Raw genomic sequence first — 57,671 nt, 5'->3', positions numbered from 1 at the left:
TCATCTAGCGGTATTCTGCCGCTCAATCTGGAAATAACATCAATATTCAATCCCTGATCGTAAATTATGCTGGTGACTGCAGCGATCTGACGCGCGGTCAGCTTCCTGCCCAACAGACTGATAATGTATCTGAACTTTCCCTGACTCTCGACCCAGGTTGAATAGCTTCCCGGATCTACCGCTTCATATTTCACATGCAGCCCAAGCTCATAGCCCGCATATAAAAGCTCCTTGAAAACGCTTGCCGAGTTTGCTCTTTCCGGAATCTCGATCAAAAAACCCAATGACAGTGTGTTATGAATTACCGACTGTCCTATATCCAGAATATTTACATCGTGTTCAGCAAGAATAACGGTACAGCGTGATGTAATTCCCGGCCTGTCATCACCAAAAAGCGTCAACAGGAAGATTCGGTCATTTCGTTCTTTCATATAGCATATTGTTCCTTATTTTTATCAAGTTTGCGCCGTGCCGGGCAGAGCTCAGGTTGTTTGAAGTGAAAACAGGGGGAACAATCAAGACAGTATGATATCTTCTCTTCCATTCCACTGACTGATTTCAGAAACCACTGCGGATCAGCGAGAACTGCTCTCCCGGCAGCGACAAAATCAACTGGATCCTTGCGGTTTAATACATCAAAAGCCTGCCGGGGCGTCTTGATACCGCCAACTCCGATGACAGGGATTCTGTACTCAGGATCAGCATGTAACTCCTTTCTTGTACGAAATGCAAGGTCAAACAAAGGAGAAAACCCGTCTGCAGTGTCTGCAATGGGACCGATACTTTCCTCCCTGGGCATGCTACCGGCATTCGATACATCAAGCAGTTCGAGACCGGCACGGATAAGATGCCGCGCAGTTTCAATTCCTTCCTGTATGGGTAACTGCACCCCTGCCACACCAAGCCGGCAGGCCACAATCGGTTTCGGAGAATTCACCTGCCTGGCAAGTCTCTGAAGCCGATCCTGAACGGCCTTCACAACCTCACACAAAAACCGCATCCGATTTTCAAGACTTCCACCCCAATCATCTTTACGCTTGTTGAATCGGGTTGAAAGAAACTGACTGCCCAGGTAGCCATGTGCACCGTGTATTTCTATAATGTCGTAGCCCGCAGAAAAAGCCCGCTCCGATGCATCTGCAAAATCCTTGATTATGCTGAGTATCTCCTGCTCGCTCATTTTCGGAACAGTGACCGGTTCCAGACCCCAGTTTTTCTCAACTGAACTTTTTTCTCCAGCATGATGGATCTGTATACCGGCCAATGCCCCATCTGCTTTTATGGTATCTGCTAATTGCCTCAATCCATCTATCTGGTCGTCATTGAAAATCCCTATCTGTGTGGAAGCAAGTCTACCAGCAGGTGATACACATGCAGCTTCCACAATTACAATGCCGGCTCCTGCAGATTGCCGGTAATGCTGCAGATGATCTCCGGTAACGAGACCTTCCTTTCCGGACTTCCAGATCACTAGTGGAGGCATTACCAGCCGGTTGGGGACTGATCTACCGAGTAAATCAACAGATGCTGACAGGTTTTCTGATTCAGATGTAGTCATACAGCGGATTATATCAGATGACTTTTTGACAGACCAGCACTCAAATGAGTAAACTATTACAATGATAGAAAATCTCAGAATGCGCAGAAGCATTCGCAAATATAAAGAGACTGCAATTTCAGCTGATCAGATAAGCTTACTACAGGAAGCTGCTTTACGCTCTCCGTCGTCACGATCAATAGAACCATGCGAGTTTGTCTTTATCGATGATCGCAGGATCATAAAAAAACTCGCTGAGGCCAAGGAACATGGTTCATCATTTCTTTCAGGAGCTCCGCTGCTTGTTGCCGTGATAGCCAACACAAAGATATCAGATGTCTGGATTGAGGATGCAAGCATAGCAGCGTGGTCCATTCAGAGTACTGCTGAGTCTCTAAAATTAGGAGCCTGCTGGGTGCAGATAAGACAGCGGAGCCATAACGGAACTATCAGCTCAAGTGACTATGTATCAGAAGTACTACACTTACCAGATGGAATAGCTGTTGAAGCATTGATAGGAATTGGCTATCCCGATGAGAAGAAAAATGCGCGGAAAAAAGAATCATTGAATTTCTCCAAACTTCATCGCAACACATATAATTCATGATCCTTTCATACCGGGTTAGTATGTAACTACATCTATATATGCAGCAACCGTTTATGCTACACTCCCTGCATGACCACAGCTACACACGAAGAAAACAGAAAAGCTTTTCTTCCAATCAATATAGAAGACATGAAAGAGCGAGGGTGGGATCAGCTTGATTTTATCCTCGTAAGTCCAGATGCATATGTAGACCATCCATCGTTTGGTGCAGCACTGATCAGCAGACTGCTGGAATCAAGGGGCTATAAAGTAGGCCTGATATGTCAACCAAACTGGAACCAGATCGATGATTTCAAGTGCATGGGGCGCCCTAAACTCGGCTTTCTGGTCAGCGGCGGAAATATGGATAGCATGGTCCTGCATTATACGGCCGCAAGAAAGCCAAGAAGTGAGGACCTTTACAGTCCCGGAAAGAAAACCGGACTACGTCCGAACAGAGCTACAATAGTTTATTCCGCAGCAATTCGACAGGCATATAAAAAAATCCCGATTATTATTGGCGGTATTGAAACCAGTCTACGGCGTATGGGACACTACGATTACTGGTCTGATACCATCCGCAGATCAATACTGTTGGATTCAAAAGCCGATCTTGCTGTCTACGGCATGGGTGAAATAGCCATTATCGAAATAGCAGACAGACTCAAACAGGCAAGTGAAGCAGGAATTAATCCAGTTAATGCAGACCTCCGTGGAATCAGAGGAACTCTGTATAAACTCGGTGCCCAGCAAGCTGAAAACATACCTCAAAACGCAATAGAACTCCCTGACTATGCTGATATAGTCAAGGACAAGCAGCTGTATGCCAAAAGCTTTGGAATACAACATCGGAATACTGACCCCTTCTCAGCTGCACCGCTGGTAGAAAAATATCCCGGTGGTGAAAAACTTGTTCAGATGCCACCATCTCCTCCATTGGACACAGCGCTGTTTGATCAAATCTATGAGTTGCCGTATACACGCACATACCACCCGATCTACCTGAAGGAGGGGGGTATCGCAGCACTGGATGAAGTAAAATTCAGTGTGATTTCTTCTCGAGGTTGTTTTGGAGGATGCTCCTTCTGTGCACTTACGTTTCATCAGGGCAGAAATATACAGGCACGCAGTCATGAATCGATAATCAAAGAAGTGAAATTATTGTCCGCTATGCCGGACTTCAAAGGCTATATTCATGATGTTGGAGGCCCGACAGCCAATTTTCGTGTGTCGGCCTGCGAAAAGATGGCCGTAAAAGGCTCGTGTACCCACAAGAACTGCCTGGCCCCAGTTACCTGTAAAAACCTGAAGGCTGACCACAAGGATTATCTCAGCCTCCTGAGAAAGCTCAGATCTCTGCCGGGAATCAAGAAAGTTTTTATAAGGTCTGGTATCCGATATGACTATTTGATGCAGGACAATGACTCTGATTTTTTCACCGAACTCGTAAAGCATCATATTTCCGGCCAGCTGAAAGTTGCCCCCGAGCACGTTTCCCGGAATGTTCTTGATCTGATGGGTAAGCCCCATCTGGATATCTACCGGAAATTCCAGGATAAATTTAATCTGCTTAATAAAAAAGCAGATAAACGTCAGTTCCTGGTTCCATACTTCATCTCGAGTCACCCGGGAAGTACGCTTGATGATGCAATTGAACTGGCTGAGTTCCTGCGTGATCAGAGGATATCGCCTCAGCAGGTCCAGGATTTCTACCCCACCCCTGGCACCCTGTCTACATGTATGTATTACAGCGGATATGACCCGCGAGACATGAAAAAAATCTATACCGCACAAAACAGCCGGGAAAAGGCTATGCAGCGTGCACTCCTCCAATACCGGAAAAATGAAAATCACGGAATAGTGCGTGAGGCATTACTACTTGCAGGACGTGAAGATCTGATAGGAGGCAGTAATTCATGCCTGATACCTCATGGAGAAAGAAATCGGAAGAAAAAAGTGAAAAAATAGTGTTTTTTTCCTTCCATACAGCTACATTTCCATTGAGGTGATAATATGTCTTTGAAAATTGCTAGGGTATTATTGATTGGTACTTTAGTTCTGAGCATGAGTACCATGGGACTTTTCGGAAACTCCGAAAAGCCGGAAGAGGACCAGGCGATGCTCCTGTATATACAAGCACTCGAGCATATCATAGATGAGGACTATGAAGCTGGATTAAAATACCTGGAAGATATCCAGTTACTGTATCCTCAAAGTGAGTTCAGCAGCAGAGCCTATAACCTTGTCAACGAATTAGGCTTGTACCGCGATACCAGCGGCTTGCTGAGTTTTTACATTGGTAATCTGATTACCGGTACCACGGTTGCTACCAGCTTACCCATTGTCTTCGAACTCGGCCCGGTCGCTACCGGAGCAGCCGGTATAGCCGGGATTGGAGGCAGCTTGTATACCAGCTGGCGGCTGACAAATGAAAGAGGCATATCCCAGGGCACACAGTTACAGACAGACAGCACCCAGATTACTTCCCTGCTGTCATACATCTTTCTGTACAATATGCTCCGGGAGCTCAATGTAATCGATCTACCGGCTGATACAAATGACCGGGTATTCTGGCTTGGAACAATGCTGACTGCAGTTTCATCACGAACTGCAGGATATTTAATCTCCAGAGACAGCGGTATACCTGCAGGTAAGCCTGCTTCGTATCTTACCGGTTATATCTGGACTAATATTTATCTTGGCCTGACCTTTCAGGGTCTTCTTCAGCTGGATAACCCCTGGATTACCTACCCATCCCACATACTGCTCCCGGGAGCAGTGGGCTATGCTGCATCCAGAGCCTGGGATAATGGCGGCTGGAGCTCAGCCCGGGTTGGAATGCTTTCAGTCGGAGGTGCGGGAGGGATGCTGATCGGTGGGTTCGTCTCTGCACTGCTGAGTCCCCTGCAGGATGTGCTGCCTCAGGAAACCGCCGTTTTTAATATTCTGCTGTTCGGAGGTTTAGGTCAGGCTGCTGCCGTCTACTTTACCAGAAACTATACGCCTGATCCTCGCTGGAATAAGGATATCAGCATGGATATATACCCTAGAATACAAAGCACAGCACAGGGAACCGTCACTGGCTTTGAAGTCAAATTAGGCTACTAGTGCAATAGCGATCAGTGCCGGAAGCATACAGGGGGACAAGTCCTGAAAGGACATGGTTTTGACCTATCCAGACGGACTGTCCACCTGCAGCTGTGTATGTTTTCCGCAGACTCTTATTGCATACTGCATTACATACTGCTATAGACTATTCGAGTTCAGAACTCCCCATAATAAATCTATCAATTTCTCTGGCTGCAGCCCGTCCTTCGTTGATCGCCCACACGACCAGTGACTGCCCTCTGCGAGCATCGCCAGCAGCGAATATCTTCGGGACATTGGTAGTGAATTCACCGTAGGGAGCAGAAATATTGCTCCGGGCATCAGTTACTATTTCCGCCTGTTCAAGTAGATTCTGTTCAGGTCCAAGAAAACCAAGAGCAAGAAAAACAAGATCTGCTTCCCATGTTTCCTCTGTCCCGGGAATCTCCTCCATCCGCGGTCTTTCTCCCGCTTCCTTTGTCCATTTAACCCTTACAGTCTTAACTGCAGTAACTTCACCGCGTTCGTTTCCGACAAACTCCTTGGTAAGAATTGAAAACTCTCTTGGGTCTGAGTTAAACACATGATCGCTCTCTTCATGTCCGTAATCATTTTTCAACAATCTGGGATATGTAGGCCAGGGCTGCCCTGGCCCCCTATCATGTGATGGTTTGGGCAGCAATTCAAAGTTCACCATTGAACTGCAGCCATGACGTATACTGGTACCAATACAATCATTTCCGGTATCGCCACCTCCGATCACGATTACTTTCTTACCTGAAGCATTTATGAATAAGCCGTCGGTCAGATTACTGTCAAGGAGACTCTTTGTGTTGGACCGCAGAAAATCCATCGCGAAATGAATACCGGTTAGCTGCCTGCCAGGGACCGGTAAATCACGAGGCTTTGTGGCACCTGTTGCCAACAGCACAGCATCAAAGGAATCAGTTAATTCCTGTATTTCAATATCAGTACCGACATTAACATTTGTTCGAAAGGTGATACCTTCCTCTGCCATAATTGCATTCCGCTTGTTCACCAGTTCCTTGTCAAGCTTCATATTCGGGATGCCGTACATCAGCAATCCGCCGATCCGATCGTCCCTCTCAAAAACAGTCACTGAATGCCCCACCTTGTTCAGCTGATCTGCTGCAGACAGACCTGCAGGACCGGAACCTATTACTGCAATTTTTTTCCCGGTCCGAAGCTGTGGAGGATTCGCTTTCATCAATCCAGAGTCATAGGCCTTGTCGATAATTGTGCATTCATTATCCTTAATGGTAACAGCAGGCTCATTAATGCCTAAAACACAGGCAGTCTCACAGGGTGCGGGACATACCCGGCCGGTATATTCAGGAAAGTTATTGGTCTTCATCAAGCGATAGAAGGCTTCGTCCCATTTACCTCTGAATATCAAGTCATTCCATTCCGGAATGAGATTATCGACCGGACAGCCATAACTGGATTGACAGAATGGTACACCGCAATCCATACACCGTGCACCCTGCTCCTGTCTCTCGGATTCATCAAGATGCTTATGAAACTCCTTGAAATCCTTCACCCGCTCCTGAGCCGGGCGATCGATTACTGTTTTCCTCGTATATTCCATAAATCCTGTTGGCTTACCCATTTACAGGCTCCTTTCGACTTTCAGGCTTGATCTTCAGATCATGAGAGACATGTCCTTCCGAAGCTGCTGCATTCAACTCGAGTATCCTTCGATAAGCAGGACTGATAATTTTGAGAAAGCGGCTTGATTCATCTGACCAGTGTTCAATAAGTCTTTCCGCCACTACCGATCCTGTTCTGGTAACATGCTCCTCAAGCATTGATATAACATATGCTGAATCAGAATCATTAAGGTCGAGAATTTCAACCATACCAGGATTCACTCTGTCCTTCATGCGATTATCAGGATCATACACATAGGCTATTCCCCCTGACATTCCGGCAGCGAAGTTCCTGCCGGTAGGCCCGATAATCAAGGCCCGTCCCCCGGTCATATATTCCAGACCATGATCACCAACCCCTTCAACTACTACTTCAGCCCCGGAGTTTCTTACACAGAATCTTTCTGCTGCCACACCCCGGAAAAAAGCCTTTCCGGAAATAGCGCCATACAATGCCACGTTACCTATGATTATATTCTCTTCTGCAGGAAACAATGATTTTTGAGGCGGATATACTACTATCGTTCCTCCGGATAAACCTTTGCCCACGTAATCATTTGCATCACCTTCAAGTTCGAAACTGACACCGCTGGATAACCAGGCTCCGAAACTCTGACCGGCACTGCCATGGAATTTGACATTCAGGGCTGATTTTTTTCCGAGCTCCGTGCTGTCTATATGCCGTAAACCCTGTAGTCCACATTTCGATGCAATTACATGACTCATCATTGTGCCAACTGCACGATCAGTATTCACTATCGGAAGCTCGATTTCTGCAGGTATATGATCTGCCATTATCTGTTTGGCGACAGGAATCAGACGCCGATCGAGAATTGTTTCCAGTCCATGATCCTGAGGAACACAGCAGATTACCGGCGCGTCGGCAGCCAGTTGATTCACCGGCTTGCTGAGCAGACCACTGAGGTCTACATGTCTGGACTTCCAGTTAAGGACATCCTTATCCTGTTCAAGTATATCTGTTCTACCAACCATTTCATCGAAAGTACGAAAGCCGAGATTCGCCATGATTTGTCGAACATCTTCCGCAACGAATCTCAGGTAGTTCACAACGTGTTCTGGTTTACCACTGAATTTCTTTCTGAGCTTCTCATCCTGTGTTGCTATACCTACAGGACAGGTGTTTTTTTCACACTTCCTCATCATGATACAGCCGAGAGTTATCAAGGCAGCAGTGGCGATTCCGCATTCCTCAGCACCAAGCAGAGCGGCCATTACTACATCGCGGCCAGTCTTGAGCTGACCGTCTGTCTGCACCACAACCCGGCTTCTGAGATTATTCATGACAAGTGTCTGATGCGCTTCTGCCAGTCCCAGTTCCCATGGAAGTCCGGCATTCTTGATTCCGGTTAGTGCTGAGGCGCCAGTTCCTCCATCATGACCGCTTATCAATATATGATCCGCATGCCCCTTGGCCACACCAGCTGCTACTGTACCGACCCCGACTTCACTGACCAGTTTTACACTGATCCTTGCCTGCGGGTTAGCATTTTTCAAATCAAAAATAAGCTGTGCAAGATCCTCAATAGAATATATATCGTGATGTGGAGGAGGGCTTATCAATCCAACACCGGGAGTCGAATGCCTTGTTTTGGCAATTACATCAAATACCTTGTGTCCCGGTAGTTCACCACCCTCACCGGGCTTGGCACCTTGAGCCATCTTGATCTGTATTTCATCAGCGTTTGTCAGATATTCAATGCTGACACCGAAACGGCCTGAGGCAACCTGCTTGATGGCACTGCGCTTGCTGTCGCCGTCAGGGAGCTTGATATAACGCTCTGGCATTTCACCGCCTTCTCCGGTATTGCTCTTTCCCCCGATACGATTCATTGCAATCGCCAGTGTTTCATGAGCTTCCTGGCTGATCGAACCAAAACTCATGGCCCCGCTCACAAAACGACGCAGGATATTCTCTACAGGTTCGACCTCTTCTAAAGGAACAGAAGACTGAGCACGAAATTTCAGCAGACCACGTATCGTTGCCTGAATAGTAGATCTCTGATTCTGACGCTCGGCAAAACGCTTATACGCATCCTGATCATTGTTTCGGGCCGCAATCTGAACATCGGCTATAGATTCAGGATCCCACATATGCTTTTCACCATTAAACCGGTATTGATAGTCACCCCCCGGCAGGTATTCCCTACCGGTAAGATTGTTCCGTTTGGGATATGCAAGTGCATGACGTAGATAAGCCTCATGTTCAATTTCAGCGAATCCAATACCATGAATCCGGCTTGCAGTTCCGGTAAAACATCGATCCATTACTTCATCGGATATACCAACAGCCTCGAATATTTGAGCAGCTTTATAGGATTCAAGGGTAGAAATACCCATCTTCCCGAAAACCTTACGCATACCATACGCCATTGCACGATGATAGTGCTCAATTATATCGTTGTCGGACAAGTCGGAATCAAGAACCCCGGTATCCCGCAGATGATACATGGCATCATAAGCAAGATACGGATTGACTGCATCGACACCAAAGCCAACCAAGGTACAGAAATGATGAACTTCTCTTGGTTCAGCTGATTCCAGGATAATACCGATCTGGGTTCGCTTTGCTTTTTTCACCAGATATTGATGCACTGCACCAACAGCCGGCAATGCACCAATCGCAATACGTTCTCGGCTTGCCGAACGATCAGATAAAACAATCAAGGCAAATCCGTCAGAGATTGCCTGCTCCGCTTCTCTACATATTCTATCCAGCTCTGTCTCCAGCCGCGGTACAGATGTACCATACACATAATCAGGATCTGCGGTGTAGGTAATATCTATTGTTTTTGACTTCCAGCCTCTGTAGTCCAGGGACTTGATGGATGCAAGCTCAGAATTGGTAATAAAGGGAGTGGGCAGAAACAAACGATGCGCATTATCAGGACTGATGTCAAGCAGGTTCTGTTCTGGACCAATATAGGTTGCCAGGCTCATGATGATATCCTCACGGATAGAATCAATCGGCGGATTGGTCACCTGCGCAAAAAGCTGCTTGAAGTATTCATACATGAGCCTCGGACGATCGGACAAACAGGCAAGCGGTGTATCATTTCCCATGGATCCCAGCGGTTCTTTCCCCATTTCCGCCATCGGCTTGAGAATCAGTTGTAGATGTTCAATCGTGATACCGAAAAGACGCAGTTTCTCAAGCAGTTCATTACCAGTACACGATGCGGCGGGCTGAGCTTGAGGCAGCTCACTTAAAGAAATTCTCTGCTCGTCCAGCCAGTCACGATACGGAAATCGGGCAGCATATCCGTCCTTCAGCTCAGCATCGTCAATAATACGACCCTGTTCAAAATTCACCAGGAACATTCGTCCCGGCTGCAGCCGACCTTTTGATACAACATCAGCCGGATCTATATCCAGCACACCAACCTCACTGGCCATAATTACCCGATCATCTCTGGTAATATAGTATCTGCTAGGCCGCAGACCGTTTCTATCCAGGGTTGCACCAATGTAATGACCATCGGTAAATACTATGGAGGCAGGGCCATCCCAGGGCTCCATCATGCTGCTGTAGTATTCGTACATGGCCTTGCCGGCATCCGGCATAAGTTTGTGATTCTGCCATGCTTCGGGAACCATCATCATAACCGCTTCCGGAAGTTCTTTCCCGCTCATCAGAAGGAGTTCAAGAACATTATCAAAACTGCCTGAGTCACTCAGATCAGGTTCGATTACCGGCAGAAGTTTGTTGACACCATCTCCGAAGACGGTGCTCGCCAGCTTGCCTTCCCGAGCCCTCATTTTATTAACATTGCCCCGCAGGGTATTGATTTCACCATTATGACTCATAAAACGCAGGGGTTGCGCACGATCCCAACTGGGAAACGTGTTGGTTGAAAATCTTGAATGAACCATTGCAAGATGGCTTTTATATAATGGGTTTCGCAGATCAGGATAATATGCAGTTAACTGCTCGGGAGTCAGCATGCCCTTGTATACAATCACCCGGGAAGAGAGAGAACATATATAAAAATTGTGATCCGGATCCTGTGCAGATGCGCGAATTATATTAGCCGCCTGCTTACGTACCAGATAGAGGCTGCGTTCAAAATCATCCTGCCTGGTGCCGGGATCACACCCCACAAACAGCTGCTCTATAGCTGGTTCCGATGCCTGCGCGCTGGGACCTATCATTGAATTGTCCACGGGAACAGAACGCCAGCCGAGAAAATCCAGTCCTTCTGAGATTATGATCTTTTCCAGAGCCTCCATGCACTGCTTTTTCTGCTCTGGATCACGAGGCAGAAAAACATTCCCTGCACTGAATTTACCTTCATCTGGAAGACCAATACCTAATTCGGTTTTCGCTATACGCCTCAGAAAATCCCAGGGTAAAGCAGTGAGCATCCCTGCTCCATCACCGGTATTTTTTTCACTTCCTACCGCGCCGCGATGAGTCATCCTGATAAGAATTTCTCTGGCATCATCAACAATTTTGTGACTTGATTTACCTAATATATTAGCTACGAAACCAACACCACAAGCATCGTGCTCAAATTGGGGATCGTACAGGCCTTGTCTTTCCGGTCGCTTTTTCAAACTCATGCTCCCCCCTTACAGTCGCATATCATGTAAAAATATGCATCAGTATACCCAGAGGTCAAGAGCAAATCAATTATTTCACTACATACTGGTAGATACTACAAATTTGTAGGTACAAACCGGGGGTTTATGCACAAAACAGTAGGTTACATTCGTTCCAGAAATGGAATCCCGAGCATGTAGAATCCATTCTTCATAACCTGTAATACCATGCGGCACAGCGCAAGACGTGCCCGGGATACATCGGGAGAATTATCCTGAAGAACCGGAGTATCATGGTAGTAGCGACTGAAAGACTTACCCAACTCATATAGATATCCGGTTATTTCTGAGGGCGACAAGGTATCCGCAGCTTTCTCAATCAACTCAGGAAATCGGCCAATTGATTTAAGAATATCCCATTCGCTATCCAGAGTCAGAAGCCCAAGATCTGCTCCATGCACATCAAGGCTGGAAGCATCGGCTTTTCTCATGAGGCTGGAGATTCTCGCCCCTACATACTGCAAATATGGACCGGTATTACCATTAAAAGATAATGATTCAGCGGGATTAAAGACCATATCTTTCACAGGTGTAACTGCCAGTAAGTAGTAATGGAGTGCACCAAGCGCTATTGAATGAGCGATCTCTTCAGCATTCTCGCCCTCACTGTCGCGCCCACGGTCCATCAACTCCTTCAGAGCAAGCTTCTCAAGACTTGCGATAAGATCATCCGCATCAACTACTGTACCTTCTCTTGATTTCATCTTGCCATCGGGCAGGTTCACCATACCGTAGGATAAGTGGGAGAGGTGCTGCGCCCAATCAAAACCAAGCAGTTCAAGAACATGAAAAAGAACCTTGAAATGATACTGTTGTTCTGATCCAACTACATAAATCATCTGTTCGAAAGGCCAATCGTTATGACGGGCTATAGCAGTACCGATATCCTGCGTCAGATACAGACTTGTTCCGTCCTTTCGCAGCAAAACCTTGGTATCAAGATTGATATCCGATAAATCAACCATGACAGCCCCATCTTCATTCCGGTAAAATACTCCACGGTCGAGTCCATCAAGAATTTCACTTTTACCACTTAGATAAGTCTGACTTTCATAATACAAGCGATCAAATTCTATGCCGGTATGCTTATAGGTTTCATTAATTCCTTCAAGGGCCCAGCCATTCATTTTTTTCCATAACTCAATTGTCTCAGGCTCACCTGACTCCCATTTCTGAAGCAATTCGGCAGCTTCTGAATCAGCCTCAGGATGTTCCTTCGCCCATTGTGAAAACTTCACATAATAGTCTCCGACAAAGTGATCCGGCTTTTTATTCTCTGATTCAGGGGTCTTGCCTTCGCCGAACTTACTGTACGCCAGCATGGATTTACAGATATGAACACCACGATCATTAATAAGGTTCACGCGTTCCACATCTGCACCAGCTGCTGCACAAAGACGGGCAACACTAGCTCCAAGGGCATTATTCCTCAAATGGCCAAGATGTAGAGGCTTGTTTGTGTTAGGGCAGGAAAACTCAACCATTATCTTTCTGTTTTTGAAGTAATCAGAACTTCCATATGCATCTTTCTGATCAGTTACTGCTGCTGACAGCTGCTGAATATACACTGAACGCTTGAATCGGACATTCACATATGGACCAGCTGATACTGCTGATTCAAGAAACTCATTCGAAGCGGACATGAGTTCATCAGCCACGAGAGCAGCAATTTGAGGCGGACCCATTCTCATTATTTTAGCCAGTGGAAAAACAGGGAATGCCAGATCTCCCATTTCACTGTTAGGAGGTGTAGAGGGAATTATCTGGGCAAAATCGATATCCGTTGCTGCGATACCCTTATCTTCAGCTATCTTGCTGACGGCTGCATGAAAAACTGCTTCTATCAGCTTCTTTATTTCCTTCATCTGGTACTATCCTTTCTAACAAGCGCAATCATTCTGGTAAATTTCTCAACACCTTCCCTTCGGAAGGAACCTAAATCAACATGAGAATACGTGCAGTCTGTATACACTATAACGTCCTTAATTTCCAGAGCCGAATTATTCTCGAGAAATCGATGAAGTATTTCAATATTGGCTGCACGTAAATCTGCCGCAAGCTGTCCATTTTCAAGCCTGACTGCAGCACACTGCCCCCATTCTGATTGAAACTCAATTGCAGAATCATCATCAAGGGGATAATTTTCAGCAGATATACAGGGTCCAAAACATACAGTGTATTGACATCCGGAAATACCGGATGACTCTGCATAATCACGTATCATTTCCAGAGCGGACAGCAGAATACCAGTCCCCTTCCTTCCAGAATGCAGAATCGCCCAGGATTCACTTTTATGTTCATATACTGCTATTGGCATACAGTCAGCTACCGTAACTGCGGCCGCATCTCTACTGAGAAGTTCCGACTTTGTTCCCCAGATTCCATCTGCTGCGTAATAAGCTGATTCTGATACCGATCGGTTAAAACAGACAATATCTCTGGAATGCACCTGTCTCAACAGCATGGTATGCGCAGGGTCAGCACCAAAATATTCGAGGACAGCAGCTCTATTTCCTTTACGCCCACACCATAAACTTCCGCTGCGCTCGATACCGAGGTCACCGCAATGTATTGAACTGAGAAAGAAGGGAAGCGGAAAATCCAGTCTGATACCAATCAATTCAGAATCAGGGCTGATAATCCTGGCGCTCTTGTCTATTTCACGATATTTTATGTTCATAATGATTCCCGGGCTTTGTGACTGTAATTCTTCAGGTGAAATTATAACCTTCTTTTGGTCTGCTCCAGATCAATTGCCTCAGCCAGAAATTCCTTGGTCGTGATAATCTCCTTCAGCATAGTATTCAACTGCTGCAGGTAGAGTTTATTAGCTCGGCCATTAATCTGACCAAGATTTGCAATTGTATCAAAGCGTCCACCAACCTCACCAAAAAGGAGCCCGTTAAGCACATTAAACAGCATTTGCAGGGAATTCAGCAAATCATCAACACAGGATATAGCCCTCTTATCAACATTTGACAAAAACCCTTTCATCTCGGATGGTGGCTTTTTAACTTCCTTTGGCAAATCAGACAGCAGGGCTTCTATTCTGGAAGATAGCCCCTCAATAGTCTGGTATGCAGCATCATACTCATCTCTGTTCGCATCCTTGTAGAACTCCCCGTCAATCAGCAGAATCTTGAGTGGTGACATCCAACGCTGCGTGAACAATTTATCCAGAATGAACTGACTGACTGCGAGTGAGAACGGAAATTTCCCGCTGTTATAAAACTTCTCTGTACCGTATGGCGATACATCCGGAAACTGCGCTGTATTACCGAGCTTCAGAAGTGATGAGAGTATATGCTTCTTTCTCTGATCAAAAATGAAAGCATCAACCCGTCGGTCAATTATATCGCTTATATGGTCCCTGAATAGAGTGAACCAATCCTCTCCACCGGACAATTCAATTGGAGCATACCGTATATCTCCGCTGCAAAAGGCAATAATGTCCCTGAGCGGGACTTCTCGAATAAAAGACCGCAACGAAGAAATTGCAGCAGCAGCAGTCTCAAGCTGTTTGGTAAGTTTTTCGGTCTGCTCGGTCTCATCCCCAAGCTCTTTTTCCAGAAACACAAAAACCTGCTGCAGAATATCGGAAGACGGGATTTCTGTAATAGAATGGATCTGGGAATCAAGACGACGCAGTACACCATCCAATCCTGTATATTTTGCAGGTCTATAACTATTTCCAGCAGCAGAAAATTCCTGGATTATCTGCATATACGGAAAACTTGAAAGCTGCAGAAGGTGACCAAGAAACCGGTAGTTCATGTACACCTGCTTTCGCTGATCGCTTCTGGCAGATTCAAGTATATCCTTGAAACTCCTTATCATCTTCGTCTTCAGTTCCCGCTCACTCAATTCCGGATATGCACTGGAAATCGACTTCGGATCTGTTTCCTGCCGGATGAGATCATAGGTATCCGGAGCGATCATGCTGAACATAAAAGCTACGAATTGTTTGCGGTTATCTCCTAAAATAATGCTGAGCGGATTTGCCAGAGGCAGTATAGAACTTCGCAGATCTTCTACACGCCGGGCGAAGCCTTCAAGAATAAAAGGGCCTTCAGCATTAATGAATCCCGGGTGATTAGTGACAATCTTTCGTCCGATTTTTTTCAGCAGAAGTTCTTCAACAAGGCTGTTCCTGGATTTTCCGGTGAAAGATTTCTGAAAGAATATAATTATCTTACGCCACAGTGAAAGGCTGTTATATTCAGCCTGCATATCTATTTCTGCAGGGTCTTCGAGATCTACCACAAGAGGATCCGGATCGAGCCCTGGGGCTCGTTGAATTTTACCGAGCAATTCGACCCGCTCTTCCCGAGACATTCCCTGTACTAATGTATCAAATATTGATTCTGCCATAACACTGATACACATTGTATAACAGCTTGCAGAAAATATCTGCACAACTAAAGCAAAAAAATCGCTCTAATTACCGGGAATCCAGTAAAGGCCGTGAAATAATCTCACCTTTCTGTAAGTGACGAATCCCTTCAAGGGCAGCCCGAGCCGCAGATATTGTCGTTGTGTAAGGAATTTTTCTCCGTACAGACTCGATTCTGAGATAACTGTCATCCATTTGAGTAAAGCGTCCACGCGGAGTATTAATCAATATATCCACTCGTTTGCTTCTCATATGATCTATAATGTTCGGATGTCCTTCATGAACTTTAAGTATCACTTCAGTGAACACATTGTTCTGAAAGAGAAAATCGGCAGTCCCACGGGTAGCGCAGATTTCAAAGCCGAGGCTGGCAAACTCCTTGACTATTTCCAGAACCGCTGGTTTATCATCCTCGTGAACCGAGACAAAAACCCTGCCGCTTACAGGAAGCTGAGTACCAGTTGCCTGGGTTGCTTTTGCAAAGGCCTCTCCGAAATCTGCTCCGATACCAATAACTTCACCAGTTGATTTCATTTCCGGTCCAAGCAATGGATCATGATCCCGAAAACGATCAAAACTGAACATGGCTTCCTTCACTGCCCAGCCGACCACACAGTCGCCAACAGCTGCCTGATATTCCGCATTCGGTGAGACAAGCCCCTGCATAATCAAATCCTGCCCAAGCCAGATTTTAACAGCAGCGTCTACGAGATCAACACCAGAGGCCTTTGAAATAAACGGCACGGTTCTTGATGCCCTGGGATTCACCTCGAGCACATAAAGCATATCATGCTTCACTGCAAACTGGATATTGAGAAAGCCCTGAACCCCGATTTCGCGGGCAATCTCGGCAGTTGCTTTTTTCATCTGATCAAGAATTGCCGGTGTAGACTTGTATGGAGGAAAAACACATGCGGAATCTCCTGAATGCACACCAGCAGCCTCTATATGCTGCATAATTCCGCCAAGGTAAACGTTTTGGCCGTCACTGACGGCATCAACGTCGTACTCAAATGCATCTTCCAGAAACTGATCCACCAGGACCGGACTATCCGGCTCAATCACTATGCTCTGCGCCAGGAAAGCTTCCAGTTCCTGCTGTGTATATGCAATGACCATACTTCTTCCGCCGAGTACAAAAGATGGTCTCAACAGCACCGGATAACCAATTTCCTCAGCACATCGATAGACATCTTCGACTGTACCCGCCATGCGGTTTACCGGCTGCCGAAGATTCAACTTGTTTACAAGATCAGCAAACAGGCCCCGGTCTTCAACACCTTTGATGGCATCGACACTGGTTCCGACAATTTTCACGCCTGCAGCCTGCAGATCATCTGCCATATTCAGCGGTGTTTGCCCTCCAAGCTGTACAACAACGTTTTTCACTTTCTCTTTACGAATAACGGAAAGGACATCTTCGGCCGTAAGCGGCTCAAGATACAATCGATCGGAAACGTTAAAATCCGTAGATACGGTTTCGGGATTGGAATTAATAATTATGGTCTTAACACCTTGCCTCCGGTACGCCATTGATGAAAGGGTACAACAGGTATCAAACTCAAGCCCCTGCCCGATCCTGTTTGGACCGCTTGCAAGAATAACTACTGCATCCTCTCCGGAGGAACCACCTTCATCGATCTCTCCATAGGTAGAATAAAAATAAGGAGTATCGGCTGCAAACTCACCACTGCAGGTATCTACGAAGTGATATGAAGCATGCATCTCGTTATCAAATCGGAAGGCGGTCACTTCCTTTTCGCTCACACCACGAAGCCTGGCTATTCGTTTATCACTGAGTCCACTGCGCTTAGCCGAAAGCAGAAGATCTGCTGTGAGCTCTTCCTTCTGCAGTCTTTTCTCAAGTATAGCGAATTCGGACATTTCATGGACAAACCAGGGATCATATGCTGTTGCTTCAATAACTGATTTAACTGCATCATGCCCTCCGCGGCAGAGCTTTGTGTATGCAGCAAAAATCCTGCGGGGGTGTAGGGTCTGTGTCATCCGGTCAATTTCTTCATCCGAAAGCTGGGGGATATCCTCCAGCCCGGTAAACCCAAACTCTCCGGCACGGATCCCTTTATTCAGAGCTTCAATGAAGGTACGCCCTATTGCCAGGCTTTCTCCTACCGACTTCATCTGCGTTCCCAGTTCAGCGTAACCGCCCGGGAATTTTTCAAGCTCGAATCTGGGCACCTTAACTGCTACATAATCAAGAGATGGCTCAAAACAACTGACTGTCTTACCAGTAATATCATTCAGTATTTCATCAAGCGTAAATCCTACAGCAAGCTTGGCTGCACAGCGCGCAATCGGAAAACCGGTAGCTTTGCTGGCCAGAGCTGAACTTCTGGACACGCGCGGATTCATTTCAATTATAACCATTCGACCGTCTTCAGGATTTACCGCAAACTGGACATTTGATCCACCGCACTCCACACCTACGGCCTGAAGAATGCGAATTGCAGCAGTACGCATTTTCTGGTATTCACGATCACTGAGCGTCTGGATTGGAGCAACTGTTATACTGTCACCGGTATGTATCCCCATTGGATCGAGGTTTTCAATTGAACATACAACTACTGCGTTATCTGCTTTATCCCGCATGACCTCGAGTTCAAATTCTTTCCAGCCCAGGAGCGATTCATCCAGCAGCACCTGATGAACAGGACTCTCCGAGAGCGCCCACTCAACATACTCATCAAATTGATCTACTGAATATGCAATGCTTCCACCACGACCACCTAGTGTAAAACTAGGACGAATTATTACGGGCACGCCTACTTTAGCAAGAAAATCACGGGCCTCATCAAGAGTGCTGACCAGTGTCGAGTTCGGATTTTCCAGACCGATACTTGTCATGAGCTCCTTGAATTTCCCTCTGTCTTCAGCAACCTGAATAGCATTGATGTCCGCGCCGAGAATCTCAATTCCGTATTTCTCGAAAATTCCCTGCTCAGCAAGTTCAAGGGTGAGGTTGAGTGCAGTCTGTCCACCCATAGTAGGCAGAACTGCATCAGGCTTCTCCCGCTTGATAATATCTTCAATATAAGGAACTTCCAGTGGATCCATGTAAATAACATCAGCATTACCAGGGGTTGTCATAACGGTAGCAGGGTTGGGATTCACCAGAATAACCCGGTACCCTTCTTCCCGTAATGCACGAACAGCCTGATTACCTGAATAGTCAAACTCACAGGCCTGGCCGATAACGATGGGTCCTGAGCCAAAAATCAGTATACTGGAAATATCCTTTCTTGCTGGCATGCGTTCTCCTTGGTAACAACTATGTTATCTTAATTTTCAACCAATTCTACAAAGGTATTGAATATCCATTTAGAATCATCGGGACCGGGCGCACTTTCAGGATGAAACTGTGCCGTTCTGACCCTGCGTCTGTCGTCCCTGATACCCTCAACAGTATTATCGTTGGCATTTCTGAACCATACATCTACTCCAGGCGGAAGGCTGTCTTCCAGCACGGTAAATCCATGATTCTGGGATGTAACAAACACCTTGCCCGTTTCTTCATCCCGAACCGGATGATTGACGCCATGATGGCCAAACTTCATTTTCGCGGTTTTTGCTCCCAGTGCCTGAGCAATTAACTGATGACCAAGACAGATTCCGAATACCGCTGTTTGTCCAAGGATTCCTCTGATTGCAGCAATCTGTTCATCGAGCACTGCAGGATCACCCGGACCGTTTGAAATGAGGACAGCATCCGGTTTTGCTTCGAGTATTGTCTCGGCTGTACTGAGACTGGGCAGCAGACGAACCTGACAACCTCGTTCGGTCAGCTCTTTGATAATATTAGCCTTGCTCCCGCAATCCAGCAAACTGAATGAAGGCTTTCCTCCCGGATTGAATATCGCGGACACACTGCATCCCACGTCAGGAATAAGATTTCGCCCGAGCATGTCAGGAAAACCCTTGAGATATTCCAGAACAGCATCAAGATCAAGAGAAGGATCTTCATCCAGAAGCACGGCCTTCATGCTGCCTGAGTCTCTCAACATGAGCGTCAGACCGCGTGTGTCTACCTCAGTAATTCCAGGAATTCCATGTCTTTGTAGAAATGTATCTATGTCAATCCGCCCTGGAGGAACAGGTCCTCGATAAACGCTTCTGACAATCAGGCCGGCCGCTTTTATTCCGCGAATATGCTCACGATTTTCCGGACCACCTTCTCCCCAGGCATCGTCATCTCCATAATTTCCGGCATGAGGATAGGTGAGAACTATCAGCTGTCCGGTATAGGAGGGATCAGTCAAGACTTCGTGATAACCGCTCATAGCCGTATTGAAAACAGCTTCTCCGGCGGCGGCATAGCATTTTGCCCGATCTCCTGCCGATCGAATATCATCTAACGATAAAGCAGCTCCGCCGAATGCCCGTCCCGGAAAAACACTGCCGTTTTCCAAAGCCAGATACCGTTTCTGTTCCATGCTTTCCTCCTTGGCGGTCTCACCCAACACTACAGTGTCCAAGCCATGCATAAACTACCAAAATGTAGCCGTTTGGGTAAAAAAAAACCGGCGCCCCGCCGGTTTTTTTTCTGCATCAACTTAAAAAGTCTTGCGCGGGCAATAATATTAACTTCCCGGGGAGGATTTGAACCCCCACAGGCAGAACCAGAATCTGCAGTGCTACCGTTACACCACCGGGAAAAGTCAGCTCTCGCTTACGAGCTGGATATTACCGCAGCCTGCAGATAAAAGTCAACTCCCTGCAGAAATTTCATGCACATTTCTTCGCTACCCAGCGGTTTCACTATTGTATTCAATGAGGGTCTTGACCGGCATCCCGGAGAGCTTACTCATATAGTCAAGAAACGGTAGTCCAATAACACCGAATACACCTGCCAGCTCAGCCCCGCCCTTTCTGAAAAGCCTGGCGCTCGCAGCAAGAGTACCACCGGTTGCGATCAAGTCATCCACGATCACTACCTTACCACCCATAGGAACATCCTCTGCGTGCACTTCAAGTGTATCCGTTCCGTATTCAAGCTGGAACTCTTCACTGTATACCTTCCCGGGAAGCTTTCCTTTTTTCCTTACCATGATCAGCGGCAAGGCAAGATCCTTTGCAACCGGAGCAGCAAAAAGAAATCCCCTGGCATCTATTGCGGCTATCGCATCGGGCTTCAAGGTATTGATCCATGTTTTGGCTTCGCTTATACAGAAATCAAATGCCGCAGGCTCCTTGAGTACACTGGTGATATCGTAAAAAAGAATACCTGGTTTAGGGAAATCGGGTATTTTACGGATTGCCTTGTCCAAATCAAAATGCAGATTCATTATCTTCCTTCCTTGCAAGTCGCAGTCGTTTACCCTATGATCATAAAGTAATGACAGCAATTATTCCAATAGCCAGTGGCAAAGGCGGCGTCGGAAAAACCATTTTCACTGCGAATCTGGGCATAACACTTGCACAGTCCGGTAAAACAGTCATCCTGGCCGACCTTGATCTTGGTGCTGCAAATCTACACACTATTCTCGGAATCCGCAATCGGCAACCCGGCATAGGACATGTTATCAGTAAAAAGGAATCGAGCCTCGAAAACCTGGTCATTGATACAGTTATTCCACGATTACACTTCCTGCCCGGCGATGCGTTGATACCCGGCACAGCAAACCTGCCGTTTTTCAGCAAGAAAAAAATAATCCGTGAACTTCACAACCTGGTGGCAGATTATGTCCTTCTCGATCTGGGAGCCGGCTCCAATTACAATACCATAGATTTCTACCTCTCCGGTTCATACGGAATCGTTGTATGCACACCGGAAACAACATCAATACTCAATGCCTATTCCTTTATAAAAACGGCTCTTTACCGCCTGCTTATCCGCAGCTTCCCTGCAGGAAGTCCGGAACGAGAAATAATTCAGGATTACATGAGCAGCAGGATTGAAGGCGGAAGTGAATCCCTTATACAGCTTGCTGATAAAATGCCTGACAGCGCTGCTGCTGATATTATCCGTCAGCGACTGGCAGGGTTCACTCCACGTATCGTACTCAATAACGGCAAATCTGCCGATGAGCTTCCTCTCGGCGGAAAGCTTCGGCACATCGCAAGGAAAAATCTGAACATAGAAATGGAATATATCGGTTTTCTCCCGCATGACCCCTGTGTGGAGCTGAGTCCTTTTGAGCGGGTTCCTACAGCCCTGAACCACCCTGATTGCATGTTCATGCAGGCACTGAAAGGAACAGCAGCAAGTGTGCAGCGATCAGCTACAGATCCAGAGCTGCAGAATCTTTTTGATGATAATGAGGATCTCTATGCGGCAGCCAGACAATATATGGATGCAACCGGAGAAATCCCAGGTAATCAGCACTGAAAATTCAGGGGTAGTTTCTCTTGAAACCAGGGACTCTGGCTGCAACGGATGAAGACAGAGAATCTCCACCTTTTTTTCTGACAGAATGATATCCAAGCCCGGCTATCATGGCTCCGTTATCAGTACATAATTCAAGTGAAGGATACCATGCATCAATATTCCGCTGCGCTTTCAGGGCCTGTCTGAAATAGGTATTGGCAGCTACACCTCCAGCAGCCACTACTTTGTGTACATTATGATATTCACAGGCATCCAGAACACGCTTCAGCAGCATTTCCACTGCCCGTTTCTCGAATGAAGCGGCAATATTCTCCATGCTTGACTCAAAACCGTCCTGAATAAAGGAATCCCGCTGATTTATAACAGCTGTCTTGAGACCGCTGTAACTGATGTCAAAACGATGATCGCCCTTGTGCAGACTTGAACCCGGGAACCGATAAGCTGCGGAACAACCTTTCCGTGCAAGAGCATCGATAAGCACTCCACCTGGATATCCCAGACCGAGATGCTTTGCTACCTTGTCAAACGCCTCACCTATGGCATCATCTATGGTTGCTCCGATAACAGTAATCTCCATCGGAGAATCCACCATGCAGATCATGGTGTGCCCTCCGGAAACCAGGAGACCAATATGCGGGTACGGGACTTCATTCTCCAGCTGTACGGCATATAAATGAGCCAGAATATGATTAACCCCAGTGAATGGAATTCCCTGCCGTATTGACAGTCCTTTTGCAAAGGTATGCCCAACGATCAATGAACCAGAAAGACCCGGCCTGTCTGTAACTGCAATTGCATCCAGTTTTTCAGCAGAAATTCCTGCATCCGCAAGGGCTTCCCGGTAGACCGGGAGTATCCACTCCGCATGTTTTCTGCTGGCAATTTCAGGCACCACTCCGGAATAAGGCTTATGAAAGTCAATTTGACTGGCTACCACATTCGAAATAATTCTACGCCCATCCTCGACAACTGCAACTGCACACTCATCACATGATGATTCTATACCCAGTACCAGCATCAGCGATTCGGCTCCGATAAATAACTGATCAATTCTGTAAGTGTTGTCAGCCTGTAGCCTTCCTGCATCAGTTCAGGGTAGAATTCAGTGATTATATCGCCCAAGTGCTCACTGAATACATGACCAATCATAACGGCATGTCCCTGCTTTCTGGAAACAGACTTTCCCTCTTCTATCGCAGCAATGATTGCTGATCTTGTATCTTCATTATCCAAAAAAATATCCCGCTCCACTGAACGTACTCCTGACTGATCAGCCATTTTTATACCCACAGAATCACTAGTGGTTCGGCTGTCCAGAAAAATGAAATCCTCATTGAGATCCTTCATGGCTCTCAGAAAGATCTCCATTGCATTACTATTCCGGGTAACCGCAGAACCCATGTGATTATTGGCACCACTGGAGTAAGGAACCGAGGTGAAGGCTGCAACTGTTTTTTCCCGAATCTCTTCAGCTGAATCACTGACATAAATCGCACCTGGACCTGGGTCCAGATCTCCATTCAGCGCTTCCATCGGCATGTGTACAATAACTTCTTTTCCGCTTGCATGGCTACGTACAGCAGCATCAGCACTATAAGGCAGGTGCGGCAATACTGCAATAGTCATAGGAGCAGGTGAATCCAGGAAAACCTGCAGCTGATCAAGGCTGTACCCAGCATCATCTATCACAAAAACCAGCCAGTTCACCTCAGTTTCAGCCTCTGATGGGATCGGAGGAAAATCCGGCTGTATCGGTGTTTCAATAACATCCTCGGTCTTAGTATCCCTCTCGGGAATCTTTTCTTCAGGCGCAGGTGCAACCTGATGATCCCTGTATTCAGGGAGTTCATGGACAGGAAAAAACACTATAGAAACCGCCACCAGTGTTAACAGCAGCAGAATCAGCGTCAGACCGATTAGAATCTGCTGAATCCAGAATCTGCGCTTCCTGTCCCTGGAACTATCTCTACGCCCTGAAGAAGTGCTTTTTTCTGCTGTCGATTTTCTGCGGGCTCCTTGCGCTGGACTTTTCTTTCTGGACGGAGACCCGCGCCTGGATGTTTGTTTGCTGCTGTTTTTGCTGCTTGCAGTGCTTCCAGGCTTTTTCTTGCTGTTCTGCTTACCCTCAGATGATTTCCCGGCCATGACCACAGAGTACGAAATTGACTGATAACAGGTCAACCTTCAGATCAGGCACCTATGTGCTCTATTGAAAAGGAAACAGTCCGAAGTTTTCTCAGAGCCTTCATTTCGATCTGCCTGACGGTTTCCGGACTTATACCCATCTGTCGTCCAATTGACTTGAGCGTGCACCGCTCGGTACCAAAGAGTGCGAAACGGTACTGCAGTATTTTCCTTTCCCTGTCTCGAAGTCCCTGCAGAAGATCCATGGTCTCTTCCTCGACGGCTTCCTTCATCAAACGAGCTTCAGGATCATATGAATTGTCTTCAATTACATCGAGCAAAGTGCTGGAATCGTCATTAATTAATGCCTGCAAGGAGGCAGTAGGTGCTGAAAGCTGCAGAATTTCGATTAATTCAAGATGATCCATCTTCATTTCCGTGGCAAGTTCTTCGGTTGTCGGACTACGCATCAACTGCTGCTGAAGTAAAAGAGACATTCGTTTGATACGCCGCAAAATCTCTTCCTTCCTGTGAGGAAGACGAATAGTCCTCTGTTTATTGGCAATCGCTCGTGTTATTGACTGGCGAATCCACCAGGATGCATATGTGCTGAATCTGGCTTTTTTCCGGAAATCAAACTTTTCTGCCGCTTTCATGAGGCCGATATTCCCTTCCTGAATCAGGTCAAGAAGATAATTCTGATCACTGGTATAAGCCTTGGCTATTTTCACAACAAGCCTGAGGTTTGCCTGAATAAGCTTCTGAATAGCTGAACTATCTCCGGAAATAATCTGTTCGGAGAGTCTGCACTCCTGTTCTGCAGTCAGCAGATGATATCGTTTTATCTGGGAAAAATAGGCCTGCAAGGCATCGATGTCATTATCTGTTTTTTTGTTATTCATACCATACTCCCGCAATTTATATGCAATTTTTATGCCAAGCTAAAATCTACGAGAGCTATATTATATTTATATACATTACAAGTATTTAAGAATAAATAAAAAAACCCGCCTTTCAAGGCGGGTTAAAGTGTACGATTTATCAGACAGCTACAGACCGATTAATCAAGTAAATTTTCAGAAAACACTATTCCAGGGAATTGCTCATCTCATTGTAGGCAGCAGATTGCTGATTTCTGCTGAGCTGGTCATACATGGAGTCAGCAAGACCAAAGGTTCCACTGAAAGACATTTCCCGGGCATACTCCATATTCAGCATATCCCGGAATATATTTTCTGATTGACCACCGTAGAATAATCCATCCTCAGGAGAGAGTGTACTATACATTGAATCCAGCATCTGTTTTACAAACAATGCCTCAAATTCCCTGGTTACTTCACGAAGCTTGTCGCTCTCCATTCCAGAGGCATTTTCCGCACCGGATGGTACTTTGGGCTGGGATAAAAACCTTGTAAAATCGACATCAATGCCGCTGGTTACTGTCATACATTCCTCCGGTCTCGGTTAATAGTCTGTTATCGCTTCAGGGTAGCAGCAATTCCAAGCATCGCATCAGAAGTCTGAATTGCTTTGGAATTGAACTCATATGCACGCTGGGCAGTTATCATTTCAACCATTTCCCTGACAATTTCCACATTCGAATTTTCCAGAAATCTGTGCTGAAGCTGCCCCATGCCATCCAGCGCAGGAGCACCTGCTATAGGATCTCCACTGGCTGCACCAGAAGTAAAAAGGTTCTCACCAACAGCCTGCAGACCAGCCGGATTAACAAAACGGACAAGTTCCATCTGTCCAACCAGCAAAGGATCATCATCTCCCGGAATATTTACAAATACCCTGCCATCCTGAGTTATATTCAATGATTCACGAATAAAGCCATCCGGTAAAATCACCTCGGGTACAACCCTGTATCCCTGACTTGTGACTAACTGACCATTCGAATCAAGCTGAAAAGCCCCATTTCGGGTATATGCGAAACTCCCATCATACTGCTGCACCCGGAAAAAACCTTCCCCTGCAATTGCAATATCGGCAACATTGCCTGTATTTTGCAGGCTTCCCTGGGTAAACATTTTTTGGGTTGCAGAGGCTTTTACCCCATGACCTACCTGAACGCCGACCGGAACAAGAGTGTGCTCTGTTGCCGGTGTTCCCGCAGTACGTACAGTCTGATACAGAAGATCTTCAAAGTCTGCCCGATTCCGCTTGAATCCGGTTGTATTCACATTCGACAGGTTATTTGAAATTGTATCGATATTAAACTGCTGTCCTATCATGCCGGCTGCAGCGGTGTGCAAAGATCGCATCATAACTCTATCTCCTATCCAAGCCGCATTACTTCATTCAGGAGCCGGCCAACGGCTTGATCCTGTGAGTCTATTACTTTCTGATTTGCTTCATATGCGCGGTTTACTTCGATCATCGCAACCATTTCGGTCACGGGATTGACATTAGAGGTTTCAAGAAAACCCTGTTCAACCACTGGCCGGGCACTATCCTGCAAGCGGAAGCTATCCCCGGATTCCCTGGTAGCGAGAAGTAGACTGCTGCCTGTCTTCCGGAGGTAGCGCGGTAGCTCAACCTGTTCAAGCCGCAGAACATCTACGAGACCGGTCTGATCCCATTCATTTTCACGCATGGAGACAAGCCGGTCAAAATCCTCTGCATAGCGCTCATTCTGAAAAATCCGGCCTTGTCGATCAATGACAAAATTGTTTTCCTTGATCTGCACCGGACCATTTTCACCAAGAACAGGAAACCCTTCCTTGGTCACCAGGATCCCCTCCGGACCTAGGTGAAAACTGCCGTTTCTGGTCAGGCGTTCGCCATAAGGAGTGTCTACAACAAAAAATCCTTCTCCCCCAAGAGCCAGATCGAAGGGATTATCTGTCTGCTGCAGCGAGCCCTGTTCATAGACCGTGAAAACTTCGTTTGTTTCAACACCAGTACCTAGCTTCCCGACCACCGGAGCTTTATCGATGGATCCCAGGGGAAACTGGACCACGGTGTTATCATTGAATCTGCGCATAAGCAGTTCAGGGAAAGCTTTCATTACTGCTGTATCGCGTTTGAACGCAGTCGTGTTCACATTGGCAAGATTGTTTGAAACTGCATCCATTCGATTCATCTGTGCAGTCATGCCGCTTGCGCCTACATAATATCCTCGTAACATGCTATTACTATCGGCCCGGAATTATCTCAGCTTAATCAATTTCAATGTGTTCCCATTGATGCAGTAATTCAGGCTTGTCAAGACTGTTATTGCGAACATCGAGCTGCTCACGATACAAATTATCTTCAAGTCCCGGCAGAAGGACTGAAACAGTTTCGAGTCCTGTATTCCGAATGTTCAATCGTTGAAGCCGCGGTAAGGAAGCAATTATGACCTTTTCACGGGGAAGATGCATCACAGGGACATCACGCACAATCAAGGTTTCAAGTCTGTGGAGATTCCGGATTGCCTGTAAACTTTCGATCCTGCTATTCCGGTTCAGATTCAGATATCTTAAATTATACAATTCCGAGAGAGCGGATATGTCCCTGATTTCACTATTTCCCCTCAGGCTAAGCCATTCCAGTCCAACAAGTGATTCCAGGGCTTGAATATCCCTGATATTGTTATTACGAAGATCGAGAACCCGCAGATTCCCGGCATACTGCAATCCTTCCAGTGATTCAATTCCGGCAGACCTGGCATGAAGTTCGGTCAGATCGAGTATATCAATCTCGAAAACCGGCAGCCCTGGCATTATTCCCAGTGAATCAGCAATATGCATATACAGAGAATCACATTCGAACCGAATTTCATGAGAACGAACAACTGAGTAACTATTATCTACTGCAAAGACGCCTGCTGCAGCTGGTTGGAAAAAAGAATAAAGCAGGAAAGATACAACAGATACCATACGAATGTAATAGACGGTTGGCAGGCCAGTCTGCAGTCTTCTCATCGGGAAAATATAACACATCCAGTGCATTCACGCCATGTATGAAAATCATGGATTTTTTTCCTCTGCTCTAGTATTTTTGAGTTATATGATTAAAAAAGAAAACAATTCAATACATAGATTCCTGTTCGTAGTTGCCGGTATGGCGGCAGTTATTCTCGCTGTTTCGGGATGCCGGAGCCCGGAGATAGTTCCCGACGAATACGAGCCTGATGCATCCTATGACGATTATCTGACCGCAATGCAGAGACTTGGAATTGCCGATAGCAGCATAGGTTCCGAGTGGATTATATCAGGCGATCCAGAGCAGGCTGACCCACTTGCGATAACCCTGCCGTTTTCAGAACAGCGACTTATTGATAATCGGGAACAATATGCAGCATGGTACCTGATAGAGGGAGTTCGAGGGCACCGAATTGACATTGATATTGATGGACCTGCGGAAGCATCATATTTTCTGGATGTATTCAGACTACCGGAAGATTATCGTCCCGACTTCACCCGGAATTTCACAACAGCAGACAGCAATGCACCATGGAGAACCGGTCTGGCAGAGATAGCAGTCAGTGCCGGCGGTGTACAGGAAGGGCAAAGCCATCTGCATTTTGAACCTAGACGACATCGATGGTATCTTGTGCGACTGCAGCCGCGTCTTCTGGAAGGCGGTGAATTCGGAATCAGAATTCATGCGAATGCAGCCCTGTCATGGCCAGTACCCGGAACGGATCACAGAGCTATCTGGAGTGTGTATGGCGCATCACGTGATGGTGGGACCAGGGTTCATCACGGAGTAGATATTTTCGCACCACGGCATACAGAACTGATCAGTATTTCAGAAGAAAGCACGGTACGAGTCGGAGAAAGGGATCGTGGGGGACTTACAGTCAATCTGACAGATGAAAAACGTGGGCTAATGCTTTATTATGCACATCTCGAAACCCAGGAGGAAGATTTACACGGCAGCAGAATACCCACCGGCACAGTTATCGGCACCATGGGCAACACCGGAAACGCTATTACCACTCCGCCGCATCTACACATCGGAATTTATGAAGGCAGCTGGAGAGCTCCCGTTGATCCCTGGTATTTCATTGTTCCAATCGAGACGAAACCTGTTCCAGCAGCCCAGATTTCATCCGCACGCATTGGTGAATTCATTCGACTTCCTGCCGATGTACCCATATTCTCTACACCTTCACAGCAAAGTTCAATAATTCCAAGCCCGGCGATAACCGATGGAAATGGACAGAGGCTTCCATCTTCTGCCTATCCTACTTTATCGATTCCAGCCCGGATTATTCCGGAATCCGAGCTGAATTCCGATGACCTGACTTATCGCTTCATGGGGATAACCGGCGACTACATGCGAATTCGGCTGAACAGTCGCTCATACGGGTTTATTTCAGCTGAGAATTTTTCAGGCTGATTACTCGCTGCTGTCAACAGTGAATTTCTGTACCATAGCATTCAGTGATTCCCCTAGTTCCCCGATGGTCCGCACGGAATTTCCGGCTCCCTGAAAGACCTGCACCATTTCATTGAGTCCCTGGGTAATCTCCGAGATATTGTTGGTGACTTCATTGCTGAGCTGCTGCAGGTCGAGAATCAGTTTCCGAAAATCATTCACACCGGTCATCATTACGGATGTCTGGTCAACCGATTTTCTGGAACCGGATTCCAGAGCATCAACATCATGTGAGACCAGGGTACTTCCCTCCTGTGCCTCAGCAACAAGACCGGACATGGTAATTATTTTCTCAGATAAATCCTGGATCCGGGATCGCATAGCATCAAACACCTGTTCGGTCTTTTCTCTTGATTCATGCGCTTCATTTATTTTCCTGATAATTCCTGAAATACTGTCTCCGATATCCTGCGATTTCTTTGCTGAAGCGGTAGATAAGTTCCTGATTTCTCCGGCGACAACAGCGAAACCCTTGCCTAGTTCACCAGCACGAGCAGCTTCAATCGCAGCGTTCATTGATAACAGATTAGTGCGTTCAGAAATATCTGCAATTACATCTGCCATATTGCGAATTGAACTTATCGAGTCAGCTATCTCGGAAACTTTTTTCTGACTTTCTGCAAAAACCTGACGGGCGTGCTGCGTTTCTTTAACAAGAAGATCGGTAGCAGTGACATTCTGCCTGGTAAGTTCTCCGGCGGATTGAATCAGGTTCATTACCTTATGTATGGTTTTAGCGGCGCTTTGCTGCTGGCTGCTTTGACTTTTGACTAGTGAACTTGTGTTCTGGATGACGCCTTCCATAGAATCATAAGCCAACAGGGCCGTATCAACCATTTTATCAATTCCGGATATCCGCTGGCTGATTGAAGAAATATTTGCTTCAATTTCTATCGATGAACTGGATGCAAGGGCAATTGAATCATGTAGATCTCTTTCCATTTCGACATTTTTATTTGAAGTCACCATAATTTCATGAATCGTAGTCCTGAGACCGCGCAAAAAGAAATTCAGGTTATAGCCCAAACGGCCCAATTCGTCGTTTGTTGTCAACTCAAAAGAAGGACGCAGATCCCCACTGGCTATTACAGAAACAGTGCTGTCCATGATCTTGATAGGGCCAGCCATTTTCCTGGCAACAAAGAGAGCAATAATTGATGTGAGCAAAATCAATAGAACAATCACTGTCCCCATTAGAATCGTAACCCGGCGCAGTTCAGTTGCAATAGCGGCATCTATGAGAAGAAATTGTGAGTCGACAAGATCGCGGCCGAAACTCAATGCATTACTTAATTCCCCATAGGTTTGTCTGAATGTACGGACACTGTAGCGGATTGTCACAGGGTTCTGTACAGGTGGATCGAGACTCAAGCCAATAAAATCAATCCATACAATCAGCTCTTCGCCACCTTCCTGAGTAATTGAATCAGCTGTCTGCGTCAGAAGGTTATGTGCTTGCGTCACAATCCTCGGCCCAAGCCGGGCATAGAATCTGCTGTTCAAATCAAGAATTCTTCCAATAGCGGTTTGTATTTCCGGACTTAGCGCAGGAAGCACCTGCAATTGTTCCACATCATGGAATGCCTCAGTCAGAGATTGAGAAGCTTCTTCAACCGGTTTAATAGATTCCGAAAAATTATCAAGCAGCAAGGCTGCTGACCGGACCTCCAACTCAAGCATCTGCACATACAGTTTATCCAGTATTTGACGCTCTGCTTCGATGGATCTGGCAGGACGGCTTAGAATTATATACACGGCAAGGCTGGACAATGACAACAATACTGAAAAAAGCACCAGTACCGACAATTTTTTAGTAATGGACATGACTAAATTATAAATGATAATCAGAAAATGTATAGGCAGGAAAAAACAAATATCTGCTCAGATACACCGATTTATAAAGTTTACCACGGATCGCGTAATCTGATCCGAAAAAAAGCCAGAAGTGGGATTCGAACCCACGGCCTGCTCATTACGAGTGAGCTGCTCTACCCCTGAGCTATCCTGGCAGGTTATTTTATTTACTTACTTAACATAGCAGCTTGTACTGCTGGAGCGATTATTCACGCCTCTTTGTGCTCACCAGGCGGTTAAAATCATTGATGTTTTTTACGATGATTTTATCCTTGAAGAGCTCGATTCTTCTTTGAGTTGCAAAAGAATTCAGAACCTGACGGCAGGTTTCAACCTTGAGGCCTGCCCAGTGAGCCACATCATCAATAGAAATCTTGAATTCCCTCACCTGATCATACTCATCATACTTTTCTTTGCCGGATAGCCCCTCATTCAGCATGAGAAAAACGTCGGCTACCTTAGCCTGGTTGTCATCCAGAGTAAGGATCATAAACCGGCGACGCTGATCATAAATGCGCTTGGTAAAAAGTTTCAGCAACTTGAGTGCTATTGCAGGATTACCCTGCATCAGCATCGGAAAATTAGCTTTGTTAAACTCAAGCGCTTTCACAGCATCAAGTGCGATTGCATTTGCACTGCGTGGAGCCTCTTCCAGTATGGCCATCTCGCCAAAGATCTCCCCGGGCTGCAGAATATCTATGGTTTTTTCAATTTCGCCCATGACCCTTGAAATCTGAACTCTACCCTTCTGTATGAGATAAAATTTATCCCCGGGTTCATATTCACAAAAAATTACCTGGCCCGGTTCAAAGTTTACCGCGAAACGCTCAAACACACTCAGATTCATATTTTGCCTTCCATTTTGCGCATTTCGTTTTTCACTTTATGCTTGAACTCTTCATCAATACCCTTAAGAGTCAGAATTCTGTCAAAAAAGGCTTTTGCCTTATCGGTATTTCCGAGTGCTGCATAGCTGCGTGCAATATAGAACAGGGCTTTTTCCATTTCCGGGAGATTAGGCATCTGTTGGGCAATGCGTGACAGATGTTTAACGGCTTCTGTATAGTCCTTCAGATAGTAGTAACAACGCCCAACCTCTATGAGAGACGAACTTTTGTATTCCGAGTCACTGTCCTGCTGGGAGAGATCATCGAAAACGGCAAGTGCTTCCTTATAGTCCCCACGGCCGAATATACTCAAAGCCTGATAATACTGTTTGGCAGTACTGTCCAGTTCCGGTTCCTGTTCACGAGGCTCGGAACCTGCTGATGCAGTGATTCGCTCACTGTAGTTGCCGCAGCCTGCCAAACCTTCCCGGGCCTGAGCTGCGTATTTTCCATTCGGAAACATATCAAGATAGCGCTGATATGCGTAGCTGGCCTGCTTCAGTCTTCGCTTGTCATAAAAATAATCAGCAGTTCTCAGTATCCCGAGTTCAGGACCCAACTGGTCGTCAAACGCGAGCCGGCCCCTGACCTTAATATGTATCCGTCTGAGCTGATTGGAAAACACCTTGAGCATCTGCATTACAACTCTGGGATTTCTGGCAGCGAAATCTTCAAATTCCTGGACACTGAATACGAGTAGAACACAGTCGCTTACGGATATAGCATTCTCTTCTCTCGGATAGCGCCCAAGAGCTGACTTAACTCCGAAGAATTCGCCCGTCCGAATCATTTCCTGCAGCTGTTTACCTGTTTCGATATCACGGGAGGTAACAGAAACCTTTCCCTCGCGCAGCACAAACACTTTATCACTCAGATCGCCCTGAAAATAAATGATTGAGTTCGCTTTATAACTTACCGGTCTCGGCACAATTACATCTCCCTATGAAACTCTAAACATCCTGTATGAAATAATCAAGGATGTGCATGATTTTTTGCAAACTAAAGCTTATCTTGACTATTATCGGCACTAATATCAAAGTATAGAAGATGATAGTCAAATTTCTTTGCCTGTTTCTGCTGCTGCTTTCCACTGCACGCACTACACAGGCAGCTGGTCCAGAGCAGTTCCCTCTGCTCACAAATCTGCAGGAGAATAACCCTCTGTTCCGCCAGCTCAGGGCTGATATAGAGCAATCCTACCGGCGCAACGAAGCAAATCCACCGCTTGTTTTATACCGGTACATACCACAGGAAGGCGAAACCTTATTCTCGATTTCCGCAAGACTACTTCTACCATACAGCAGCATAGCAAGTCTCAACTCCATACACTCTTCCCGGACTGATATAAACGGAATGAATCTGCTGATTCCTAATCAGCCTGGAATATTCAGTCCGGCTGATTCCAGAACAGAACGGAGTACAAGCCCGATATCTATCATACTGCCTGAATCCCGCTCAGGCAACACCGTTTGGAACTATTTTCCTGGTGAAGACTTCTCACCTGCAGAACGATCACGATTTTTTGAATCACGTTTCAGCTTTCCGGTCGACGCCCCGAGGGTTACATCCGGCTACGGTATGAGGATAAGTCCGATAACCAACATGGAACTGATGCATCATGGAGTGGATTTTGGAGGTAGATCAGGCAATCCGGTTTTAGCCGCTGCAGCGGGAAGAATTTCAGCAATTTCCTGGAATCCGGTACTTGGTTATTATGTCGAAATAGATCATGATAGTGGTATATCAAGTTTATATGGCCATCTTGCTCAGATTACAGTAAATTTCGGACAGCAGGTAAACAGAGCAGAAACTATCGGGAAAATGGGCACGACAGGATTAACAACAGGTCCTCATGTTCATTTTGAGATCAGGCAGGAAGGTATTCCGGTAGATCCGTTTTTGTATCTGCCAAAGATAGAAGTGAAATGAAAAGAATCTATTTAGCGGGCTGCATGTTAATTCTTCTCACATTCTGCATAGGGGCCTATAATGCCTTTGACGGCGAAATACTGTCTGTTGAAAAGCTTCCTGAAGAGATTTTCTCACCTATAATACATGAAATCAGAATCGGCCAGCTTGTTCTGATTGAAGGATTCCCTCATTCAAATCCACTGGCTGAAGGTATCGAGATTACCATTCACCCCCCTGAAAATACCCGGGTTAGCGGCAGCGCATTTGCCTTGTATATGTTTCAGGAGGTAGAGCCTCGCGATATATCCCAGACAATTGCAGATCTGAGCCCTGGGGGTATCGGCAATCTTAAAGGGAGACGCATTGCTTTTGAACTCCTCCCTGCCCGTTCGCCATTTTCAATTCGTATACCTGCCCGACCAGACCACAGTATAAGAGGCGGGATTGATGCACGGGTAACCAGCATAATAGATGCCGAACTCGTCCCCGTTGCACTTACGATTCTCCCTATAATGAAAGGTCTACCATCCGATCAACTCAATGCCCCATTCAGACTTAGTATTCAGCCAATTCTCAGTCAAACCGGAGGTTTGAAGGTTTCTGTTTTCTCCCACAGCGGAGAACAACTTAGTCAGGATGACATCGACAACCTGGATCTCGCTCTTTCCCTGGACCGATACGGAATTCTTGAAGTAGATGAAACAAGCTACATAAGACCCGGAATTTATCAGATAATGCTGAATCGGGGAGCTACACTCTTTGATGCTGCACAGGTAGGAGTTGAGAGGGGAAGCATACAGGAAGTCAGCCTGGTGCTGCCAAGACCGGAGAGCCGTGTCTTTTTTGATTTCCCCGGGTTTATTTCTGTCAGCCTGGATGGCGAACCAGTTACAGAGGACAGTATGTACCTGACCCCGGGTGAATATGAAATCGAACTGAAATTCGAATCATTCACCAGAGTTCAGAACCTGATTATCCAGGCCGGCAGGGATTACTCGCTTGGCGTTGATCTTGAACTCCTTGTAAATGACGTTCCTGAAGACTTGCAGACAGACGATTAATTGCTTATTATTGTATAAAGTGTTGTCGGATAAAACCGATATTCACAGTGTCGGCTGTTCAGTTCCCCTCCCAGTTTGCTGTATGGCCGGCACCCAATGGGTAGGGCCGGTTCGCGAGAACCGGTCTTTTTTTTTTATCCACCGCACGCCCGTCTGCTCAGCCTGCCGGAATAGCCAAAAGCAGCCCTCTGAGCTACAGCAGCGGGGCCTGCCTTCCTTGACAAAGGATAGACGTAAAAGTAATCTGCATTCTATGAAATTCACTAGACCGAAGAAGGTGGTTATAGGCTTCCTTGCCCTGTTCACCGGAACGGTAGCGCTGGCTGTTGGCATCAGTCTTGGCATGGCCCTTGCAGCCATGAACAATATCTCGGATTTCGAGTCCGTCGCGGATCAGACCACAGCGCTCCCAACACAGGTATATGATATTAACGGCCGACTCATCACCCAGTTTTTCTCGGATGAGAAACGTGAGATACTCGCCCTGGATGAAATGCCTACACATCTGGTATATGCACTGGTTACGCGTGAAGACCAGAATTTTTTTGAGCACAGCGGCTTCAGCCTGCGTCATACAATCAGAGCAGCATATAATAACTTACTCAAACGCTATTTTTCAGGTGGATCGACTATTACACAGCAGGTCGCGGGTCACATGTTCGCGGACCGGCAGGACATTAGTGTACTCCGAAAGCTGAAAGAACTCTGGTGGGCATTTCAGCTCGAGCGAAACTGGACTAAAAACGAGATAATTGCAGAATATCTTAATCGAATGTATTTCGGCGCCAACACTTATGGAGTCGAGGCCGCCAGTCAGTTTTACTTCAATAAAAGTGCCCGTGATATTTCAGTAGCTGAATCCGTTATGCTGGTAATACAGCTGGCTAATCCAAGTCTCTACAATCCCTTCAGGCGACCGAATGAAGCACGACAGATGCAGCAGACAATTCTCAATCAGATGGTTGATCTTGAGTATGTCACCCGTGAGGAGGCAGACACTGCGTTCTACGAGTACTGGTCAAATTTTGACTACTCACGTGCAACAAGTGCTACTGCCTTTTTTGACCGAGAGGACAGAGCCCCCTATTTCAGTGAATATGTACGTGTACAGCTCCAGAACGAGATACTGCTGGGCACCAGTGACATCTACAGGGACGGGTACAGTGTATATACAACTCTGGATATAGATGCCCAGGAATCGGCGCAGAGGCATCTCGTACAGGGTGTGAACTCCGCTAACCGCATCTATAACCGAAATATACAGCAAAGACAGGATCATGCGGATGATGTATTTGTCGGAATAATTGACATGCTCAGTCTTGCTTTCAACATTCCAGATATCAGGATCGCTGACGCACGACAGCTCCAGAAAGCAGAACAATATTTTCTGACAGAGATTAATCCAATGCTCGGCCTGCTTGGCCTGAATTTCGGAGAAACCGAACAATATCCGGCACGTATAGCAGTACAGGCTGCAAATATCAAAACTGAAGCACTGGTGCAGCAGAGTACTGTACAAGGTGCTTTGATAGCAATCGAACCGGATACCGGTTATATAAAGGCCATGGTTGGCGGTAGTCAGTTTGAAGGCCGAAACCAGAGCAATAGGGCAACACAAGCCAGAGTTCAGCCGGGATCAGCCTATAAACCATTATTCTATGCAGCCGCGATCGAAGACAAGGTTGTCACCACAGCTACCAGAATCTATGACTCCCCTGTTGTGTTCTGGAATGACGACGGATCTCCGTATACTCCGAGAAATTACCGTGGGTCATGGGAAGGACCTGTGCTGGTTCGTAGGGCATTATACCGTTCCATGAATGTACCTGCAGTAAAAATTCTGAACGATGTCGGTTTTACGAGTGCCTTTAATATTTCGGCCCGACTCCTGGGTATACCGGAAAACCAGATGACAGCTCGTGGCTTTGAACGCCGTTACCCGGTTGCTCTCGGCACAATCGCTGTATCTCCTATAGAGATGTCATTAGCTTTTGCCACCTTCGCAAATCGAGGACAAAAGGTTGATCCAATCGGTATCCGTTATATAGAAGACAGAAACGGGCGGGTTATTTCGGAACCGGAGAGTCAGCTAAGACAAGCCCAGCAGCGCCGCAGCCGTGCTGAAGCACAGATTCTCACACCTCAGACTGCATACATTATGACGGATATGCTTCGCTCAACGGTTGAGCGGGGCGATGGAACCCTGAATTATGCTCGATATGCAGCTGGCGGTTTCGGAGGAATGCCAGTTGCTGGTAAAACCGGAACTACACAGAACTGGTCTGCTGCCTGGACGGTAGGTTATTCACCGTACGTATCGACCGCTGTATGGATAGGTTTTGACAGACCAGGCCAGAGTCTTGGAATTAATCAGACTGGTGCAGTTACAGCTGGTCCGATCTGGGCAAGATTCATGCATGATTATCACAAGGGACTCGAGATCCGTGAATTCGATCGACCTACTACCGGAATAACAGAGGTGGAAGTCAGTGCACGTTCAGGATTACTGGTGCCGGAAGGTTTTTCAGGCAGTACCCTGACAGAGGTTTTTATAAGCGGAACGGAACCAACCGAATTTGATACCCTCGACCAATTCGAGCAGGAACAGAATCAGCGTCTTCTGCAGAGAATGGCTGGTAGCATCGAATCAGGAGGATTAGGCGCCGGAAATCCACTGCGCGGACTGCAGAGTGTCGACAGCCTGAGGTTCAGTGCGCAGGATCTCGGGATTAATCTTTCGCTTGACTCTTCATTGCTTAATGATGAAACTATAAGCAGCGATCCGGTAAATCTTCTTGATGACTCTGAAGAAGCGGATTTTGACTGGACTTTTTCCGATGATCCGGACGGACTGATTCTTCCGGAAGAAGAGGATTATTCCAATCCCCTGCTGGATTGATTGATTTAAACATGAGATGCCTTGTATGAGGAAAGTATTATGGAACTGAATATTCAGGATATACGCATTGAAGAGCGCATCAGGCGCGATATAGGTGATTTAAGCGGACTGAAAGAAAGCCTGAAGCACTATGGCATGCTGAATCCTATTATAGTCAGTCAGGACAATACACTTATAGCCGGCTTTCGCAGATTACAGGCAGCAAAAGAGATTGGTTGGACGAGTGTTCAGGTCAGAAGAGTGAGCAATACGGATGAGGCCGATCTGGTCGAAATGGAAATCGACGAGAATCTCCACCGTAAAGCCTTTACCGATGATGAGGAAACCGATGCATTTCTCCGCCTGGAACGTCTCCGCCGCCCTTCTTTATGGACACGTATCCGTCTCTCATTTCAGCGCCTGCTTGCACGGATTCGATCTCTGTTCCGACGCAGATAAGCCATCAATCGTCCCAGATTTCCCGGTAGCTGTGCGGCTTCTCACAATACACACATACAAATGAATCCTGTCCGTATCGTATGAATTCCTGCTCGACATATTCCCCATTGTCAGGATGTGCAATGCAGTCAGGATTTCTGCAGGAAATAGCATCGAATCCATATACCCGGGGGGGCATATTCAATCGGACTTTTCTGAAAACGTCAGCGTTTTCAATCATATTCACAGTAACATTAGGTGCAATTGCAGCGAGCATTTTCATGCGCCGTTCATCCATATACGCTTCACCAGGTATTGAGATCAGTCCCTTGTAGTTTTTTCCGCTGTGTCCGAGATACACACCATGAGAACTGACACAGTGAAGCCCCAGAATCCGGCGGATCTTGTCTATATGGTCCCATATTTCTTCAGGCTGATTTCCACGGCCGATATGGTCAATAACAATCCCCCGCTCGACCGGTTTAATTCCAACCTTGAAGTTTGGTTTTGATTTTTTGACAATCGGAACATCAACCAGAATATCTTCTGATAATTCAGACTTCTTTGGACCGGCACCGAGAAAATCATGACCGAGTACTCCAGAAAGCATACCAATGAGAGCTATTCTGGTGAAATAGCCATTCATTGACTGTATATCCCAGGCATTCAGGGATGTTCCATCCAGAAACTGCGGAATAGTGGGCATACTGCCATGCCTTGGAAGTGGATGGAACAATCTGGATCCTGCCGGCATTAAAGGTAAATGATCCCTTCTCATGCTTACAGAATATCTGAGGAAATCTGCATTGTCGCGGACCTTGTCCCCCATACGCTCAAGCTGCAGCCGTGTAAAATACCAGAGCCGGGCACAATTTCCACTGGCAAGATAATCATCTATCGACTGGAACTCACGAACCGTAAATCCACAGCCGGTCATGCGTTCACGGTAGTACTGAGGCAAGCGTAAATCATTAGGGGCGATAAGGTCGACGGTTACCTTCTTGAAAATCCTCAGGCCATCGACTTTAGAATGAACGGTACGTCCATGAAACAGATCTCCGACAAGGGCCAGGTGAATGCTGTCAGTATTCCAGTTTAATTCTTCTAGAAAACTGAATTCGTCCAGAAATTCCTGGGTTGGGTGTTCGTGTCGGCCGTCACCTGCGTTAATTATTGCGGGCTGAGGTAACCCGGATGTTTTTCCGTATTCCGACAGCACACGATGCAGCCACAAACAGGTCCCCTCAAGACGGCTTCGAACCATGAATATTGACCGCGAGCTGTAACCGTACAGCATTCTCATGGTATCAGTCAGGGTTTCCTTTTTGGCAAATGAAGAACTTTTGGCATCAAAATCATTTACCTTAACCCCGTGAAACTTGGCAGCGTTTCGGAATGACTCCTTGGTTCGGGTACTATCCTCAAGAAAAACCAGGTATGCGCCGAGATCAGAATCCATGGATCTGAACTCATCAAGCGGCTCTCCGCTCAGGATGGCTTTCTTGATCTTCCTTGCAGAATCATATAGATACCGCTGCTCATCGATACTTAAATCCCTTACTACAGAAACATTTCTGCCGAGAAAAGGATGCTGATTCCTTACGCTCACTCTATTATCTCCAGGTTGTCGGTATTAAGTGCTACAATTCTATTGTCTGGTGTCTGTACATACACAAGATTATCTTCAAGAACTATTGCGCTGTGCGGTAAAATCCGTATCTCAGACCGTTGCACAAGACTCAGATCCGGGGTAAATCCGGCGAGGTAAGCATTATTACCATCCACAACTGCTGTAAGTATAAGCCCATTGGCAAACACAAGTGCAGCGGAAGGCACTACCTGCTCTTCAGATTGCTGAACAAGCTGTAGTGACTCCTGATCGAAGCGACTCAGATAAGCTGCGTTCTGTGTCCCGCTCACAGCAATTATACCCTCTGGTCTGATCAGCATCTGCCGTCCGATAAGATTCGAAGCGGTAGAACGTCCGGCAATGCGTCCGCTGCTTTTCTCTACCAGCACCAGCTGACTCCTGAGCAATGGACCTGTATCTACGACCAGCATCATAGGAAACAGTCCGGGAAGACCAACGGCAGTTGTGACTTCCTCCTGTGGATCTGCATCGATAATTTCTTCGCGGTCATCTACGATATCTTCCCGCAAACGATCAAGCTCTTCCCGAACCTCTTCAGTTTGTGTTTCGCGTTCAGTAACCCTTTCTTCCCGCTCCTCGATTTCCCTCTCACGCTCAATTATCCTTTCTTCCTCTTCGTCGATTTCAGCAAGTCGCTCGGGATCAGGTTCTTCCATCCCGGTAATTTCTTCACGTTCAGCATCCAGAGCGGTACGCTGTTCATCAATATCTTCCCGTTCAGCAGCAATATCTGCCCGCTCGGATTCGGCTTCCTGTGTTTCTTCCTCAATAAGCCGCTCCAGGAAATCAACCATATCCCGACGCTCTTCAAGCCCCATATCCCGTCTTGAGCGAAGATCCTCCATTACAGCAGGGTCTATAAGCTCACCAGGACCAATAATTCCCAGGCGTCCAGTTGCATCCGGATCACGTATGGGTATTAAAATTTCACTATTTCCGGGCCATTGGCGATAACTTAGGGGAAGACCAGCCCCCGAAGGGCTCAGAAAGCTGAGGACATGCGGGGTATAGCGGGCAGTATAAAACTCAAGATCCTGATGATGCACTGCATTATATACAGTTATAAAGCGTGCCAGCAAAGCTGCATCAGCAGAGCTGTATCCGTAGGTCTCGGAAAGATAAGCACTGAGAATGCGGCGGATATTATCTATATGATCAACACGTGCATCTTCAAGAATAAAAAGAATATCAGCATGAAGTCCAATCGGGGCATCACGATCCACAGCACGGACAATTCTATACCGATTCACATACCTCAACTCATTCAACTGCCGCTCTCTGGCGGTACCCAGAAATCGACCGATTCCTGCTATTTCCTCTGCGGTTGATATAATACTGCGCGGTCCGGTATAGTTTTCGAATTCTATTTGTGGAGGTTCGTCAAACTGTAGTTCCTCTTCGACCACTTCAAAACCATGAACTGGCAGTATGAAGGAAACAGTGAGCAGAAATGCAAAAAACATTTGCTTCGTATCTAGCATAAACCTCTCCTCTTCATTTATTACCTTAACCTGTTTTCCTGCAAAAAACCAGAGGAAAGCTCCCGCAGAAGATCAGAGGCTGCATAACGTAATGCAGGAATATATGCATTCTCCAGTATTTCCTGACAAATAGCTTTAGCTATTGGCATATCCGTTTCAGCAATATATGGCTGGATAGATCTCAGAAGTGATAAAGCTCCACCCGCAACAGCGGAATCTCTCCGCTGCCTGCTTTCACGCTGGATCAGCTGCTGCACATTAGCAAGCCCGCTGCTGTCAACAGCACTGTCACCATATGAGCGAAACACAGCACCCAGGACCTTGGCATTCTGTTCCCGGGCAGCCAGCTCAACCAGGAACTGAGCCTGCCTGCTTCCGCCGATTCGACCCAGCAGCATCACTGCCTGCTCCCGTATCCGTGGATCGATACCAGCACCTGAGGTTACCACCTGTTTCAGCAGCTCGCTGTATCCATCTATTCTGCCGGCAGCCCTGTTGCCATCCAGACGTTCTTCCACGCGCTCAACGAAATTCCGGGCCCCCTGATTCGGAGTATCAGCAATCTGTGCACGGAAAATCTCATAATCCGCATGTCTTGAAATCCCTCTATCCAGGCTGGGCAGTATCCTTGCAATAGCCGCTGGTGCATCGTAGAAAAACTGGGTCCACTGATTATCCTGAACCAGAAGTCCGCCGGTTCCCAGAAGCTGAATCCCCTGAATTTCGGCGCCGCCTGGCAAACGTGTTTCCCAGAGAATTCCGTATCTTGGATCAAGCTGCATAATGCGTCCACTTTTCCGTGCTACATACACGGTTCCATCGCTTGCCGGAACAGCAAAGTCTCCTGCCACAGCATGTTTAATCTCTCTTCCTTCCTCGTATAGCCAGAGAATGATTCCGTCTGCTGTATGAATCAGAACAGAAGCTGAACCGTAGGCCGATGAAGAAGCCGCTGACACAGACAGGACTGGACTCTCTGTTTCCATGGCAGCCCGTACCCCGGCTTGACTATCTAAAACAGCAACCCCGCTCCTGTTTTCCGGCAGGGCAATAGCAGCAGCAATTCTGTCATTATACAGCCTGCTTAGCGACTCAAGAGGAGCAGTGAAATCTGTAAACCGGCTTGTTGTTCCATCCCAGGCTACCCAGGAAAGCAATCCTTCAGGAGAAGGAACAAGTGCGCCTCCCTGCCATGCTATGGGCTGGCCTGATATCTCTGAATCCAGCTGAACGGACCAGAGGAAATGTCCCCGCGGATTAAACGCACGTATGATACCGCTTCTGTCAAACTGCAGAACATATCCATTTGAAGCCTGAACAGGCTCATAAAACATTCTGAACGGATATAAATCCGAGAATTGCAGCTGTGGCACCGAGATTCTCGGCTGACTGAGCCACTGGACACCCTTCTTTAACGAATACCGTGCCAGTCCACCGCTGTAGAGCTGTAGAAGGAAATCTCCTGAGGAGAAAGTCTGCAGGGAATTTCCCGGGCGTAAGCCTGTCTGGAATTGATGCCGGATCTGTCCTGTAACCGTATCCAGAATATAGATTCTTCGGTTGTCGGCATGAAAAACTGCTTCTCTACTTCCGTCCATGATCAAGGGAAAAGCCGGCACAGCACCTGATGCGGTATAATGCCATTGTAGCCGCTCTGAATGCAGAGACAGTACCGGCAGGAAAAACAGAAGAAAGAAAACCAGCCAGGTTCCGGAATTTCTCTTGCTATGCATAAGTAAAAACTCCAAGAACCTCCAGATGAGCCGTGTGGGGATAAAAGTCCATTGCATACAGGGATTTCAGCTGCATGCCTTTTCTGAGCAGATCCCCTGCATCCCTTGCAAAAGTATCAGGATTACAGCTCATATAACGAACTTCACTGCTGCGTGCCTGATCCGTCAGATAGGAAAGAACCTTCTTTGATAATCCCGGTCTGGGGGGATCCAGGATAATACAGCTGAAAAAGGTACCAGATTCAGGGCTGGAGACCCATTTCTCAACACTCATCTTTCTGAAGGTTATTCTGGCATCAGAAGTTCGTACTGAATCAGATGAGTCGACAGACAGTGAACTCACAGCCCTGTTCTGCTCGGCTGCAAAATAAGCCAGCACTCCAATACCGCCGTAAAGATCTGCCACCAGCCCTTCCTGTATTCCGGAACATATCGGGTCGATCGACTTTTCAAAAACGCCGGTATTACTCTGAAAGAAATCATCGGCCATGAATGAAAAACTATGCCCCAGCAACCCGGTGTGAGCCAACTCACCTGAAAAAAACACTGCATTATCATCGGCAAATACAGAAAAATCATTCCCTGACCTGATGTGCTGCGGACATGCAGAGGTCTGGAGCGCATGTTGAATCCCTGGATGGGCAACCGGACACTCCCAGACAGGAAAAACATCTACTGAAGAACGCTTTCGGAGTCCCCACTCAGCATCCGGTAGAGCAGCAAAACGCATACGGTTCCGATATCCTTTATCCCGGCCCTTGATCCTCTGCAATTCGGGCAGCCTGTCCAGCGGTATTTTCCCGATTCTCTTCATGGAATCAAGAAATGAATCACACTTCAACCGGAACTGCATACCAGGATCAATATGCTGCAGACGGCAACCTCCACACTCGCCGAAATGCCTGCAAAAGGGTTCAACGCGGTATTCCGATGCCTCGTGGATTTCAGCAATCTCAGCTTCGGCATAGCCGCTCTTGACCGCCGTGATTTTAACCAGTAAGGTGTCACCGGGAACGGCGTCGGAAACAAAGCAAACAAGACCGTCAATGCGGCCCATGCCGCGTCCATCGGATAATAAACGCTCAATGCATATTTCATGCAGCGAATCGATATTTAATGCACTATTTAAGATGACAACCTCCCGCGACTGGTATATACTATCAGGTAATATCTTCGGATTCAATAAATATCCGTACACGGAAGAATTATGAAGGAGGCGCGGATGAACAACACCCGCCCGGCAAGTCTACCTACTATCAAACGCCTACCATCCTATCTGCAGGTCGTTGAGGCCGCAAAACGTGATGGGCTGGAATTTATATCCGGAACAATTATCGCCGAGGAACTTGAACTGGAACCGATTCAGGTCAGAAAAGACCTGGCAGTCACCGGCATCGTCGGCAAACCGCGGGTTGGATTCTCGGTTAATGAACTGCTCAGCGCTATATCCTCCTTTCTACGCTGGAACCAGATCAACAGTGCCATTCTGATGGGTGCAGGTAACCTGGGAACGGCCCTGCTGGGCTACAGTGAATTCAAGAGGAATGGACTCTCCATTATTGCAGCTTTTGATACTGACCCCGCCAGGCAGAACTCAATGATTAACGGGACCCAGGTCCTTCCAATGGATCAGCTGGAAAGCTTTATTCCACTTAATAAACCGGAAATAGCTATACTTACAGTCCCCTCGTATGTAGCTCAGGAAACGGCTGACAGGGTCGTGGCTGCAGGCATACAGGCAATCTGGAACTACACCAACGTCAAGCTGAAATTACCGCCAGGCATCGTTGTTCAGAAAGAGGATCTATCCTCCGGCTATGCCGTGTTATCGGTTAAAATGGGACTGGCAGAGGCTGAACGAATGGAGGAATCCGGAGTTCTACCGGATGCAAGCGTCTCCGGTGATCTCCAGACTGCACAAAAGGATTACTAATGCAGGACACTATTGCATTTCAGCAGGATATGCTGATCAACAGACTTAAAAAACGCCGCCGGCATTTATGGAAATGGGCGAAGCGAAATGACATAAGCTGCTTCCGGCTGTACGAGCGTGATATTCCGGAAATTCCCTTTATAATCGATGAATATGAAGGGCATCTGAATATGGCCGAATTCGACCGCCCTCATGACCGTACTCCCGAGGAGCATGAAATATGGCTCGAAGCGATGCGCGAAGCTGCTGCCAGAGGTGTTGGCGTACCACTTGAGCGCGTATTCATGAAATCGCGGACGCGTCAGCGGGGAAAAAGCCAGTACGAAAAATTCGATCAGCAGCAGGTTGAAGTAATCGGAAAAGAATACGGCCTGAAGTTTATCCTCAACATGTCTGATTATGTGGACGCGGGCTTGTTTCTCGACCATCGCACCACACGGAAATATGTCATGGATATGGCTTTTGGAGCCAGGGTTCTGAATCTCTTCGCATATACCGGATCATTCAGTGTATACGCAGCTGCCGGTGGTGCCGAACAGACCCTGTCCGTGGATCTCTCACATACTTACTGCGAATGGGCACGCCGAAACATGGATCTTAACGGCCCCTTTCCCGGAAAACATGAAATCCTCAATATGGATGTTTTTGCGTATCTGGAAGAGGCTGTACAGAAATCAGAACGTTTCAACATAATCATTCTTGATCCACCTACCTTCTCCAACAGCAAGAAAATGGAAGGCGTGCTTGACGTACAGCGTGACCATATCAAACTCATAGAAAGCTGCAGCAAACTGCTGACGAATCAGGGCATCCTGCTTTTTTCAACCAATTTCAGGAAGTTCAAACTCTCCGAGCAGGAAATTCCTCGGCAGATGAAGGTCAGAGAACTGACCCCACGCACTATTCCGGAGGACTTCCGGAATCTGAAAATACACAGATGCTGGGAGATGCTCAGGGAATTCTGAGATTCAGCTCAAGCTGATTCAGAATTTTCCTGAGGCTGGCCCTGGATTTTGAAACACCCCATTTATACAGAGAACGGATTCCCTTCCGCAACAGGAACCATCCGGCAAGGCTGGTGACAAGAGCAGTACCGGCGGCAGCCGGTAATGCCAGTCCAGCAGATGAGGACAGGGCAAATATTGCAACAGCAGCAGCCGGGCTGAGTACAGCTGCAAGCCATTTGCCGATTTTACTGTTGAGTGAAAGGGATCTTTCAAGCGGTGCATAGAGGGTTACTGCAGTCCGGTTTTCTGCCTGCGATTCAACAACAACCAGGAATTCCTTCACATCTCCATACCAGAGCCCATTGGCATATTCAAGTTTTTTGGCGGACTCAAGACTCCAGACCGCAGAACTGTCAAGGGAAACGGCAATAAGGGGTTTTTCACCTGCATCATCCGGCACATCCGAAACCCCGGATATATTCAGGCCGTATATCTCGTTTTTGAATAAATCAATCAGGCTATTATACACAAGCTCCGCAGCCCCGTTGATTACAGCTGTATGAACGATACAACGCTCACGTGATCCGAGATAGGACTCAGCAGAACGAAGCCTGTCCTCAGGAGTACGTCCGGTATACTGCAGCAATTCCGATTCAGCCAGTGCAATCCGGAACTTCCCGGCTTCAACACCGGCCTCCATTGCCGCAGCCTTGATGATCCCCACGTCCATACCGCTTCCATCGGCACCGGCATCATGCCGCCGGTCCTCCTGGTTCTGCTGATCATGAGACGACATGCTCGCCTGGTCCGCAGCATGCTGCAGTTCAATAGCCCGCCTTATAATCACCTGGGCTCTCTGTTCAGAAAGCTTCTTCTCACCAGGGACTCCAGGTAAATCAGCAGAAATTTCATCTTTACCAGACATACAATGCCTCTCCTCTGCCATGCAGGCAAGCAAAATCAGGCCTATACTACTGTCAGCCGATGCACGCGTTTCTTCCCGGCCCTGAGAACCATCTCAGCCTCGGAACCGCTCAGAGAATCCTCTGAAACTACTGCTTCGGGATCATTGATTTTACTGTCGTTTATTTTGGCCCCACCCTGCTTGATCAGACGTCGGACCTCGCTTTTTGAAGCGCAGAGACCGGTCTCGACAAACAGATCGACCAGCGGAATACCAGCTACAAGTCTGGTTCGTTCAATTTCACTGCCTGGCATCTGCTCCCGGCTGCCTGCTCCAGCAAACGCTGCACGGGCCCCGGCCAGCGCTTCATCCGCCGCAGCATCACCATGCACCAGCCTGCTCAGCTCATACGCCAGACGTTCCTTGGCTGCATTCAGAGCCTGTCCCTCACAGGAAGTCAATTCATTGATTTCATCTACAGGAAGGAAGGTATAAATCAGCAGAAACTTTCTTACATCCGCATCCGGCACATTCCGCCAGTACTGAAAGAAATCATAGGGAGTATACATTTCGGGATCAAGGAAAACAGCCCCTTTCTCTGATTTCCCCATTTTCTTGCCGTCGGCTCTGGTCACCAGAGGCATGGTCAGCCCAAAAAGTTCCGGACCCCCGAGACGCCTGGTAAGATCAATGCCGGCAACAATATTACCCCACTGATCATCTCCCCCGATCTGAAGCCTTACACCCTGGTCACGATTCAGAACAAAGAAATCATAACTCTGAAGCAGCTGGTAATTGAACTCGATAAAACTCAGTCCGGTTTCCAGACGCTGTTTGTAGGCCTCGAATGTAAGCATGCGATTCACGGAAAAATGCTTCCCTACATCACGCAGGAAATCTATATAGTTCAGCCCGGCCAGCCAATCGGCATTATCGACCAGGTTTATTTCTGCACTGTCCCCGACCGTCCGCTCCAGGAATGAGCGCAGCTGTTCACCTATGCTCACCGCGTTCTGCTGAATCTGTTCGATAGTGAGCATTTTCCGCATTTCGGACTTGCCTGAGGGATCACCGATTCTGGCCGTACCACCGCCCACCAGGGCTATCGGCTTGTGCCCGGCCATCGCCAGGTGAGCAATCGCATACATCGGCACCATATGCCCTGCATGCAAACTGCTCCCCGTGGGATCAAAACCGACATAGAAACGCACAGGACCATCCGAGAGTAGCCGTTCAAGCCCCTCACGGTCGGTACACTGCTGCAGAAAACCGCGCTCCTCAAGCACCTTGAGAGCACTGGCTCCATTGAAATCAGACACGGCGATACTCCTTGCTGGCCTGCTTGATATGCTGAACCAGTTCGCTTCTCGGAATTCTGACCTGTTCCATGCTGTCACGATAACGCAGGGTCACGGTCTGATCATCCTTGGTATCATAGTCAACGGTAATACAATATGGTGTTCCGGCCTCATCCATCCGACGGTATCGACGCCCGATCGCCCCGCTCTGATCGTAGAATGTGCTGAAATCCTCACGGAGCTCCTTCTCGATCTCACGTGCAAGCTCGGACAGACCATCCTTTTTTACCAGAGGAAAAACCGCTACCGTAATCGGTGCGATATTCGGATGAAAACGCAACACAGTCCGGCTGTCCCCGCCTTCGAGTTCCTGCTCTTCATAGGCATCGCAGAGAGCCATAAGAAGTCCGCGAGTCAAACCGGCTGAGGTTTCAATGATATACGGCAGAAAACGCTCGTTGCTGCCATCATCCAGGTAGGTCAGATCCTTACCGGAGAATTCGCTGTGCCGGCTCAAGTCAAAATCTGTCCGGTTATGAATACCCTCAAGTTCTTTCCAGCCGAAGGGGAATTCATATTCAATGTCAAAAGCATCCTTCGCATAGTGCGCCAGCTCATCGGGCCCGTGCTGATGGAAACGCAGCTTCTCGGGACGAATACCCAACTTGTCATAATAACGGATCCGCTGCTCCTTCCAGAACTCGAACCATTTCTCATCCTCTTTCGGATGGACAAAATACTGCATTTCCAGCTGTTCAAACTCACAGGTACGGAAAATAAAATTCTTGGTCACGATCTCGTTCCGGAAAGCCTTTCCGACCTGGGCAATACCAAAAGGCACCTTTACCCGGGCAGTCTGAACCACATTCTTGAAGTTCACATAGATGCCCTGTGCTGTTTCCGGACGCAGATACACCTTGGAACCGGAATCAGCCACCGGTCCGAGGTGGGTTGAAAACATCAGGTTGAACTGCCTCGGCTCTGACAGGGGATTCCCCTTCGGGCTCTTCATTTCCTTCTGACATTCCTCGGGCAGCAGGTCGAAGCGGAAACGTTCATTGGTTACCGTATCCTCAACCATTAAATCGGAGAAGTTCTCTACATGGCCGCTGGCCTCCCATACGCGGGGGTGCATCATAATAGAAGCATCAATACCGACAATATTATCATGAAGCTGCGTCATTTCCCGCCACCAGAACTGCTGCAGGTTGTTCTTGAGCTGCACACCTAAGGGACCGTAGTCCCAGGCTGAAGACAATCCGCCATAAATCTCGGAGGACGGAAAAATAAACCCGCGCCGCTTGGCAAGAGAAACAATGTTCTCCATTTCCTTGTTCTTGATCTGTTTTTTATCACTCATATAGCAATCCCTTTCTGTAATCAGTCTTTCAGAATTTCCGCAGCCACGCGAATCCGACGGATTGCGTGTTCGGCTCCCAGCAGCGCAATGCTGCCATGTAACGGAGGAGACATTTTCGAACCGGTAACCGCAATTCGCACCGGCATCATCAAGGCTCCCACCTTCATCCCGTTCTCCTCAGCACAGCTGTGAAAACGAGCATCAAACCCTTCTTCATCAAGATCAGCAAAATCACCAAGAATCTCTGCCGCAAGCTCCAGGGCTTTCAGAGTTGACTCCGCATCACTCTTCTTCGGAATCAGATTCTCTGCAGTAATCCCCTCCGGCTCCCTGAACAGAAACGATAAGGCTTCCGGTGCATCCGTCAGGAACTTCAAACGCTCCTTCACAAGCGGCACTGCCCCGTCAATCAGGAAAGACTCCCGGGCACTCGGTTCTTCGGAAATCAATCCCGCCCCGGCCAGCAGCGGCAACAGCAGCTCCCGCAATTCGCCATTGCTCTTCTGCCGGATATACTGACCATTGAACCATTCGAGCTTACGGTAATCAAAAACCGCCGGACTCTTCGCAATTTTCTCAGCCGAAAACACCTTCTCAAGCTCTTCACGGCTGAAAAACTCCGTCTTGTCATCAAAAGCCCAACCCAGCAGCGATACATAATTAATAATTGCCTCGGGAAGATATCCCTGCTTTACGAACTCCTGCAGACTCGTAGACCCGTGACGTTTTGACAGCTTCTGCCCGTCCTTGCCCATAACCATCGGCAGATGTACATACTGCGGCGCTTCCCAGCCAAAGGCCTGGTACAGCAGCACATGCAGCGGAGCTGAAGGAATCCATTCCTGTGCACGCATTATATGGCTGATACCCATGAGATGATCATCCACCACATTCGCCAGGTGATAGGTCGGGAACCCGTCACTCTTCAGCAGAACCGGATCAGGACTCACATCCTCGTTTTTCCGTTTTATATCGCCCAGAACCAGATCATGAATAGCGGTCTCACCGGAAAGCGGAACCTTGAAGCGGATAACCCCGGGAATCCCCTGCTTACGGTACTCCTCACGCTCATTCTCATCCATATCCCGAAAAAAACGATCATAACCCTGGTGCTTCGATTTGCTCTCAGCCTGCTTTTTCCGCATCTCCTCGAGTCTCTCCGGAGTATCGTAGGCCCAGTACGCATGGCCGGACTCCACCAGCTTCCGGGCATAATCCCTGTACAGTTCCACCCGCTCCGACTGCACATAGGGACCGTACTCGCCTCCGCGATCAGGCCCCTCATCCCAGTCGATTCCAAGCCAGCGGAAGGAATCATAAATATCCTGCAGAGCCTCCGGGTGAAAACGTTCCTGGTCGGTATCCTCAATTCTCAGAATAAATTGCCCGCCATTCGCCCGTGCAAAAAAATAATTGAACAATGCAGTCCGGATTCCTCCGATATGCTGCATCCCCGTCGGCGACGGGGCATAACGTACACGTACACTCATTGGCGCAGTATACCCAAAGAATCCACGCAATGCAAATCATTCATACGCAAGAGAATTCATGTATGACAGAAGAGATATAATACTGATTTGTGACCATCAATAGTTATGCAGGAAGGCAGGCGCGCCTGCGGCTCTGCCCCCTTGCGTCAGCAGGATTTCAGGCGTCGCCCGGATATTTCTCGATAAAATCCCGTAATCGCCCCATGGCATCTATTAGGGTATCCTTGTCCGGCAGAAACACAACTCTCAGATGATCAGTCCCAGGCCAGTTGAAACCACTGCCCTGCACCAGCAGGAGTCGTTTTTCCACCAGCAGCCGGAAAATGAAATCCTGATCGTTTTTAATCGGTAGTTTTTCCGGATCCAGACGCGGAAAGAGATACAGGGCACCCTTCGGCTTTACACAGGTGACTCCCGGGATATCGGTCAGGAGACGGTAGGCAATATCGCGCTGCTCTCTCAGTCTGCCGCCGGGCAGAATCAGGTCATTGATACTCTGATACCCTCCCAGAGATGCCTGAATAGCGAACTGTGCCGGTACATTACTGCACAAACGCATATTGGCAAGTATATCCAGTCCATCAACGTAATCGCTGGCACGCAATTTGGGTCCGGTCAGCAGCATCCAGCCCGAACGGAAACCAGCAGCCCTGTAGGCCTTTGAGAGACCGTTAAAGGTAACGCAGAGAACCTCATCTCCAAGGGTAGCTATTGAGACATGCTCGGCATCATCGTAGAGAATCTTGTCGTAGATCTCGTCGGCAAACAGAATAAGCTTGTGCCGGGCCGCAAGATCGTAGATCTTCTGCAGCACATCCCGACTGTAGACCGAGCCGGTCGGATTATTCGGATTGATTACCACAATTGCCCGGGTTCTATCGGTGATCTTTGCTTCCATATCTGCCAGGTCCGGCTGCCACTCACTCTGCTCATCGCAGAGATAATGAACAGCTTTCCCACCTGACAGGGTAACCGCTGCAGTCCACAAAGGATAATCAGGAGCCGGAATAAGCACCTCGTCACCGTTGTTCAGCAAGGCATTCATGGACATGGAAATCAGCTCACTGACACCATTGCCGATATAGATATCCTCAATCTGTACATCCAGCAGACCGCGTTTCTGGTACAGCTGCATGACCGCTTTCCGGGCTGAGAACAAGCCCTTGCTGTCGCTATAGCCCTGGGCATTCCTCAGATTAACAATCATATCGTGAAAAAGCTCATCCGGAGCATCGAAGCCAAAGGGAGCCGGATTACCTATGTTGAGCTTGAGAATGCGAAAGCCCTCTTCCTCCAGGCGCCTGGCTTCCTTCAGAACCGGCCCGCGGATGTCATAACAAACATCTGCCAGCTTTTGTGATTTCCTGACCGGGTCAATCATCCGATGTCTCCTTATCCGCATACAGCCAGTTCAATGCATCACGGATAAACTGATCAAGAATAAGAACAACAACATTCTCTTTTTCTTTTTCAAGTATGCCCATAAGCTTCCGGGAATCCACTGCCTTAAGGCGTGCCTTCTCTGCAGCCAGAAAGTCACGTGATTCCCTATCCTTGTACGCAGCTGCATCATACATATACAGGGCCATTGCCCGCAATAGATAGTTACGACGGCGGTTGATTATTTTTTCAAGCAATGGTTTAGTCTCCTCAAGCCGATGCTGAAGGAATACAGAAAATATATACAGCCATTCGATCCAGACAGCATCATTGCCCGTGGCTTGACCACGAAGACCAGAGTAGAATCTCTCCATTTCTGAATGATTATTTTCCAGGATATATGGCAAACCAAGCAGCAGTCCGAAGCGGACATGCATTCGAGGACTCTTCTCTTCAAGTAGCTGCCTCAATTCCAGAATTTCAGACGGTTTTGACCGTACTACCGCATTGTGAATATAGAGCCGCAGGTACTGCGAACGAAAACGCTGCTTGTCCAAGATTTCAGCCTTGAGGTAAGCCTGGAGATTAGTCCAGTCTTCTCGTTCGAGAAGTTGATACACCTTCCAGAAGCGCAGAAAATACGCATTTATACCAGCAAAGAAGGCAAAAAATACCGCCGCAAGGTACCAGTTGGAAGACCAGAACAATCTTGTATATTCTGCATCAAGCAAAATAAACGGTAAAAATATGATAAATGCAAAAGAAAGTAGTATAATTATGTTAAAGAGTAAGAAAATTGCCTTAAAATTCATGCTGAAATCTCCTATAATATATATAGAAGTAAAAGTGTAGTTTAATTGAAATAAGGGGTCAACGGTACAAAGATGGCAGACATACTGGTAAATACGCTTCGCGTCGGAAGATACTATTCTCAACCCGTCTATCTGGACGATAAGTTTATTCTTCTGACACCGGAAATTCCGGTATATCAGGAAATGATTGATCGCCTTAAAAAATGGGAAATTGATTATGTATCCTGCGAAGGTTCGGAGCAGGACCAGCAGATTTCATCTCTGGCCATTGGCGACGAAACCGAACCCGAAGAAGGTCAACCCCAGGCCGTAGCTGGTTTCAGTTCAGATGCCAAAGAAAGCTCCGCAGCTGATGCAAGCCAGCAGTTCTTCATGCAGAGCATAAACTTCCTTGAGCGGATTTTTTCAATATATGTCAAACAAGGCCATGTATCACTGAACGACGTAACCGAACAGGTAAAGAAAATAATCGACCAGGTTCACAACCGCAAGCAGTACCTGTTGCGGATCACCGAGTTCAATGCCGATGCCCAGAACTACATCGTGGTACATTCCATCAAAACAACAATCATTTCTGTTGCAATCGGCGCAACCATGAAAATGCCGAATCATAAGCTCATAGAGCTTGGTACCGCCGCACTCATGCACGAGCTGGGTATGATCAAGCTCCCGTCAAGCATATACATGAGCAAGAAAATGCTCAGCCCGACAGAGAAGAAAGCCATAACAGCCCACACCCTGCTTGGCTACAAAACACTCAAGCAGAACTCGTTTCCCATGAGTGTCTGTCTCGGCGTTCTGGAATGTCGTGAAAACATGGACGGATCGGGCTACCCCAGGGGACTCACCGGCGACAGAATCAGCAGTTATGCAAGAATAATCAACGTAGCCAGTACCTACGCAGCACTCACCGCAAAACGCCCCTTCCGCGGTGCCTTTAACGGACACGCATCACTCATGGACATGCTGAAGCGCAAAGGAACCATGTACGATGAATCGGTACTGCGAATCCTGATCATGATTCTCTCTGTCTATCCCCTCGGCACCTATGTACTCCTCCAGAATGGATCAAAGGGCATGGTTGTCGAAACCAACCAGGGAAACTACCGGGCACCGAAAGTCAGAGTTCTGGTAAGCACAGATGACAAACTCGTACAGGATCATATGCTCATCAACACCGAAGCCAGCAACTACGGAATAGTCCGCCCCCTGTCCAACGAAGAAATCTCGAAAATCAAGAAAATTGTCGGGGAACAGAGCTGAGTTAGTTTCTATATTTTATATAATTTACTCCACAATCAACTGATCAAGCAGAATATTACTTCCGTTTTTTAGTGAGACCGAGATTTCAGCATTCTGAACCCCATGCTGTCTGATATGCTGAAACAAGGCAAACGTTTTTCCTGGCAGTACATAATTCCCGGCAGGCAGTAAAGGCGGCCCTGTCAAGTGCACAGAAACGGATTCCGTTATCAACCAGGGTCATCCGACAAGAGGTATATTCAAGGCCTGCAGTGTGTGTGTATCATATATTTCAGACTGTAGCTGATCTGGAAAAGAGATTTGATCATGTATATACTGGAACCAGTTCTGCAATAGTACACGTGAACTCAATCCTGTTGCGTATTCTATACTTCTCCAACCACGGTGCGGACTACTGATTATATCTCTCAGTAGTTTAACTGCCCCGTTTTCAATGAGAATACCAGGATCATCCTCATCCCAGGCAACACCACCGTACTCCCAGACCAACCAGGCAAGAAAGGCCACCATACCACCGCGTTTACCCGCACTATCACGTTTCCCATGAACATCAATATTAGCACCCAAGGGAAATAAATGAGGTGACCGAAAAAATCTCTCTACAAAGGCAATATTTCCACCAGTAATTCCATAGCCTATCAACACTTCAGTAAGATGTGCCAGCCCTTCAGCCAGAAAAACCTCATCATATGGTGCATCCCGGAAACCATTCTGTATCTCGGTATAGGTCTGAGTATAAAAATGGATAAGGTGCTGAAGCTCATGTCCGATCGTTGCCAATATTATATCGTCCAGAAAAGGATACTCACCCGAGGGTACTGCTACGTAAATCATACGAGCCTGATTGGAAAATACTGCCTCAGGGTATCGATCATTTGAATCATTGGCAGGAAATAGATCCGAGGGATTGAAAAAACCTAATATATTCCCGTTCTGATTCAGTTTTTCCGAAAACAGTATAACAAGGGGAACATCACTAATCCACCAACCCCAAAGCGCTCGCACCCGAGGGACAATCAGTTTGCTGATTTCTTCCTGAATTGCAGCCACAGCAGCTGAATAATCATTGACACTCTCTGAATCAATCCACAGCTGAACATGATGATCATCATATACCAGGTCTGCCTCAATCTGCACATATAAACCAGTATTCAATTTCTCTAAATCAGGCAAATAAAAAACCCGCTTTACTACCTCACTCGATAAAGGCATTATAAAATGTTGATAATTACCATAAAGCCGTGGTATTCCTGGCTGAGAGGTATTCTTCCAGGAATCCATACTGCAGGTAATAGCGCCGAACGGGCGTAAGGGGTCAGATTTTTCAGTCAGTAATAAGCCTGCAGCATTTGATTGCATAGGCGAAATACCTTCCCAGGCATTGCTATCCACCTCAAATTCAGCAATTTCATCAAGATGGTTCCGCAACATTGCAGCAACCCGGCCTGCACGTACTGGTATGACATTGAACGTATCATTCAATACAAATGTATTTCGGTCTCCTGATTTTCTTGCACCATACTCGATATGAATCATGACTTCATCTAAAACCTTATCCTGTCTTGTTAATTTAATTCTATGATTGCCTCCCGAAAGATACCTGAAAAATCCATTATCTGTACCAAGAACCCCATCCAGATCAGACGACAAAGTTGTAGAAAGTCCATTATCTTGCCAGAGAAAATGAATTTTTTCAGTCTCGGAGAACACCTGCCCATCCCGGGGGCGCAAGATAGCTTCAGAATTATCATCAGCTGAATCAGACCCGGAGACAACAGCTCTGCAGGCAGTAATTGAACTCATAAAGCAAACAGCATATAAAAGCAGGAGAATTGATAAGATCCTCATCAATCATTAACCTCAAACACCAGAAGTGGACTACGGGACTCACTTATTGAAGAATAATTTTCGGTCTGAAAAAATGCATCCCCGGAAATAGATTGCGCCACCACCTGGGCTTGAAATACTCCTGCTTCCAGAACTCCTGCATCCAGGGAGTAAACAGGACTTTCGGTATTTGCTGCGTACAGGACAGACCCTGCCCGGGAAATTCGTAACTGATACACATCTGCATAAGGAACGGATTCCCATGCAAATTCAATATCACTGGATGATTGCAGCTCAGAACCGGTCATAGCAGAGTTACCTGCCGAATCTCGTAACACCTGGATAGATGGTCTCTCGGTCAGAGCCGTATGCGGGACTACAATCTTGTATTCACTTTCAGCAGCCAGACTTCTTATAATTACTGTATAATTACCAGAACGAGGTATTGCCATGGTGGTTCGGTACATTCCCTGACTATTATCATATGAAAAAATAACCCGTTCATCATCTGGAGTGAGCCCTAATACCAAACTACCGGTCAGTAGCATTCCATTGGCCCCCTCCACCCATACCGCAGCATGCAGTGGATTGTTGTACGAAGATTCCAGACTGACACGGACACCAAGAATTTCCTTTTCATCTGCGGAAACAAAAAGATTACAGGCCGACAAGAAACCCAGTAATCCAATAAGTATAATTGTCTGTAGTAACATCTTCATTTCAATACCAGATTCCCCTTGCGGCTGATCTTATACGGCAGTTCTACTGCATAGATTGTTCCCTGGTTGTAATAGATCATTCGATCTTCATAGTGTACTGGTTGATTG

General features: G+C 47.2%; 44 protein-coding genes and 2 tRNA genes (1 of these 46 running past the window's edge). 12 read left to right on the top strand and 34 right to left on the bottom strand.

Features of this window, described 5'->3' with window-relative positions:
• Together serB and ACYQ2L_RS09920 are read right to left on the bottom strand one after the other, a co-directional pair.
• Positions 1–431, bottom strand: partial view of a phosphoserine phosphatase SerB gene (gene serB, locus ACYQ2L_RS09925; RefSeq protein ID WP_460054782.1) — the 5' end (the start) only. The gene continues 823 nt to the left of window position 1, outside the view; 431 of the gene's 1,254 nt are visible here — the first part of the coding sequence; its start codon is at positions 429–431; the stop codon falls past the left edge of the window.
• On the bottom strand, positions 428–1,558 hold the full coding sequence (locus ACYQ2L_RS09920; RefSeq protein WP_460054779.1) for an oxidoreductase: 1,131 nt from the start codon (positions 1,556–1,558) through the stop codon (positions 428–430). Before ACYQ2L_RS09920 ends, serB begins: the two co-directional genes overlap by 4 nt.
• Positions 1,559–1,619: 61 nt before the next feature.
• Between ACYQ2L_RS09920 and ACYQ2L_RS09915 the strand changes: the two genes are divergently transcribed.
• From ACYQ2L_RS09915 to ACYQ2L_RS09905, 3 genes are all read left to right on the top strand, one after another.
• Positions 1,620–2,144, top strand: a complete 525-nt coding sequence (locus ACYQ2L_RS09915; protein WP_460054776.1) for a nitroreductase family protein — start codon at positions 1,620–1,622, stop codon at positions 2,142–2,144.
• 69 nt (positions 2,145–2,213) lie between these two features.
• On the top strand, positions 2,214–4,091 hold the full coding sequence (locus ACYQ2L_RS09910; RefSeq protein WP_460054774.1) for a YgiQ family radical SAM protein: 1,878 nt from the start codon (positions 2,214–2,216) through the stop codon (positions 4,089–4,091).
• A 96-nt stretch (positions 4,092–4,187) separates the two neighbouring features.
• Positions 4,188–5,231: a hypothetical protein gene (locus ACYQ2L_RS09905; RefSeq protein ID WP_460054771.1), complete on the top strand. Its 1,044-nt coding sequence runs from the start codon at positions 4,188–4,190 to the stop codon at positions 5,229–5,231.
• A gap of 145 nt (positions 5,232–5,376) precedes the next feature.
• Here the strand turns inward: ACYQ2L_RS09905 and ACYQ2L_RS09900 are convergent, their stop codons facing one another.
• The 9 genes from ACYQ2L_RS09900 to ACYQ2L_RS09860 form a co-directional block, all read right to left on the bottom strand.
• Positions 5,377–6,840 carry a glutamate synthase subunit beta gene (locus ACYQ2L_RS09900; RefSeq protein WP_460054768.1) on the bottom strand — a complete coding sequence of 488 codons (1,464 nt, stop codon included), beginning with the start codon at positions 6,838–6,840 and terminating at the stop codon, positions 5,377–5,379.
• The gene (gene gltB, locus ACYQ2L_RS09895) at positions 6,833–11,461 is read right to left on the bottom strand and encodes a glutamate synthase large subunit (RefSeq protein ID WP_460054766.1); all 4,629 of its coding nucleotides are present in this window, start codon (positions 11,459–11,461) and stop codon (positions 6,833–6,835) included. Before gltB ends, ACYQ2L_RS09900 begins: the two co-directional genes overlap by 8 nt.
• Before the next feature lie 143 nt (positions 11,462–11,604).
• Positions 11,605–13,365, bottom strand: a complete 1,761-nt coding sequence (gene argS / locus ACYQ2L_RS09890) for an arginine--tRNA ligase (protein ID WP_460054762.1) — start codon at positions 13,363–13,365, stop codon at positions 11,605–11,607.
• Positions 13,362–14,180, bottom strand: coding sequence for a laccase domain-containing protein (locus ACYQ2L_RS09885; RefSeq protein ID WP_460054759.1), 819 nt, complete (start codon positions 14,178–14,180; stop codon positions 13,362–13,364). Before ACYQ2L_RS09885 ends, argS begins: the two co-directional genes overlap by 4 nt.
• Positions 14,181–14,221: 41 nt before the next feature.
• Positions 14,222–15,871: a DUF5312 family protein gene (locus tag ACYQ2L_RS09880; protein WP_460054755.1), complete on the bottom strand. Its 1,650-nt coding sequence runs from the start codon at positions 15,869–15,871 to the stop codon at positions 14,222–14,224.
• Between the two features lie 70 nt (positions 15,872–15,941).
• Positions 15,942–19,163 (bottom strand): carbamoyl-phosphate synthase large subunit, encoded by a 3,222-nt coding sequence (carB, locus tag ACYQ2L_RS09875; protein ID WP_460054752.1) that lies wholly within the window; start codon positions 19,161–19,163, stop codon positions 15,942–15,944.
• Positions 19,164–19,192: 29 nt separating this feature from the next.
• Positions 19,193–20,344, bottom strand: coding sequence for a glutamine-hydrolyzing carbamoyl-phosphate synthase small subunit (carA, locus tag ACYQ2L_RS09870; protein ID WP_460054750.1), 1,152 nt, complete (start codon positions 20,342–20,344; stop codon positions 19,193–19,195).
• Positions 20,345–20,495: 151 nt separating this feature from the next.
• Positions 20,496–20,566: transfer RNA gene (locus ACYQ2L_RS09865), tRNA-Gln, on the bottom strand.
• A gap of 87 nt (positions 20,567–20,653) precedes the next feature.
• Entirely contained in the window at positions 20,654–21,196 is a 543-nt protein-coding gene (locus tag ACYQ2L_RS09860) for an adenine phosphoribosyltransferase (protein ID WP_460054746.1), read from the bottom strand.
• Between the two features lie 50 nt (positions 21,197–21,246).
• Between ACYQ2L_RS09860 and ACYQ2L_RS09855 the strand changes: the two genes are divergently transcribed.
• Positions 21,247–22,239, top strand: a complete 993-nt coding sequence (locus ACYQ2L_RS09855; protein ID WP_460054744.1) for a nucleotide-binding protein — start codon at positions 21,247–21,249, stop codon at positions 22,237–22,239.
• Positions 22,240–22,243: 4 nt separating this feature from the next.
• Here ACYQ2L_RS09855 and tsaD read toward each other — a convergent pair whose 3' ends face one another.
• The 7 genes from tsaD to ACYQ2L_RS09820 form a co-directional block, all read right to left on the bottom strand.
• Complete coding sequence (tsaD, locus tag ACYQ2L_RS09850; RefSeq protein WP_460054739.1) at positions 22,244–23,257, bottom strand: tRNA (adenosine(37)-N6)-threonylcarbamoyltransferase complex transferase subunit TsaD; 1,014 nt, start codon at positions 23,255–23,257, stop codon at positions 22,244–22,246.
• Positions 23,257–24,384 (bottom strand): divergent polysaccharide deacetylase family protein, encoded by a 1,128-nt coding sequence (locus ACYQ2L_RS09845; RefSeq protein ID WP_460054733.1) that lies wholly within the window; start codon positions 24,382–24,384, stop codon positions 23,257–23,259. Before ACYQ2L_RS09845 ends, tsaD begins: the two co-directional genes overlap by 1 nt.
• 44 nt (positions 24,385–24,428) lie before the next feature.
• Entirely contained in the window at positions 24,429–25,265 is an 837-nt protein-coding gene (locus ACYQ2L_RS09840; RefSeq protein ID WP_460054731.1) for a sigma-70 family RNA polymerase sigma factor, read from the bottom strand.
• A 184-nt stretch (positions 25,266–25,449) separates the two neighbouring features.
• A complete protein-coding gene (locus ACYQ2L_RS09835) occupies positions 25,450–25,809 on the bottom strand; it encodes a rod-binding protein (RefSeq protein WP_460054727.1) in 360 nt (119 codons plus the stop codon).
• Positions 25,810–25,838: 29 nt separating this feature from the next.
• Entirely contained in the window at positions 25,839–26,633 is a 795-nt protein-coding gene (gene flgG / locus ACYQ2L_RS09830; RefSeq protein WP_460054724.1) for a flagellar basal-body rod protein FlgG, read from the bottom strand.
• An 11-nt stretch (positions 26,634–26,644) separates the two neighbouring features.
• Complete coding sequence (locus tag ACYQ2L_RS09825) at positions 26,645–27,496, bottom strand: flagellar hook-basal body protein (RefSeq protein ID WP_460054719.1); 852 nt, start codon at positions 27,494–27,496, stop codon at positions 26,645–26,647.
• 31 nt (positions 27,497–27,527) lie between these two features.
• On the bottom strand, positions 27,528–28,274 hold the full coding sequence (locus ACYQ2L_RS09820) for a leucine-rich repeat domain-containing protein (protein ID WP_460054714.1): 747 nt from the start codon (positions 28,272–28,274) through the stop codon (positions 27,528–27,530).
• Positions 28,275–28,359: 85 nt separating this feature from the next.
• On the opposite strand from ACYQ2L_RS09820, the gene ACYQ2L_RS09815 reads away from it, so the two are divergent.
• Positions 28,360–29,697, top strand: a complete 1,338-nt coding sequence (locus ACYQ2L_RS09815) for a M23 family metallopeptidase (RefSeq protein WP_460054711.1) — start codon at positions 28,360–28,362, stop codon at positions 29,695–29,697.
• Here ACYQ2L_RS09815 and ACYQ2L_RS09810 read toward each other — a convergent pair whose 3' ends face one another.
• The 4 genes from ACYQ2L_RS09810 to ACYQ2L_RS09795 all read right to left on the bottom strand — a co-directional run bounded on the left by ACYQ2L_RS09810 (position 29,698) and on the right by ACYQ2L_RS09795 (position 33,405).
• Positions 29,698–31,560 carry a methyl-accepting chemotaxis protein gene (locus ACYQ2L_RS09810; RefSeq protein WP_460054708.1) on the bottom strand — a complete coding sequence of 621 codons (1,863 nt, stop codon included), beginning with the start codon at positions 31,558–31,560 and terminating at the stop codon, positions 29,698–29,700.
• 113 nt (positions 31,561–31,673) lie between these two features.
• Positions 31,674–31,745 (bottom strand) — tRNA-Thr (locus ACYQ2L_RS09805).
• A gap of 50 nt (positions 31,746–31,795) precedes the next feature.
• Entirely contained in the window at positions 31,796–32,437 is a 642-nt protein-coding gene (locus ACYQ2L_RS09800; RefSeq protein WP_460054702.1) for a Crp/Fnr family transcriptional regulator, read from the bottom strand.
• Positions 32,434–33,405 (bottom strand): cyclic nucleotide-binding domain-containing protein, encoded by a 972-nt coding sequence (locus ACYQ2L_RS09795; protein ID WP_460054700.1) that lies wholly within the window; start codon positions 33,403–33,405, stop codon positions 32,434–32,436. Before ACYQ2L_RS09795 ends, ACYQ2L_RS09800 begins: the two co-directional genes overlap by 4 nt.
• 119 nt (positions 33,406–33,524) lie before the next feature.
• On the opposite strand from ACYQ2L_RS09795, the gene ACYQ2L_RS09790 reads away from it, so the two are divergent.
• The 4 genes from ACYQ2L_RS09790 (at position 33,525) to ACYQ2L_RS09775 (ending at position 38,786) form a co-directional block, all read left to right on the top strand.
• A complete protein-coding gene (locus tag ACYQ2L_RS09790; protein WP_460054696.1) occupies positions 33,525–34,406 on the top strand; it encodes a LysM peptidoglycan-binding domain-containing M23 family metallopeptidase in 882 nt (293 codons plus the stop codon).
• A 23-nt stretch (positions 34,407–34,429) separates the two neighbouring features.
• Positions 34,430–35,449 (top strand): hypothetical protein, encoded by a 1,020-nt coding sequence (locus ACYQ2L_RS09785; RefSeq protein WP_460054693.1) that lies wholly within the window; start codon positions 34,430–34,432, stop codon positions 35,447–35,449.
• A 253-nt stretch (positions 35,450–35,702) separates the two neighbouring features.
• Entirely contained in the window at positions 35,703–38,348 is a 2,646-nt protein-coding gene (locus ACYQ2L_RS09780; protein WP_460054690.1) for a penicillin-binding protein 1A, read from the top strand.
• A gap of 39 nt (positions 38,349–38,387) precedes the next feature.
• Positions 38,388–38,786 (top strand): ParB N-terminal domain-containing protein, encoded by a 399-nt coding sequence (locus tag ACYQ2L_RS09775; protein WP_460054686.1) that lies wholly within the window; start codon positions 38,388–38,390, stop codon positions 38,784–38,786.
• A gap of 4 nt (positions 38,787–38,790) precedes the next feature.
• Here the strand turns inward: ACYQ2L_RS09775 and pyrB are convergent, their stop codons facing one another.
• From pyrB to ACYQ2L_RS09755, 4 genes are read right to left on the bottom strand one after another with little or no spacing between them, the layout of a single operon-like run.
• Positions 38,791–40,374, bottom strand: a complete 1,584-nt coding sequence (gene pyrB / locus ACYQ2L_RS09770; protein WP_460054682.1) for an aspartate carbamoyltransferase — start codon at positions 40,372–40,374, stop codon at positions 38,791–38,793.
• Entirely contained in the window at positions 40,371–41,897 is a 1,527-nt protein-coding gene (locus ACYQ2L_RS09765; protein ID WP_460054680.1) for a P83/100 family protein, read from the bottom strand. Before ACYQ2L_RS09765 ends, pyrB begins: the two co-directional genes overlap by 4 nt.
• A gap of 20 nt (positions 41,898–41,917) precedes the next feature.
• The gene (locus ACYQ2L_RS09760; protein WP_460054677.1) at positions 41,918–43,630 is read right to left on the bottom strand and encodes a HEAT repeat domain-containing protein; all 1,713 of its coding nucleotides are present in this window, start codon (positions 43,628–43,630) and stop codon (positions 41,918–41,920) included.
• Positions 43,623–44,828, bottom strand: coding sequence for a class I SAM-dependent RNA methyltransferase (locus ACYQ2L_RS09755; protein WP_460054672.1), 1,206 nt, complete (start codon positions 44,826–44,828; stop codon positions 43,623–43,625). Before ACYQ2L_RS09755 ends, ACYQ2L_RS09760 begins: the two co-directional genes overlap by 8 nt.
• A 24-nt stretch (positions 44,829–44,852) precedes the next feature.
• Here ACYQ2L_RS09755 and ACYQ2L_RS09750 point away from each other — a divergent pair, with 24 nt between their 5' ends.
• Positions 44,853–45,563 carry a redox-sensing transcriptional repressor Rex gene (locus ACYQ2L_RS09750; protein ID WP_460054670.1) on the top strand — a complete coding sequence of 237 codons (711 nt, stop codon included), beginning with the start codon at positions 44,853–44,855 and terminating at the stop codon, positions 45,561–45,563.
• A complete protein-coding gene (locus ACYQ2L_RS09745; protein ID WP_460054668.1) occupies positions 45,563–46,528 on the top strand; it encodes a class I SAM-dependent methyltransferase in 966 nt (321 codons plus the stop codon). Before ACYQ2L_RS09750 ends, ACYQ2L_RS09745 begins: the two co-directional genes overlap by 1 nt.
• On the opposite strand, the gene ACYQ2L_RS09740 is transcribed toward ACYQ2L_RS09745, so the two are convergent.
• From ACYQ2L_RS09740 to ACYQ2L_RS09715, 6 genes are all read right to left on the bottom strand, one after another.
• Positions 46,515–47,435 carry a hypothetical protein gene (locus ACYQ2L_RS09740; protein WP_460054664.1) on the bottom strand — a complete coding sequence of 307 codons (921 nt, stop codon included), beginning with the start codon at positions 47,433–47,435 and terminating at the stop codon, positions 46,515–46,517. The two genes, ACYQ2L_RS09745 and ACYQ2L_RS09740, sit on opposite strands and share 14 nt — an antisense overlap.
• Positions 47,436–47,476: 41 nt before the next feature.
• Positions 47,477–48,733: a tyrosine--tRNA ligase gene (tyrS, locus tag ACYQ2L_RS09735; RefSeq protein WP_460054662.1), complete on the bottom strand. Its 1,257-nt coding sequence runs from the start codon at positions 48,731–48,733 to the stop codon at positions 47,477–47,479.
• Positions 48,726–50,072 (bottom strand): glycine--tRNA ligase, encoded by a 1,347-nt coding sequence (locus tag ACYQ2L_RS09730; RefSeq protein WP_460054658.1) that lies wholly within the window; start codon positions 50,070–50,072, stop codon positions 48,726–48,728. Before ACYQ2L_RS09730 ends, tyrS begins: the two co-directional genes overlap by 8 nt.
• Before the next feature lie 20 nt (positions 50,073–50,092).
• On the bottom strand, positions 50,093–51,562 hold the full coding sequence (gene gltX / locus ACYQ2L_RS09725; protein ID WP_460054654.1) for a glutamate--tRNA ligase: 1,470 nt from the start codon (positions 51,560–51,562) through the stop codon (positions 50,093–50,095).
• Between the two features lie 157 nt (positions 51,563–51,719).
• Positions 51,720–52,943, bottom strand: a complete 1,224-nt coding sequence (locus tag ACYQ2L_RS09720) for a pyridoxal phosphate-dependent aminotransferase (protein ID WP_460054650.1) — start codon at positions 52,941–52,943, stop codon at positions 51,720–51,722.
• Complete coding sequence (locus ACYQ2L_RS09715) at positions 52,936–53,754, bottom strand: hypothetical protein (RefSeq protein WP_460054647.1); 819 nt, start codon at positions 53,752–53,754, stop codon at positions 52,936–52,938. The genes ACYQ2L_RS09720 and ACYQ2L_RS09715 overlap by 8 nt, the downstream gene beginning before the upstream one ends.
• A 72-nt stretch (positions 53,755–53,826) precedes the next feature.
• Between ACYQ2L_RS09715 and ACYQ2L_RS09710 the strand changes: the two genes are divergently transcribed.
• The gene (locus ACYQ2L_RS09710) at positions 53,827–55,017 is read left to right on the top strand and encodes an HD-GYP domain-containing protein (RefSeq protein ID WP_460054643.1); all 1,191 of its coding nucleotides are present in this window, start codon (positions 53,827–53,829) and stop codon (positions 55,015–55,017) included.
• Between the two features lie 219 nt (positions 55,018–55,236).
• Here the strand turns inward: ACYQ2L_RS09710 and ACYQ2L_RS09705 are convergent, their stop codons facing one another.
• Both ACYQ2L_RS09705 and ACYQ2L_RS09700 read right to left on the bottom strand, forming a co-directional pair.
• Positions 55,237–56,820 (bottom strand): hypothetical protein, encoded by a 1,584-nt coding sequence (locus ACYQ2L_RS09705; protein ID WP_460054641.1) that lies wholly within the window; start codon positions 56,818–56,820, stop codon positions 55,237–55,239.
• A gap of 44 nt (positions 56,821–56,864) precedes the next feature.
• Positions 56,865–57,563: a hypothetical protein gene (locus ACYQ2L_RS09700; protein ID WP_460054640.1), complete on the bottom strand. Its 699-nt coding sequence runs from the start codon at positions 57,561–57,563 to the stop codon at positions 56,865–56,867.
• Positions 57,564–57,671 lie beyond the last annotated feature (108 nt).

The sequence above is a fragment of the Spirochaeta dissipatitropha genome, from assembly GCF_054657935.1.
This window is presented reverse-complemented; position numbering and strand designations above follow the sequence as displayed.

What these genes read in the sequence shown, in the direction of transcription:
- carA (WP_460054750.1), bottom strand. Translation starts at nt 20,344, where the DNA reads ATGGAACAGAAACGGTATCTGGCTTTGGAAAACGGCAGTGTTTTTCCG.
- tsaD (WP_460054739.1), bottom strand. Translation starts at nt 23,257, where the DNA reads ATGCTGGTACTGGGTATAGAATCATCATGTGATGAGTGTGCAGTTGCA.
- ACYQ2L_RS09905 (WP_460054771.1), top strand. Translation starts at nt 4,188, where the DNA reads ATGAGTACCATGGGACTTTTCGGAAACTCCGAAAAGCCGGAAGAGGAC.
- ACYQ2L_RS09765 (WP_460054680.1), bottom strand. Translation starts at nt 41,897, where the DNA reads ATGCTAGATACGAAGCAAATGTTTTTTGCATTTCTGCTCACTGTTTCC.
- flgG (WP_460054724.1), bottom strand. Translation starts at nt 26,633, where the DNA reads ATGATGCGATCTTTGCACACCGCTGCAGCCGGCATGATAGGACAGCAG.
- ACYQ2L_RS09815 (WP_460054711.1), top strand. Translation starts at nt 28,360, where the DNA reads ATGATTAAAAAAGAAAACAATTCAATACATAGATTCCTGTTCGTAGTT.
- ACYQ2L_RS09700 (WP_460054640.1), bottom strand. Translation starts at nt 57,563, where the DNA reads ATGAAGATGTTACTACAGACAATTATACTTATTGGATTACTGGGTTTC.
- ACYQ2L_RS09835 (WP_460054727.1), bottom strand. Translation starts at nt 25,809, where the DNA reads ATGACAGTAACCAGCGGCATTGATGTCGATTTTACAAGGTTTTTATCC.
- ACYQ2L_RS09845 (WP_460054733.1), bottom strand. Translation starts at nt 24,384, where the DNA reads ATGGCCGGGAAATCATCTGAGGGTAAGCAGAACAGCAAGAAAAAGCCT.
- ACYQ2L_RS09820 (WP_460054714.1), bottom strand. Translation starts at nt 28,274, where the DNA reads ATGAGAAGACTGCAGACTGGCCTGCCAACCGTCTATTACATTCGTATG.
- ACYQ2L_RS09710 (WP_460054643.1), top strand. Translation starts at nt 53,827, where the DNA reads ATGGCAGACATACTGGTAAATACGCTTCGCGTCGGAAGATACTATTCT.
- ACYQ2L_RS09715 (WP_460054647.1), bottom strand. Translation starts at nt 53,754, where the DNA reads ATGAATTTTAAGGCAATTTTCTTACTCTTTAACATAATTATACTACTT.
- ACYQ2L_RS09825 (WP_460054719.1), bottom strand. Translation starts at nt 27,496, where the DNA reads ATGTTACGAGGATATTATGTAGGCGCAAGCGGCATGACTGCACAGATG.
- ACYQ2L_RS09920 (WP_460054779.1), bottom strand. Translation starts at nt 1,558, where the DNA reads ATGACTACATCTGAATCAGAAAACCTGTCAGCATCTGTTGATTTACTC.
- ACYQ2L_RS09860 (WP_460054746.1), bottom strand. Translation starts at nt 21,196, where the DNA reads ATGAATCTGCATTTTGATTTGGACAAGGCAATCCGTAAAATACCCGAT.
- ACYQ2L_RS09910 (WP_460054774.1), top strand. Translation starts at nt 2,214, where the DNA reads ATGACCACAGCTACACACGAAGAAAACAGAAAAGCTTTTCTTCCAATC.
- ACYQ2L_RS09775 (WP_460054686.1), top strand. Translation starts at nt 38,388, where the DNA reads ATGGAACTGAATATTCAGGATATACGCATTGAAGAGCGCATCAGGCGC.
- ACYQ2L_RS09780 (WP_460054690.1), top strand. Translation starts at nt 35,703, where the DNA reads ATGAAATTCACTAGACCGAAGAAGGTGGTTATAGGCTTCCTTGCCCTG.
- ACYQ2L_RS09900 (WP_460054768.1), bottom strand. Translation starts at nt 6,840, where the DNA reads ATGGGTAAGCCAACAGGATTTATGGAATATACGAGGAAAACAGTAATC.
- ACYQ2L_RS09745 (WP_460054668.1), top strand. Translation starts at nt 45,563, where the DNA reads ATGCAGGACACTATTGCATTTCAGCAGGATATGCTGATCAACAGACTT.
- ACYQ2L_RS09840 (WP_460054731.1), bottom strand. Translation starts at nt 25,265, where the DNA reads ATGAATAACAAAAAAACAGATAATGACATCGATGCCTTGCAGGCCTAT.
- ACYQ2L_RS09720 (WP_460054650.1), bottom strand. Translation starts at nt 52,943, where the DNA reads ATGATTGACCCGGTCAGGAAATCACAAAAGCTGGCAGATGTTTGTTAT.
- ACYQ2L_RS09730 (WP_460054658.1), bottom strand. Translation starts at nt 50,072, where the DNA reads ATGAGTGATAAAAAACAGATCAAGAACAAGGAAATGGAGAACATTGTT.
- ACYQ2L_RS09705 (WP_460054641.1), bottom strand. Translation starts at nt 56,820, where the DNA reads ATGAGTTCAATTACTGCCTGCAGAGCTGTTGTCTCCGGGTCTGATTCA.
- ACYQ2L_RS09790 (WP_460054696.1), top strand. Translation starts at nt 33,525, where the DNA reads ATGATAGTCAAATTTCTTTGCCTGTTTCTGCTGCTGCTTTCCACTGCA.
- ACYQ2L_RS09915 (WP_460054776.1), top strand. Translation starts at nt 1,620, where the DNA reads ATGATAGAAAATCTCAGAATGCGCAGAAGCATTCGCAAATATAAAGAG.
- ACYQ2L_RS09855 (WP_460054744.1), top strand. Translation starts at nt 21,247, where the DNA reads ATGACAGCAATTATTCCAATAGCCAGTGGCAAAGGCGGCGTCGGAAAA.
- gltX (WP_460054654.1), bottom strand. Translation starts at nt 51,562, where the DNA reads ATGAGTGTACGTGTACGTTATGCCCCGTCGCCGACGGGGATGCAGCAT.
- argS (WP_460054762.1), bottom strand. Translation starts at nt 13,365, where the DNA reads ATGAAGGAAATAAAGAAGCTGATAGAAGCAGTTTTTCATGCAGCCGTC.
- ACYQ2L_RS09750 (WP_460054670.1), top strand. Translation starts at nt 44,853, where the DNA reads ATGAACAACACCCGCCCGGCAAGTCTACCTACTATCAAACGCCTACCA.
- gltB (WP_460054766.1), bottom strand. Translation starts at nt 11,461, where the DNA reads ATGAGTTTGAAAAAGCGACCGGAAAGACAAGGCCTGTACGATCCCCAA.
- ACYQ2L_RS09800 (WP_460054702.1), bottom strand. Translation starts at nt 32,437, where the DNA reads ATGAATCTGAGTGTGTTTGAGCGTTTCGCGGTAAACTTTGAACCGGGC.
- ACYQ2L_RS09760 (WP_460054677.1), bottom strand. Translation starts at nt 43,630, where the DNA reads ATGCATAGCAAGAGAAATTCCGGAACCTGGCTGGTTTTCTTTCTTCTG.
- ACYQ2L_RS09785 (WP_460054693.1), top strand. Translation starts at nt 34,430, where the DNA reads ATGTTAATTCTTCTCACATTCTGCATAGGGGCCTATAATGCCTTTGAC.
- ACYQ2L_RS09740 (WP_460054664.1), bottom strand. Translation starts at nt 47,435, where the DNA reads ATGTCTGGTAAAGATGAAATTTCTGCTGATTTACCTGGAGTCCCTGGT.
- ACYQ2L_RS09885 (WP_460054759.1), bottom strand. Translation starts at nt 14,180, where the DNA reads ATGAACATAAAATATCGTGAAATAGACAAGAGCGCCAGGATTATCAGC.
- carB (WP_460054752.1), bottom strand. Translation starts at nt 19,163, where the DNA reads ATGCCAGCAAGAAAGGATATTTCCAGTATACTGATTTTTGGCTCAGGA.
- ACYQ2L_RS09810 (WP_460054708.1), bottom strand. Translation starts at nt 31,560, where the DNA reads ATGTCCATTACTAAAAAATTGTCGGTACTGGTGCTTTTTTCAGTATTG.
- ACYQ2L_RS09880 (WP_460054755.1), bottom strand. Translation starts at nt 15,871, where the DNA reads ATGGCAGAATCAATATTTGATACATTAGTACAGGGAATGTCTCGGGAA.